This is a genomic window from Mycobacterium sp. H4Y, assembly GCF_000364405.1.
Classification (GTDB): Bacteria; Actinomycetota; Actinomycetes; order Mycobacteriales; family Mycobacteriaceae; genus Mycobacterium; species Mycobacterium intracellulare.
Genome location: NZ_AKIG01000003.1, coordinates 734636 through 790926 on the forward strand (window position 1 = coordinate 734636; position 56291 = coordinate 790926).

57 protein-coding genes (2 of these 57 running past the window's edge) are annotated in these 56291 nt (G+C 67.6%); 26 read left to right on the top strand and 31 right to left on the bottom strand.

Annotation, left to right across the window (positions count from 1 at the left end; translation table 11 throughout):
- Positions 1–84, bottom strand: the beginning of a protein-coding gene (locus W7U_RS24475) for a DUF429 domain-containing protein (RefSeq protein WP_008263835.1). The gene continues 666 nt to the left of window position 1, outside the view; 84 of the gene's 750 nt are visible here — the first part of the coding sequence; the start codon lies at positions 82–84; its stop codon lies off the left edge, out of view.
- 153 nt (positions 85–237) lie between these two features.
- Between W7U_RS24475 and purB the strand changes: the two genes are divergently transcribed.
- The 3 genes from purB to W7U_RS24490 are packed head-to-tail and all read left to right on the top strand — an operon-like array spanning position 238 to position 3919.
- On the top strand, positions 238–1656 hold the full coding sequence (gene purB / locus W7U_RS24480) for an adenylosuccinate lyase (protein WP_008263837.1): 1419 nt from the start codon (positions 238–240) through the stop codon (positions 1654–1656).
- A complete protein-coding gene (locus tag W7U_RS24485) occupies positions 1653–2900 on the top strand; it encodes a cytochrome P450 (protein WP_008263839.1) in 1248 nt (415 codons plus the stop codon). The genes purB and W7U_RS24485 overlap by 4 nt, the downstream gene beginning before the upstream one ends.
- Positions 2897–3919 carry a tellurite resistance/C4-dicarboxylate transporter family protein gene (locus tag W7U_RS24490; protein WP_008263842.1) on the top strand — a complete coding sequence of 341 codons (1023 nt, stop codon included), beginning with the start codon at positions 2897–2899 and terminating at the stop codon, positions 3917–3919. The genes W7U_RS24485 and W7U_RS24490 overlap by 4 nt, the downstream gene beginning before the upstream one ends.
- Here W7U_RS24490 and W7U_RS24495 read toward each other — a convergent pair.
- Positions 3884–4504, bottom strand: coding sequence for a hypothetical protein (locus W7U_RS24495; protein WP_008263843.1), 621 nt, complete (start codon positions 4502–4504; stop codon positions 3884–3886). The two genes, W7U_RS24490 and W7U_RS24495, sit on opposite strands and share 36 nt — an antisense overlap.
- Positions 4505–4555: 51 nt before the next feature.
- On the opposite strand from W7U_RS24495, the gene W7U_RS24500 reads away from it, so the two are divergent.
- Together W7U_RS24500 and W7U_RS24505 are read left to right on the top strand one after the other, a co-directional pair.
- A complete protein-coding gene (locus W7U_RS24500) occupies positions 4556–5446 on the top strand; it encodes a phosphoribosylaminoimidazolesuccinocarboxamide synthase (RefSeq protein ID WP_008263844.1) in 891 nt (296 codons plus the stop codon).
- Positions 5443–7581 carry a S9 family peptidase gene (locus W7U_RS24505; protein ID WP_008263845.1) on the top strand — a complete coding sequence of 713 codons (2139 nt, stop codon included), beginning with the start codon at positions 5443–5445 and terminating at the stop codon, positions 7579–7581. The genes W7U_RS24500 and W7U_RS24505 overlap by 4 nt, the downstream gene beginning before the upstream one ends.
- Before the next feature lie 24 nt (positions 7582–7605).
- Here the strand turns inward: W7U_RS24505 and W7U_RS24510 are convergent, their stop codons facing one another.
- Together W7U_RS24510 and W7U_RS24515 are read right to left on the bottom strand one after the other, a co-directional pair.
- Entirely contained in the window at positions 7606–9216 is a 1611-nt protein-coding gene (locus W7U_RS24510; protein ID WP_008263846.1) for a DHA2 family efflux MFS transporter permease subunit, read from the bottom strand.
- Positions 9217–9360: 144 nt separating this feature from the next.
- Entirely contained in the window at positions 9361–10980 is a 1620-nt protein-coding gene (locus W7U_RS24515) for a DHA2 family efflux MFS transporter permease subunit (protein ID WP_232518743.1), read from the bottom strand.
- A gap of 159 nt (positions 10981–11139) precedes the next feature.
- On the opposite strand from W7U_RS24515, the gene W7U_RS24520 reads away from it, so the two are divergent.
- Positions 11140–11844, top strand: coding sequence for a DUF2334 domain-containing protein (locus W7U_RS24520; RefSeq protein ID WP_008263856.1), 705 nt, complete (start codon positions 11140–11142; stop codon positions 11842–11844).
- Positions 11845–11891: 47 nt separating this feature from the next.
- Positions 11892–13559, top strand: a complete 1668-nt coding sequence (locus W7U_RS24525; protein ID WP_008263858.1) for an FAD-binding dehydrogenase — start codon at positions 11892–11894, stop codon at positions 13557–13559.
- Between the two features lie 9 nt (positions 13560–13568).
- On the opposite strand, the gene W7U_RS24530 is transcribed toward W7U_RS24525, so the two are convergent.
- Positions 13569–14207, bottom strand: coding sequence for an MBL fold metallo-hydrolase (locus tag W7U_RS24530; protein WP_008263860.1), 639 nt, complete (start codon positions 14205–14207; stop codon positions 13569–13571).
- Between W7U_RS24530 and W7U_RS24535 the strand changes: the two genes are divergently transcribed.
- The 3 genes from W7U_RS24535 to purQ all read left to right on the top strand — a co-directional run bounded on the left by W7U_RS24535 (position 14184) and on the right by purQ (position 15890).
- Complete coding sequence (locus tag W7U_RS24535) at positions 14184–14918, top strand: ATPase (protein ID WP_197538621.1); 735 nt, start codon at positions 14184–14186, stop codon at positions 14916–14918. The genes W7U_RS24530 and W7U_RS24535 overlap by 24 nt on opposite strands.
- Before the next feature lie 61 nt (positions 14919–14979).
- Positions 14980–15219: a phosphoribosylformylglycinamidine synthase subunit PurS gene (purS, locus tag W7U_RS24540; protein WP_008263864.1), complete on the top strand. Its 240-nt coding sequence runs from the start codon at positions 14980–14982 to the stop codon at positions 15217–15219.
- Positions 15216–15890: a phosphoribosylformylglycinamidine synthase subunit PurQ gene (gene purQ, locus W7U_RS24545; protein WP_008263873.1), complete on the top strand. Its 675-nt coding sequence runs from the start codon at positions 15216–15218 to the stop codon at positions 15888–15890. Before purS ends, purQ begins: the two co-directional genes overlap by 4 nt.
- Here the strand turns inward: purQ and W7U_RS24550 are convergent.
- On the bottom strand, positions 15857–17272 hold the full coding sequence (locus W7U_RS24550; protein WP_020821564.1) for a wax ester/triacylglycerol synthase family O-acyltransferase: 1416 nt from the start codon (positions 17270–17272) through the stop codon (positions 15857–15859). The two genes, purQ and W7U_RS24550, sit on opposite strands and share 34 nt — an antisense overlap.
- A gap of 81 nt (positions 17273–17353) precedes the next feature.
- Positions 17354–18169 (bottom strand): lysophospholipid acyltransferase family protein, encoded by an 816-nt coding sequence (locus W7U_RS24555; protein ID WP_008263878.1) that lies wholly within the window; start codon positions 18167–18169, stop codon positions 17354–17356.
- Between the two features lie 148 nt (positions 18170–18317).
- Between W7U_RS24555 and W7U_RS24560 the strand changes: the two genes are divergently transcribed.
- Positions 18318–19403, top strand: coding sequence for an NAD(P)-dependent oxidoreductase (locus W7U_RS24560; protein ID WP_008263879.1), 1086 nt, complete (start codon positions 18318–18320; stop codon positions 19401–19403).
- A gap of 12 nt (positions 19404–19415) precedes the next feature.
- Here the strand turns inward: W7U_RS24560 and W7U_RS24565 are convergent, their stop codons facing one another.
- The 9 genes from W7U_RS24565 to W7U_RS24605 form a co-directional block, all read right to left on the bottom strand.
- Positions 19416–19883: a YbjN domain-containing protein gene (locus W7U_RS24565; protein WP_008263881.1), complete on the bottom strand. Its 468-nt coding sequence runs from the start codon at positions 19881–19883 to the stop codon at positions 19416–19418.
- Between the two features lie 98 nt (positions 19884–19981).
- Positions 19982–20449: a cupin domain-containing protein gene (locus W7U_RS24570; RefSeq protein WP_008263883.1), complete on the bottom strand. Its 468-nt coding sequence runs from the start codon at positions 20447–20449 to the stop codon at positions 19982–19984.
- Between the two features lie 28 nt (positions 20450–20477).
- Complete coding sequence (locus tag W7U_RS24575; RefSeq protein WP_008263884.1) at positions 20478–21158, bottom strand: haloacid dehalogenase type II; 681 nt, start codon at positions 21156–21158, stop codon at positions 20478–20480.
- Between the two features lies 1 nt (position 21159).
- Positions 21160–21723 carry a TMEM175 family protein gene (locus tag W7U_RS24580; protein WP_008263885.1) on the bottom strand — a complete coding sequence of 188 codons (564 nt, stop codon included), beginning with the start codon at positions 21721–21723 and terminating at the stop codon, positions 21160–21162.
- 39 nt (positions 21724–21762) lie between these two features.
- Positions 21763–22188, bottom strand: a complete 426-nt coding sequence (locus W7U_RS24585; protein ID WP_009951927.1) for a VOC family protein — start codon at positions 22186–22188, stop codon at positions 21763–21765.
- 2 nt (positions 22189–22190) lie between these two features.
- Positions 22191–23072, bottom strand: coding sequence for a DUF427 domain-containing protein (locus tag W7U_RS24590; RefSeq protein WP_008263887.1), 882 nt, complete (start codon positions 23070–23072; stop codon positions 22191–22193).
- 53 nt (positions 23073–23125) lie between these two features.
- On the bottom strand, positions 23126–24172 hold the full coding sequence (locus W7U_RS24595; RefSeq protein WP_008263888.1) for a zinc-binding dehydrogenase: 1047 nt from the start codon (positions 24170–24172) through the stop codon (positions 23126–23128).
- 115 nt (positions 24173–24287) lie between these two features.
- Positions 24288–25673, bottom strand: a complete 1386-nt coding sequence (locus W7U_RS24600; RefSeq protein ID WP_008263889.1) for a TetR family transcriptional regulator — start codon at positions 25671–25673, stop codon at positions 24288–24290.
- 97 nt (positions 25674–25770) lie between these two features.
- Positions 25771–26640: an alpha/beta hydrolase gene (locus tag W7U_RS24605; protein ID WP_008263890.1), complete on the bottom strand. Its 870-nt coding sequence runs from the start codon at positions 26638–26640 to the stop codon at positions 25771–25773.
- Between the two features lie 234 nt (positions 26641–26874).
- On the opposite strand from W7U_RS24605, the gene W7U_RS24610 reads away from it, so the two are divergent.
- Positions 26875–28578 (top strand): MOSC and FAD-binding oxidoreductase domain-containing protein, encoded by a 1704-nt coding sequence (locus W7U_RS24610; RefSeq protein WP_036429827.1) that lies wholly within the window; start codon positions 26875–26877, stop codon positions 28576–28578.
- 22 nt (positions 28579–28600) lie between these two features.
- On the opposite strand, the gene W7U_RS24615 is transcribed toward W7U_RS24610, so the two are convergent.
- Both W7U_RS24615 and W7U_RS24620 read right to left on the bottom strand, forming a co-directional pair.
- Positions 28601–29398 (bottom strand): family 1 encapsulin nanocompartment shell protein, encoded by a 798-nt coding sequence (locus W7U_RS24615; protein ID WP_008263893.1) that lies wholly within the window; start codon positions 29396–29398, stop codon positions 28601–28603.
- Positions 29395–30411 carry a Dyp-type peroxidase gene (locus W7U_RS24620; protein WP_008263894.1) on the bottom strand — a complete coding sequence of 339 codons (1017 nt, stop codon included), beginning with the start codon at positions 30409–30411 and terminating at the stop codon, positions 29395–29397. The genes W7U_RS24615 and W7U_RS24620 overlap by 4 nt, the downstream gene beginning before the upstream one ends.
- 222 nt (positions 30412–30633) lie before the next feature.
- Between W7U_RS24620 and W7U_RS24625 the strand changes: the two genes are divergently transcribed.
- The gene (locus W7U_RS24625; RefSeq protein ID WP_136244667.1) at positions 30634–31944 is read left to right on the top strand and encodes a M18 family aminopeptidase; all 1311 of its coding nucleotides are present in this window, start codon (positions 30634–30636) and stop codon (positions 31942–31944) included.
- Positions 31945–31948: 4 nt separating this feature from the next.
- Here W7U_RS24625 and W7U_RS24630 read toward each other — a convergent pair whose 3' ends face one another.
- Positions 31949–32563, bottom strand: coding sequence for a TetR/AcrR family transcriptional regulator (locus W7U_RS24630; RefSeq protein ID WP_008263896.1), 615 nt, complete (start codon positions 32561–32563; stop codon positions 31949–31951).
- A 151-nt stretch (positions 32564–32714) separates the two neighbouring features.
- Between W7U_RS24630 and W7U_RS24635 the strand changes: the two genes are divergently transcribed.
- Entirely contained in the window at positions 32715–33788 is a 1074-nt protein-coding gene (locus tag W7U_RS24635) for a phosphotransferase (RefSeq protein ID WP_008263897.1), read from the top strand.
- Here W7U_RS24635 and W7U_RS24640 read toward each other — a convergent pair.
- Positions 33785–34006, bottom strand: coding sequence for a hypothetical protein (locus W7U_RS24640; protein ID WP_008263898.1), 222 nt, complete (start codon positions 34004–34006; stop codon positions 33785–33787). The two genes, W7U_RS24635 and W7U_RS24640, sit on opposite strands and share 4 nt — an antisense overlap.
- Positions 34007–34108: 102 nt before the next feature.
- On the opposite strand from W7U_RS24640, the gene purL reads away from it, so the two are divergent.
- Together purL and W7U_RS24650 are read left to right on the top strand one after the other, a co-directional pair.
- The gene (gene purL / locus W7U_RS24645; RefSeq protein ID WP_085976874.1) at positions 34109–36442 is read left to right on the top strand and encodes a phosphoribosylformylglycinamidine synthase subunit PurL; all 2334 of its coding nucleotides are present in this window, start codon (positions 34109–34111) and stop codon (positions 36440–36442) included.
- A gap of 19 nt (positions 36443–36461) precedes the next feature.
- The gene (locus tag W7U_RS24650) at positions 36462–37100 is read left to right on the top strand and encodes a CPBP family intramembrane glutamic endopeptidase (protein WP_192579435.1); all 639 of its coding nucleotides are present in this window, start codon (positions 36462–36464) and stop codon (positions 37098–37100) included.
- Here the strand turns inward: W7U_RS24650 and W7U_RS24655 are convergent.
- Positions 37090–38304 carry an MCE family protein gene (locus tag W7U_RS24655; protein ID WP_036429832.1) on the bottom strand — a complete coding sequence of 405 codons (1215 nt, stop codon included), beginning with the start codon at positions 38302–38304 and terminating at the stop codon, positions 37090–37092. The two genes, W7U_RS24650 and W7U_RS24655, sit on opposite strands and share 11 nt — an antisense overlap.
- Before the next feature lie 19 nt (positions 38305–38323).
- Here W7U_RS24655 and W7U_RS24660 point away from each other — a divergent pair, with 19 nt between their 5' ends.
- The 3 genes from W7U_RS24660 to purM all read left to right on the top strand — a co-directional run bounded on the left by W7U_RS24660 (position 38324) and on the right by purM (position 41538).
- On the top strand, positions 38324–38713 hold the full coding sequence (locus W7U_RS24660) for a sterol carrier family protein (RefSeq protein ID WP_008263902.1): 390 nt from the start codon (positions 38324–38326) through the stop codon (positions 38711–38713).
- Positions 38714–38850: 137 nt separating this feature from the next.
- Positions 38851–40377 carry an amidophosphoribosyltransferase gene (purF, locus tag W7U_RS24665; RefSeq protein WP_008263903.1) on the top strand — a complete coding sequence of 509 codons (1527 nt, stop codon included), beginning with the start codon at positions 38851–38853 and terminating at the stop codon, positions 40375–40377.
- A 66-nt stretch (positions 40378–40443) separates the two neighbouring features.
- The gene (gene purM, locus W7U_RS24670; RefSeq protein WP_008263904.1) at positions 40444–41538 is read left to right on the top strand and encodes a phosphoribosylformylglycinamidine cyclo-ligase; all 1095 of its coding nucleotides are present in this window, start codon (positions 40444–40446) and stop codon (positions 41536–41538) included.
- A 67-nt stretch (positions 41539–41605) separates the two neighbouring features.
- Here purM and W7U_RS24675 read toward each other — a convergent pair whose 3' ends face one another.
- Together W7U_RS24675 and W7U_RS24680 are read right to left on the bottom strand one after the other, a co-directional pair.
- A complete protein-coding gene (locus W7U_RS24675; protein WP_008263905.1) occupies positions 41606–41791 on the bottom strand; it encodes a DUF3073 domain-containing protein in 186 nt (61 codons plus the stop codon).
- 146 nt (positions 41792–41937) lie between these two features.
- Complete coding sequence (locus W7U_RS24680) at positions 41938–43032, bottom strand: folate-binding protein YgfZ (RefSeq protein WP_008263906.1); 1095 nt, start codon at positions 43030–43032, stop codon at positions 41938–41940.
- A gap of 142 nt (positions 43033–43174) precedes the next feature.
- On the opposite strand from W7U_RS24680, the gene W7U_RS24685 reads away from it, so the two are divergent.
- Complete coding sequence (locus W7U_RS24685; RefSeq protein WP_008263907.1) at positions 43175–44044, top strand: aminodeoxychorismate lyase; 870 nt, start codon at positions 43175–43177, stop codon at positions 44042–44044.
- Between the two features lie 253 nt (positions 44045–44297).
- On the opposite strand, the gene W7U_RS24690 is transcribed toward W7U_RS24685, so the two are convergent.
- The 6 genes from W7U_RS24690 to lmeA all read right to left on the bottom strand — a co-directional run bounded on the left by W7U_RS24690 (position 44298) and on the right by lmeA (position 48367).
- A complete protein-coding gene (locus W7U_RS24690; RefSeq protein ID WP_008263908.1) occupies positions 44298–44954 on the bottom strand; it encodes an FABP family protein in 657 nt (218 codons plus the stop codon).
- A gap of 249 nt (positions 44955–45203) precedes the next feature.
- Entirely contained in the window at positions 45204–45506 is a 303-nt protein-coding gene (locus W7U_RS24700) for a DUF1416 domain-containing protein (RefSeq protein WP_008263909.1), read from the bottom strand.
- A 1-nt stretch (position 45507) separates the two neighbouring features.
- On the bottom strand, positions 45508–46341 hold the full coding sequence (locus W7U_RS24705; protein WP_008263910.1) for a sulfurtransferase: 834 nt from the start codon (positions 46339–46341) through the stop codon (positions 45508–45510).
- A 37-nt stretch (positions 46342–46378) separates the two neighbouring features.
- Positions 46379–46849 (bottom strand): DUF4395 domain-containing protein, encoded by a 471-nt coding sequence (locus W7U_RS24710; protein WP_008263911.1) that lies wholly within the window; start codon positions 46847–46849, stop codon positions 46379–46381.
- Positions 46850–47070: 221 nt separating this feature from the next.
- Positions 47071–47505, bottom strand: a complete 435-nt coding sequence (locus W7U_RS24715; protein ID WP_008263912.1) for a thioredoxin family protein — start codon at positions 47503–47505, stop codon at positions 47071–47073.
- Between the two features lie 49 nt (positions 47506–47554).
- On the bottom strand, positions 47555–48367 hold the full coding sequence (gene lmeA / locus W7U_RS24720; RefSeq protein WP_008263913.1) for a mannan chain length control protein LmeA: 813 nt from the start codon (positions 48365–48367) through the stop codon (positions 47555–47557).
- Between the two features lie 169 nt (positions 48368–48536).
- Between lmeA and W7U_RS24725 the strand changes: the two genes are divergently transcribed.
- The 6 genes from W7U_RS24725 (at position 48537) to pstB (ending at position 54299) form a co-directional block, all read left to right on the top strand.
- Entirely contained in the window at positions 48537–49325 is a 789-nt protein-coding gene (locus W7U_RS24725; RefSeq protein ID WP_008263914.1) for a response regulator transcription factor, read from the top strand.
- Positions 49322–50251: a mycothiol synthase gene (gene mshD, locus W7U_RS24730; protein WP_008263915.1), complete on the top strand. Its 930-nt coding sequence runs from the start codon at positions 49322–49324 to the stop codon at positions 50249–50251. The genes W7U_RS24725 and mshD overlap by 4 nt, the downstream gene beginning before the upstream one ends.
- 137 nt (positions 50252–50388) lie before the next feature.
- Positions 50389–51540: a phosphate ABC transporter substrate-binding protein PstS gene (pstS, locus tag W7U_RS24735; protein ID WP_008263916.1), complete on the top strand. Its 1152-nt coding sequence runs from the start codon at positions 50389–50391 to the stop codon at positions 51538–51540.
- 15 nt (positions 51541–51555) lie between these two features.
- Complete coding sequence (gene pstC, locus W7U_RS24740; protein WP_036429840.1) at positions 51556–52599, top strand: phosphate ABC transporter permease subunit PstC; 1044 nt, start codon at positions 51556–51558, stop codon at positions 52597–52599.
- A complete protein-coding gene (gene pstA, locus W7U_RS24745) occupies positions 52596–53510 on the top strand; it encodes a phosphate ABC transporter permease PstA (protein WP_008263918.1) in 915 nt (304 codons plus the stop codon). Before pstC ends, pstA begins: the two co-directional genes overlap by 4 nt.
- Before the next feature lie 12 nt (positions 53511–53522).
- Complete coding sequence (pstB, locus tag W7U_RS24750; RefSeq protein WP_008263919.1) at positions 53523–54299, top strand: phosphate ABC transporter ATP-binding protein PstB; 777 nt, start codon at positions 53523–53525, stop codon at positions 54297–54299.
- On the opposite strand, the gene phoU is transcribed toward pstB, so the two are convergent.
- Positions 54296–54964: a phosphate signaling complex protein PhoU gene (gene phoU, locus W7U_RS24755; protein ID WP_008263921.1), complete on the bottom strand. Its 669-nt coding sequence runs from the start codon at positions 54962–54964 to the stop codon at positions 54296–54298. The genes pstB and phoU overlap by 4 nt on opposite strands.
- 58 nt (positions 54965–55022) lie before the next feature.
- A protein-coding gene (locus W7U_RS24760) for an LCP family protein (RefSeq protein ID WP_008263922.1) crosses the window boundary here: on the bottom strand, positions 55023–56291 show its 3' portion. The gene runs 852 nt beyond the window's last position; only the last 1269 of its 2121 coding nucleotides appear in the window; the start codon falls outside the window, past its right edge; its stop codon occupies positions 55023–55025.

Below are 56291 nucleotides of genomic sequence, written 5' to 3' on the forward strand. Positions count from 1 at the left end.
CACCAACTCGCCGTCGGAGTCGACGACGGCGACGCCGGTCGGGTTGCGACCCGCCCAGGCGAGGTCGACACCGGCGAAGTACATCCGCACAGGGTATGACCGCGACGCAACGAGGGTATGGCGGCATCGAATGTAACGCCACGGTGATTTTCGGCACGATTTTTCGCCGCCACGTTACGCCCGGTGATGAGAAGACCCGGGCGCGACGACCGTAAGCTGTGTGTTCGTGAGGACCAAGTGAGCATTCCGAATGTGCTGGCCACCCGGTACGCCAGCGCCGAGATGGTCGCGATCTGGTCGCCGGAGGCCAAGATCGTCGCGGAGCGTCGGCTGTGGCTCGCGGTGCTGCGCGCGCAGGCGGAGCTGGGCGTCGCCGTGCCCCCACAGGCGATCGCCGACTACGAGCGGGTGCTCGAGGACGTCGACCTGTCGTCGATCGCGGACCGTGAACGGGTCCTGCGCCACGACGTCAAGGCCCGCATCGAGGAATTCAACGCGCTGGCCGGTCACGAGCATGTGCACAAAGGCATGACCAGCCGCGACCTGACCGAGAACGTGGAGCAGCTGCAGATCCGGCGGTCGCTGGAGCTCGTCTTCGCGCACGGGGTGGCGGTCGCGGCGCGGCTCGCCGAGCGGGCCGTCGCCTATCGCGACCTGGTGATGGCCGGACGCAGCCACAATGTCGCCGCCCAGGCCACCACGCTCGGCAAGCGATTCGCCTCGGCGGCCCAGGAGACGCTGATCGCGTTGACCAGGCTGCGCGAGTTGATCGACCGGTATCCGCTGCGCGGCATCAAGGGACCGATGGGCACGTCGCAGGACATGCTCGACCTGCTGGACGGCGACGCGGCCAAGCTCGCCGAACTCGAGCGGCGCATCGCCCAATTCTTGGGTTTCGCAACGGTTTTGACCAGCGTCGGGCAGGTGTATCCGAGATCGCTGGACCACGACGTGATTTCGGCGCTGGTGCAGCTGGGCGCGGGGGCGTCGTCGATGGCGCACACCATTCGGCTGATGGCCGGCCACGAGCTGGTCACCGAGGGATTCGCGCCGGGCCAGGTCGGCTCGTCGGCGATGCCGCACAAGATGAACACCCGCAGCTGCGAACGGGTCAACGGCCTGCAGGTGGTGCTGCGCGGATACGCGTCGATGGCCGCCGAGCTGGCGGGTGCGCAGTGGAACGAGGGCGACGTCTTCTGCTCGGTGGTGCGCCGAGTGGCATTGCCGGACAGCTTTTTTGCCATCGACGGGCAGATCGAGACCTTCCTGACGGTGCTCGACGAGTTCGGCGCCTATCCGGCGGTGATCGCTCGCGAACTGGACCGCTACCTGCCGTTTTTGGCCACCACCAAGGTGTTGATCGCCGCGGTGCGCGCCGGCATGGGCCGCGAGGCCGCGCATCACGTGATCCGCGAACACGCGGTCGCGACGGCGCTGGCCATGCGGGAACGCGGGGCCGAGCCCGATCTGCTGGATCGGCTGGCCGCCGACGACCGGCTGCCGTTGGACCGGGCGGCCCTGGACGCCGTGCTGGCGGACAAGAAGGCGTTCACGGGCGCGGCCGGTGACCAGGTGGACGAGGTGGCGGCCCTGGTGGACGCGCTGGTGAGCCGCTACCCGGATGCCGCGAAGTACGCCCCGGGTGCGATCCTGTGACCCTGGCCGGCGCACTCGCGGAGATCGATTTCACCGATCTCGACAACTTCGCCAACGGATTTCCGCACGACCTGTTCGCCATCCATCGCCGCGAGGCGCCGGTGTACTGGCACCCACCGACCGACAACACCCCGGACAACGAGGGCTTCTGGTCGGTCGCCACCTACGCGGAAACGCTTGAGGTTCTCAAGGACCCGGTGACGTACTCGTCGGTCACCGGGGGCGGACGGCCCTACGGCGGCACGCTGTTACAGGACCTGGCGATCGCCGGGCAGGTGCTCAACATGATGGACGACCCGCGGCATTCGCAAATCCGGCGACTGGTCAGCTCCGGGCTGACGCCGCGGATGATCCGTTTGGTGGAAGACGATCTGCGGGCCAGGGCGCGCCGGCTGCTCGACGCCGTGGTGCCGGGCGAGCCGTTCGACTTCCTGGTCGACATCGCCGCCGAGCTACCGATGCAGATGATCTGCATCCTGCTGGGAGTCCCTGAATCCGAACGGCATTGGCTGTTCGAGGCGATCGAGCCGCAGTTCGATTTCGGGGGTTCGCGCAAAGCGTCGCTCTCGCAGCTGTCGGTGGAAGAGGCCGGATCGCGCATGTATGACTACGGCCGGCAATTGATCGCGTCCAAGCGTGAGAACCCGACCGATGACATGTTGTCGGTCGTGGCGAACGCGATGCTCGACGATTCGGAGGCGTCGGCCCTCTCCGACCTCGAGCTGTATCTGTTCTTCAGCCTGCTGTTCAGCGCCGGCGCGGAGACCACCCGCAACGCGGTCGCGGGCGGGCTGCTGGCGCTGGCCAACCATCCGTCGCAATTACGTTCCCTGCGTGAGGATCTCGGTGCGCTGCCCACCGCCGTGGAGGAGATGGTGCGGTGGACCTCACCCTCGCCGTCGAAGCGGCGCACCGCCACCCGCGACGTCACGCTGGGCGGCCGGCCGATCGAGGCCGGACAGAAAATACAGATCTGGGAGGGTTCGGCGAATCGCGACGCCAGCGTGTTCGACCACGCCGACACATTCGATATCGCCCGGAAACCCAACCCGCACCTGGGATTCGGTCAGGGTGTGCACTACTGCCTGGGCGCCAACCTGGCCCGGCTGGAACTGCGGGTGCTGTTCGAGGAGTTGCTCTCCAGGTTCGGTGCCGTGCAGGTGGTCCGGCCGGTCGAATGGGCCCGCAGCAACCGGCATACCGGCATCCGGCACCTCGTCGTGGAGCTACGCGAAGACCAGTGACGATCCGGTTCGCCGATATCGAGCCCTCACCCGATGTGTTCGCTGCGGTGATGGCAACCGGCATCTTGTCGATCGGTGCGAAAAATCACGGGTACCGGTTGATCAGCGACACGATGGGTGTCATCGCCACCCTGGGTCTGGTCCTCCTGGTTGCCCTCGTTGTCGCGAAGGGTTGCGCCACCGGACACAAGCTGCGCTGGGATCTGACCGATCCCGACGTCACGCTGCGGATGATCACCTTCGTCGCCGCCTGCGCGGTGATCGACACGCGCCTGTCGTCGAATGTGTGGGTGGCGCGGGTGCTCGGTGCCGTCGGGCTGGCGTCGTGGCTGGTGCTGATCCTGCTCAGCGCGCGAAACATGTTGGCGCACCGCTGGTCCGCGCTGCGCGACCGCGCCCACGGCGCCTGGCAGCTGGGCAGCGTCGGAACATCGGGTTTGGCGATCGTGATCGCCCGGGCGGCCCGTCACACCGGTCATCACTGGTGGCTCGCGGTGGCCGTGGCCGCGTGGGTGGCGGCGCTGTGCATCTACGGCCTGATGACCTGGCTGACCCTGTGGCGCGTGGTCAATGAACGACAGGACCGCGACGGCTTCGAACCGGATACCTGGATCCTGATGGGCGGCATGGCGATTGCGACGCTGGCCGGCGACAACATCCACGCCGTGGCCCCCGCCTGGCTGGCCGGCCCGGTGCGCGTGGTCACCATCGTGACCTGGGTGACGGCCACCCTATGGATACCGCCGCTCATCTACTTCGCGCTGCACCGCATCCGGCGGTATCCGAACATGCTGCGGTTTGCCGGCGTGTGGTGGGCGTTCGTGTTCCCACTGGGCATGTATTCGGCGGCCAGCTTCGCCATGGCCATCGAGATCGGTCAGCGATCGCTGCTCACCGTCTCGCTGGTGTTCTTCTGGGACGCGTTGGCGGCCTGGCTGATTGTGGTCGCCGCGGGGCTGCTCCTGTTGTCGCGGGCGCTGCTGCTAAGCCCCGCGGATCGCGATACCCGCCGAGCGTAATTCAAGCGCGGCCAGGGCCCCGATGGTGACCGGGTCCTCACGGCGCCACCCGCCGACCGGGTCCGCGCTGACGGCCATCAACTTGCGTGGTGGGCGGTTGGTCAACGCGCGCAGCGCGAGCAACTGCGCACCGGCCGGGGTTGCGGCCAACGCGGTCACCGTCAGCTTGCGCCGAAAGAAGCGAACCCGCAGAAACAACCACGGGATTACCGCGACGAGGATCGGGAGCGCGACGACCGCCATCGCCAGCAGCACCGCGAGCCAGCTCGCCGCGGTGTCCAGGTCGTGGCCCGCACCCGCGATGTCCAGCGCGGCCTGGCTGGCGGAGTTGAGCGGCTTGCTGACCGTGTCGCCCACCACCGGGATGTGCTGGGCGCCGTGGCCGGCGGACGCGAGGTTGCCGGCGATGCCGTCCGCGCCGCTCTCGACCTGGCGGCCCGCGTCGGCGATGGTCGCGATGGCGTCGTAAACCGCCAGGCCGACGAGGAGCCACAGCGCAGTCCACACGACGACGGCGAAGTCGCTGAACAGCTGGGCGGCCAGCCGGCCGGGCCTGGTGGAGTAGGGCAGAAACCGCGGTGTCATAGCCCGATCCCAGCACAAGCCGCGTCGTCAGGTGCCCGATAGGCTGACCGGATGCCCGCACTGTCCGACTACCAGCATCTGGCCAGCGGCAAGGTCCGTGAGCTGTATCGCGTCGACGACGAACACCTCCTACTGGTCGCCACCGACCGCATCTCGGCGTACGACTTCGTCCTGGACAGCACCATCCCGGACAAGGGCCGCATCCTGACGGCGATGAGCGTCTTCTTCTTCGGTCTCGTGGACGCCCCCAATCATTTGGCCGGGCCGCCGGATGACTCGCGCATCCCCGACGAGGTGCTGGGCCGGGCCCTAGTGGTGCGGCGGCTGGAGATGCTTCCGGTCGAATGCGTCGCGCGTGGTTACCTGACCGGCTCGGGGCTCCTGGACTACCAGGCGACCGGCAAGGTCTGCGGCATCACCTTGCCCCCGGGACTGGTCGAAGCCAGCCGGTTCGCCGAACCGCTGTTCACCCCGGCGACCAAGGCCGCGTTGGGGGACCACGACGAGAACGTCTCGTTCGCCCGCGTGATCGAGATGGTGGGCGGGGTGCTCGCCAACCAGCTGCGCGACCGCACGTTACAGATCTACGTTCAGGCCGCCGACCATGCGCTGAGGAAAGGAATCATCATCGCGGACACCAAGTTTGAGTTCGGCACCGATCGCGACGGCAACCTGCTGCTGGCCGACGAGATCTTCACCCCGGATTCGTCACGGTACTGGCCGGCCGACGAGTACCAGGTCGGCGTGGTCCAGAACAGTTTCGACAAACAGTTCGTCCGCAACTGGCTCACCAGCCCCGACTCCGGGTGGGACCGCCACGGCACGCTACCCCCGCCGCCGCTGCCGGACGGCATCATCGAGGCGACTCGCGGCCGCTATATCGAGGCCTACGAACGCATTTCCGGCCTGAGCTTCGGCGACTGGATCGGCCCCGCCGCATGAGCGAGTCGCACCTTGCCGGTCCCGTGCCGCCCGTCGCCAAGCGGGTGGACAGCCGGCGCGAGCACCACGGTGACGTCTTCATCGACCCCTATGAGTGGCTGCGCGAGAAGACGAACCCCGACGTGATCGCCTACCTCGAGGCGGAAAACAGCTACGTCGACCAGATGACCGCCCACCTCGAGCCGCTGCGGCAACAGATCTTCGACGAGATCAAGGCGCGTACCAAGGAAACCGACCTGTCGGTACCGACGCGGCAGGGCCAGTGGTGGTACTACGCCCGCACGTTCGAAGGCAAGCAGTATCGCGTCCAGTGCCGTTGCCCGGTAAGTGATCCCGACGACTGGAACCCGCCGACGCTGGACGAGAACACCGAAATTCCCGGCGAACAAATCTTGCTCGATTCGAACGTCGAAGCCGAGGGCCACGAATTCTTCTCCCTGGGCGCCGCAACCGTCAGTCTCGACGGAAACCTGCTGGCGTACTCCGTCGACACCCTCGGCGATGAACGCTATACGTTGCGGTTCAAGGATTTACGCACCGGCGAGCTGTATCCGGACGAGATCGCCGACATCGGCGCGGGTGCGACCTGGGCCGCCGACAACCGCACCGTGTACTACCTCACCCTGGACGCGGCCCATCGCCCCGACAAGGTGTGGCGGTATCGGGTGGGCTCCGGTGCGGAATCGGAGCTGGTGTACCACGAAGCCGACGAGAAGTTTTGGCTCGGCGTGGGACTCACCCGAAGTGAGGCCTACGTCTTCATCGCCTCCGGTTCCTCGATCACCTCCGAATTCCGCTACGCCGACGCCGCGGATCCGCAGGCGCAGTTCACCGTCGTGCTGCCGCGCCGCGAAGGCGTCGAATATTCGGTCGAACATGCGGTGGTAGGCGGGCAGGACCGGTTCTTGATCCTGCATAACGACGACGCGGTCAACTTCACGCTGACCGAGGCGCCGGTCAGCGATCCCACCCAGCAGCGCACGCTGATCCCGCACCGCGACGATGTCCGACTCGACGGGGTGGACGCCTTCGCCGGCCATCTCGTGGTCAGCTACCGGCGTGAGGCGCTGCCGCGGCTCGCGCTGTGGCGCGTCAACTCCGACGGCACATACGCGGAGCCCGAAGAGGTTTCGTTCGATTCCGAACTGATGTCGGCCGGCCTGGCCGGCAACCCGAATTGGGGCGCGCCCAAGCTGCGGATCCGGGCGGGGTCTCTGGTCATTCCGGCACGGGTCTACGACATCGACTTCGTCACCGGCGAACGCACCCTGCTGCGCGAGCAACCCGTACTCGGCGATTATCGCCCGGACGATTACGTCGAACGGCGCGACTGGGCGGTCGCCGAGGACGGCGCCCGGATCCCGGTCTCGGTCGTGCACCGCTCAGGAATCGAATTCCCAGCGCCCGCGCTGGTTTACGGCTACGGAGCCTACGAGATCTGCACCGATCCGAGTTTCTCCATCGCCCGGTTGTCGCTGTTGGATCGGGGAATGGTGTTCGCGATCGCCCACGTCCGCGGCGGCGGCGAGATGGGCCGGCTGTGGTATGAGCACGGCAAGCTCTTGGAGAAGAAGAACACCTTCACCGACTTCGTCGCGGTGGCAAGGCATTTGGTGGATTCCGGAGTAACCCGCCCGCGCCGGCTGGTGGCGTTGGGGGGCAGTGCCGGCGGACTGTTGATGGGAGCGGTGGCCAACCTGGCGCCGGAACTCTTTGCCGGCATCCTCGCGCAGGTACCGTTCGTCGACCCGCTGACCACGATTTTGGATCCCTCCTTGCCGCTGACCGTCACCGAGTGGGACGAATGGGGAAACCCGTTGGCGGACATGGACGTCTACTCCTACATGAAGTCCTATTCCCCGTATGAGAACGTCGAGGCAAAGCCCTATCCGGCGATCCTGGCGATGACGTCGCTCAACGACACGCGGGTCTACTACGTGGAACCCGCAAAATGGGTCGCGGCCCTGCGACACGTCAACGCGAACGGCAGCCCGGTCCTGCTGAAGACTCAGATGAATGCCGGGCATGGCGGCGTCAGCGGTCGCTACAAGGGTTGGGAGGAAGCCGCGTTCCAGTATGCGTGGCTGCTGGCCACCGCCGATGGCGACCGTTATGGCGGCGGCCGGGACGGCTAGCTCGAGGATCAGCCGGGCCCGGCGCTAGTCGTCGCCGACGGGCGGGGTCGCCAGCTTCCTGGGCAGGAAGGATGCCGGGACGACGGTGAACGCCACCAGCACGACCGCCAGCACGAACACCGTCGTATAGGCGTGCGCCAGGTGGTGCGACACGTGGCTGGCCAGATCGGGCGTCATCGTCTGCCCGGGAAGGGCCGACGGGTCAACGCTTCGCTTGCCGGCGGGCGGGCGCACCCCGGCCATCTCGTTCGCCGCCATCAGGGCTTCGTTGCGATTGAACTGATTGGTCAGGATCACCGCCATGAGCGCGGCCCCGATCGACCCGCCCACTTGCTGATTCACGCTGATCAACGTCGTCCCGCGGGCCACCTGACGCGGGGTAAGCGCCTGCATGAGCGCCGCGGAAAGCGGCGTGGTGGTCAAGCCGGCACCCAGGCCCATGATCGCGAGCCCGAACACCAAGACCGGCGAGTACTCGGCCTGCGTGGCGACGCCGTAGGTGAACACGCCCAGACCCGCTGCCATCAGGGGCAGTCCGATCAACACGATGTTGCCGGGACCGTGCTTGTCCATGAAGGCCCCGCCGATCGGCATGGTCAATACGGCCCCGATTCCGATCGGCAGCATGTGCAGCCCGGACTGCATCGGCGTCTCGTGGCTGACGATCTGGAAGTAGCTCGGGATCAGCAGGCCTACGCCGACTGAGGCGGCCCCGAACACCAGCATCGTCACGTTGACCTCGGTGACCACGGGGTTGCGGAACAGCCGCAGGTCGATCAGGGGGTGATCGGTGCGATGCCACGCATGCACGATGAACGCGCCGATCAATGCCAGGCCGAGCAGCGCCGGCCCCAGCACGTAAGGGTCGGTGATCGTGTGCCGACCGGGGATGGAGCACACCCCGCACAGGAAGATCGCCACCCCGGGGGAGAGCAACAGCGCGCCGGTGATGTCGAGGGCCTCCGAGGGGGCCGAGCGATCCTTCGCGAACATGATCGCGGCCAGCGCGAACGCGGTCAGCCCGATCGGCAGGTTGATCAGGAAGATCCACTTCCAGCCATACGCACCGATCAGCCAACCCCCCAGGATGGGCCCGCCGATGGGGCCGAGGAGGATCGGGATTCCCCCCACCGCCATGAGGCGGCCGACCCGTTTGGGCCCGGCCTCACGCGTCAAGATGACGAAGCTGAGCGGCAGCAGCATGCCGCCGCCCACCCCTTGCACCACCCGGAACAAAATCAGCAGCAAGATGTTTGGTGCCACCGCGCACAGCAGCGACCCCAGCGTGAAGATCAGGACCGAACCCATGAAAAGCCGCTTGGTGCCGAACCGATCCGCCGCCCATCCGGTGATCGGGATCACGGTCGCAAACGCGAGCATGTAGCCGGCGATGGTCCACGAGACGACCGCCTGAGTGGACCCGAACTGATCGATGAAGGTGCGTTGCGCGACGGCGACGACGGTGCTGTCCAGGACGGCCATGATGCAGGCCAGGCCGCAGACTCCGGCGATCCGGAACAGCGCTGCGTCGAGCTTGTCCGGGTACTCGTCTGGGTGCCGCGACGGACCCGGCTCGATGGGCAACGGAACGGTGAAAGATGCGGAACGGGTGTTCTCCATGGCGCCGCTGAGCATATCCACCCGGCTAGCCGTGCTGAGGCGTTTTTACTCGTATTCGCCGCTATTCCCACGCGTGTAATTCCTGCCGTGCAGAGGCGGCGCGGACGGCAGTTTAAAGCGAAAAAATCGGCTTTTCGCGGGCGAGAGGGCGCGAATGCGTTATTCGCCGGCAGTTTCGCTTGCCGGCTTTTTCGGCAAAAAGGACGCCGGAATGATCGTGCAAACCACCAGCACGACGGCAATCACGAATACTGCGGTATACGCGTGGGAAAGATCATGCACCACATTCCCCCAAAAACCCGGGACAAGGGCCTGCCGGGGGATTGCGGATTGGTCCACCGGCACCCCGTCGACGGTCGCACGCTGATGCAGGGCAGCAACCTTGTTTGCCGCGACGATATTTTGGCTCCGATTGAACTGATTGGTCAGGATCATCGACATCAGCGCGGTCCCCATCGAGCCGCCCACCTGGTGGTTGACGCTCATCAAGGTGGTTCCCCGGGCGATTTGATGCGGTGCCAGCGCCTGCACGGCGGCGACCGACAACGGCATCATCGTGCAGCCCATGCCCAGGCCCGTGACCGCCAGCGCCACCAGCAGCACAGGTAGATAGTGCGCCTGCTTGGCCACCCCGAACGCGAAGGCCCCCAGCCCGGCCGTGATCAGCACAATCCCGACCAGCACGATTTTGCCCGGCCCTTGCCTGTCCACCAGCGGCCCGGTCAGCCGCATGGTCAGCATGGCGCCGAGCCCCTGCGGGATCAGGTGCACGCCCGCCTGCATCGGCGTTTGGTGCAGCACCTGCTGGAAGTAGCTCGGAAGCAGCAGGCCGGCGCCGAAAAAGGCGGTCGCGAAGACCAGCATCGTCACATTGGCGTGGGTCAGCACCGGATTGCGGAAGAGCCGCAGATCGATCAACGGATGATCCGCCCGGTGCCAGGCGTGCGCGACGAACCCCGCGATCAATGCCAGCCCGATCGTCGCCGGGATCACCACATGGCGGTCGGCCACGGTGCCGCGGCCCGGGACGGACGACACTGCGAACAGGAACATGGCCAGGCCGGGGGAGAGCAGCAGCACGCCGACGGCGTCGAACGTTTCCGACCGGACCGGATGGTCGCGGGGGAACACGATCGCCGCGAGAACAATGGTGAGCAGTCCGATCGGCACGTTGATCAGGAAGATCCATCGCCAGCTCGAGGTGTCGATCAGCCAGCCGCCCAGGATCGGGCCGCCGATCGGGGCGAGCAGCATCGGGATGCTCAGGATCGACATCAGGCGCCCGAGCCGGGCGGGGCCGGCCTCACGGGTCAAGATCATGAACCCCAACGGCAGCAGCATGCCGCCGCCGACACCCTGAACCACCCGAAAGATGATGAGCTGCAAGATGTTTGCGGCAATCGCGCACAGCAGTGATCCGAGCATGAAGGCCAGCACGGAGCCTATGAAGAGCCGCTTGGTGCCGAACCGGTCGGCGGCCCATCCGGTTATCGGGATCACTGTCGCCAGGGCGAGCGTGTAGCCCGTCATCGTCCAGGCCACGACCGCCTGCGAGGACGCGAACTGGTCGATGAAGGTGCGTTGCGCGACGCTGACCACCGTGACATCCAGGATCGCCATGACCGTGGCCAAGATGCACACGCCGGAGATCCGCAACAGCTCGGCGTCCAACTTGTCGGGATACTCCCGTGTGTCGGCGCCCGGCTGCCCCGCGGGGGCATGGGGCAGCGGCGCTCCGGCCGCTGCGTAGGAGGCCTCGTCCATGGCGTTGCTTAGCATATCGAACAGATCGTGTCCGCCGGCGCCGGTGGCCGTTTGCTGGACCGCCCCTGAAACTCCGGTCGCCGAACCCAGTTATCGCTTTTGGGTGAGTGCATATACGCCTGCTGTCTGCGTGTCCTTCACCGTTCCGACACTTGCGGTCGGCAAACTGCTGGTGTGTCTGGAAAATTGATCGTTTCGGTCTCGGGGATCGGGGAACGCACCCTGCCCGACGTCGAGGCGTTCTGCGCGCAAATGGATGCCCGTGAGGTACCGGTGTCGCTGTTGGTGGCTCCCCGCCTGTCCGGCGGCTACCGACTCGACAGCGACCCGAAAACCGTTGACTGGCTGACCGCCCGCCGCGCCGGTGGCGACGCGATCGTGTTGCACGGCTACGACGATGCCCTCACCAGGAAGCGGCGCGGTGAGTTCGCGATTTTGCGGGCGCATGAGGCCAATCTGCGCTTGATGGCCGCCGACCGGGTCCTCGAGCACCTCGGGTTGCGCACGCGGCTGTTCGCGGCTCCCGGCTGCGTGGTCTCGCCCGGTGTCGTCAAAGCATTGCCGGGCAACGGTTTTCGGATGCTGGCCGATCTGCATGGGATCACCGACCTGGTGCGGCACACCACCGTGCGGGCGCGGGTTCTCGGCATCGGCGAGGGTGTTCTCGCCGAGCCGTGGTGGTGTCGCACGGTCGTGCTGTCCGCCGAGCGGATCGCGCGGCGCGGCGGCATCGTGCGGGTGGCGGTCGCCGCGCGGCATCTCCGCAAACCCGGACCGTTGCAGGCGATGCTGGACGCGGTCGACCTGGCGTTGATGCACGACTGCACACCGACGGTGTATCGCTGGCGTCGTGACAAGGCCTTGCTCGACGCCGCCTGACGAATCGACCGCCTGACCTGCTGTCCGGGGCACTACCCTGGACCGACATGAGCGTTTCTTCGGTTGGCGGGTTCGGCGCTGATGTCATCGTCGTCGGGGCGGGGCTGTCCGGCCTGGTCGCCGCCTGCGAACTGGTGGATCGCGGCCTGCGGGTGCTGATCATCGACCAGGAGAACAGCGCCAACCTGGGCGGGCAGGCGTTCTGGTCCTTCGGCGGTCTGTTCTTCGTCGACAGCCCCGAGCAGCGCCGGTTGGGCATTCGCGACAGCCACGAGCTCGCGCTGCAGGACTGGCTGGGTACGGCGGCGTTCGACCGGCCCGAGGACTACTGGCCGCGCCAATGGGCCCATGCCTACGTCGATTTCGCCGCGGGGGAGAAGCGCAGCTGGCTGCGCGCCCGCGGGCTCAAGCTTTTCCCGTTGGTGGGGTGGGCCGAGCGCGGCGGGTATGACGCGCAGGGGCACGGCAATTCGGTTCCGCGCTTCCACATCACCTGGGGCACCGGGCCCGCGCTGGTCGAGATCTTCGCCCGTCAATTGCGCGACCGCTCCACGGTGCGCTTCGCGCACCGCCATCAGGTCGACCAGTTGATCGTCGAGAATGACGCGGTGACGGGCGTCCGGGGGACGGTGCTGGAGTCCTCAACCGCGCCGCGCGGCGTCGCCTCGTCACGAAAGGCCGTCGGGGAGTTCGAGTTCCGCACCGCTGCGGTGATCGTGACGAGTGGTGGCATCGGGGGGAACCACGAGCTGGTGCGCAAGAATTGGCCGAAGCGGATGGGCCGCGTGCCCGAGCAATTGCTCAGCGGCGTGCCGGCACACGTCGACGGCCGGATGATCGGCATCACGCAGAAGGCCGGCGCGCGCGTGATCAACCCGGACCGGATGTGGCACTACACCGAGGGCATCACCAACTACGACCCGATCTGGCCGCTGCACGGAATTCGCATCATCCCGGGCCCGTCGTCGCTGTGGCTGGATGCGAACGGCAAGCGGTTGCCGGTTCCCCTGTATCCCGGTTTCGACACACTTGGCACGCTCGAGTACATCACCCGATCCGGGTTCGACTACACGTGGTTTGTGTTGAACGCCAAGATCATTGAGAAGGAATTCGCGCTTTCCGGGCAGGAACAGAATCCCGATCTGACCGGGCAGAGCGTGCGCGAGCTGCTGCGGAACCGGGCACGCTCCGGACCGCCGGGGCCCGTGCAGGCGTTCGTCGATCGGGGCGTGGACTTCGTCAGTGCGGATTCGTTGCGCGACCTGGTGTCCGCGATGAACAAGCTGCCCGACGTGCAACCGCTGGACTACGCCACGGTGGAGGCCGAGGTCACCGCGCGGGACCGGGAGGTCGCCAACAGGTTCAGCAAGGACGGCCAGATCACCGCGATCCGTGCGGCCCGCGGCTATCTGGGCGACCGGCTGGGCCGGGTCGTGGCGCCGCACCGGTTGACCGATCCGAAGGCCGGGCCGATGATCGCGGTCAAGCTGCACATCTTGACGCGAAAGACGCTGGGCGGCATCGAAACCGATCTTGCCGCACGGGTGTTGACCTCCGACGGCACTCCGCTGAGCGGGCTGTACGCCGCCGGCGAGGCGGCCGGCTTCGGCGGCGGGGGCGTGCACGGCTACCGCGCGCTGGAGGGCACATTCCTGGGTGGATGCATCTTCTCGGGCCGCGCCGCCGGCCGCGGCGCCGCCGACGACATCACCTAGCTGCTCGCGCTAGAAGGTGACGGCGTCCTCTTCGGGCAGCACCTGGAAGTCGGTGCTGGTCATCTCGGTGAGCCGGCCGTAGTAGATGCCACGCGCATCGGGGGCGATGATCCCCTGGTGGATGGGGACGGCGCGCGCTGGTGCCACCGCGCGAAGGTAATCGACCGCTTCCGAAACCTTCATCCACGGGGCCGCCGCCGGGGTGGCCAAAACGTCCACCGGCTCGTCGGGCACGAACAGCGCGTCGCCGGGATGCATCAACCGGGCGGGATGCTCGCCGTCGCCGATGAGAAACGAAATGTTCTCGATCACAGGGATTTCCGGGTGGATGACGGCGTGCTTGCCCCCCGAGGCCCGCACGGTCAGCTCACCGATCTGCAGCTCGTCGCCGACGTGTACCTCGCGGCAGGGCGCGCCGAGTTGCGCGGTGGTCTGTGGGTCGGCATACAACGCGACGTCCGGGTTACCCTCGAGCAGTGCCGGCAACCGTTTCCCGTCGACGTGGTCGGGGTGCTGATGAGTGATCAAGATGGCGGTTAAGCCGGTGATTCCCTCGAAACCGTGGGCGAAGGTACCGGGATCAAACAGCACGCGTGTCTGGTCGAACTCGGCGAGTAGGCACGAATGACCGAAATGCGTCAGTTGCATATCTACGATTGTGCCTTGATGGACAAGCTGCCGCTGCGCGTGATCCTGGCCACGATGCTGGTCGCCGGCGGCCTCGCGGTCGCGCTGGTCGTCGTCATCCCTGCGCACGGCGAGCCCGAGACCTGCCCCGCCATGTGCGACCGGATCCCCAACACCGCGTGGATCGATCAGCGTGCCGTGCCGCTGGACGCGGTGTACCACTGGCCCGCGCTCGCCGGTCGGGCGGTCCAGACGACGGGCTCGGCGCCCGGCCCCCGGTTTCGGTTCGAGGAGCTGTGCGCCACGCCGGCCACCGCTCGGGACCCCCGCGACTCGGCGGTCTCCGCCCGCTTGACGGTGCAGCATCCGGACGGTCAGTGGCAGTTGCAGGCCCAGATCCTGCATTGGCGCGGTGATACGGCCCGCGGTGGTGAGATCGCGGCCGAGGCGTTCCGTAGCGCCGTCGCCGCGTTGCGGAGTTGCCAGCAGCGTGCGCCGCAGCAATCGCCGTCGTTGACCAGCGACGACACCAACCGCATGGCCGCCGTGATCAGCGGCCCGGTGGTGATGCACACCTACCTTTTCGCCCACCCGGCCAGCAGCACGGTCAGCGAGGTCACGCTCTGGTCGACGTCCCCGCCGCAGACGCCCTGGCCGGCGATGGCCGACGACCCGGTGCTGGGCGCCATGGGCGCGCCGCTGTGCGAGGCCTACATTGCCTCGTGCCCGTGAGGGCGAGCTGCGGTTTCGCCGGTAGAGTTGGCGGCGAAACGCCAACTGAGGAGGAGCGCCGGTGGCCCGGGTGATCGTGAGCGTGATGCCCAAAGCGGAGATCCTGGACCCGCAGGGTCAGGCGATCGTCGGCGCGCTGGGCCGCCTCGGTCACCCGGGGATATCAGATGTCCGGCAGGGCAAGAGGTTTGAGCTCGAAGTGGACGACAGCGTGGACGACTCGGCGCTGGCCGAGATCGCCGAATCGCTGTTGGCGAACACCGTGATCGAGGACTGGACGATCAGCCGGGAGACGACGTGACCGCACGCATCGGGATCATCACGTTTCCCGGCACGCTCGACGACGTGGACGCCGCCCGGGCGGCGCGCCGCGTCGGCGCGGAGCCGGTCAACCTGTGGCACGCCGACGCCGATTTGAAAAGCGTCGACGCCGTGGTGGTTCCGGGCGGCTTCTCCTACGGTGACTACCTGCGGGCGGGGGCGATCGCCAGGTTCGCCCCGGTGATGACCGAAGTGGTGGACGCCGCGCGGCGCGGGATGCCGGTCTTGGGTATCTGCAACGGTTTTCAGGTGCTCTGCGAGGCCGGCCTGCTGCCCGGTGCCCTGACCCGCAACGTGGGTTTGCATTTCATCTGCCGCGACGTGTGGCTGCGGGTGGCGTCGACGTCGACGGCGTGGACGTCGCGTTTCGAACCGGACGCCGATCTGCTGGTGCCGCTGAAGTCCGGCGAGGGCCGCTACGTGGCGCCCGCCGAGGTGCTCGAGGAGCTCGAGGGCGAGGGGCGGGTGGTGTTCCGGTACCACGAGAACGCCAACGGTTCGCAACATGACATCGCCGGCGTCAGCTCCGCCGACGGCCGCGTGGTGGGCCTGATGCCGCATCCCGAGCATGCCATCGAGGCGCTGACCGGGCCCTCCGACGACGGCTTGGGCCTGTTCTACTCGGTGCTGGACGGGGTCCTCGCCGGCTGATCGGAAATGCCTGCGGCACAGCATAATTCGTCGAAGGCCGCGCTGATGGCGTCCGTCGCCTCATGCGGGTCGTCGAACGTCTGATCGTCGGTCAGCACGGCGACGCCGAGCCGGTCGACGTAGCTCCACACGGTGATGTTGACCGGGGCGCCCGGCGAGAGCACACCCGTGGAATAGATCTCGCTGACGGCCGCGCCGCCGAAGTGGCCGCGTTCGCGCGGTCCGACCACGCTGGATACGGCGACGTTCATCAGCTTGTTGGGCACCTCGCGCAGACCCAGCCAGCGAAATGCCGCCGGGGCGAAGGCGGTCGGCAGGTAGGCCATCATCTTCCCGTACAGCTGCGGGCCGAGGATCTCGTGGTCTTCCTTGGCGATCCGGGTGGCCACCGAGATCAGCCGGGCCCGTTCGATCGGGTCGTCGACATGCACCGGCAGCGAAATCATCAGCCCGCTGATCTCGTTGCCGGTGATCCGGTCCGACTTGTCGGTGGCGGTCGGCACCGACGCGATGATCGGGCGGTCGGCCGCGCCGTCGTAGGCCAGCAAGAGCGTTCGCAGCCCGCCGGCCGCCGTCGCCAGCACCAGATCGGTCATGGTGATGCCCAACGCTTTTGCCGTCGCCTTGGCCTGCGGCAGCGGCAACGACGTGCTCGCGAACCATCGCCGGGGTGAGACCACATGGTTGAGGAACGTCGGGGGCGCGTCAAAAGCATCGGCGAGGTCGGGGTGGTCGCCGCGCTCGCGGGAGCGACGCCGCACCCGCATCAGCCCCACGGCCGCGTCTTTGAGCAGCCGTGGCAGTTGCGCGAGTTGCCGGACGTGGTCGCGCGCGGCGGCGCGCAGCAGGTCGGCATCGGAAACCGTGACACCGGCTTCGTCGTTGTCGCGCTCGTCGGTGAGCCCGTCCCGCAGATCCATCGCGCGCGCCAGGAGGTTGACCGACGCGACACCGTCGGCCAACGCGTGGTGCACCTTGCCGATCAAGGCGAACCGGCCGTCGGCCAGTCCCTCGGCGAAGTGAAACTCCCACAGGGGCCGGGTGCGGTCCAGGGGGGTGGACGCCACCTCGCCGATGACCCGATCGAGCTCTCGCCGCCCGCCCGGCGCGGGCACCCGGACGCGACGGAGGTGATAGTCCAGGTCGACCTCACAGTTTTCCTGCCACATCGGGTGATGCAGGTGCCACGGGATGTCAACGAGCTTGTAGCGCAACGGTTCCAGCAGGTGAAGCCGCCGCCGCACGTGGCGGCGGAAACCGTCGAACCCGAACTCGCCGTCGCAGTCGGCCGGGTCGATGATCGCCACCTTCAGCGTGTGCGTGTGCAGGTTGGGCGTCTCGCTGTAGAGCAGCATGGCGTCCATGCCGTTGAGTCTTTTCACACGTCACCTCGCCCTGCCGACGCGACCAGGCCAACAACTATGCCGTAGGGCGCCGGCCGGCGGCGCGGATTGGCGGCATCCTCAGCCGAGAATCGGAAACCGGCGCTGCTCGGCCAACCGCTTCAGCGCGTCCTCCATGACGGCGCGGACATGGGCGTCGACCTCGTCGACATCGGGGTCCTCACCGAAGCGCGCGGTGACGTCGATCGGCTCGAGCACCTCGGTGACGACCTTTGCCGGCAGCGGCAGGTTGGGCGGGAAGATCACGCTGAGCCCGAACGGGAACCCGACGCTGACCGGCAGGATGTCCATGCGGGCCTTCGTTAGCCCCAGCTTGCGGGCCAGCCAGTTGCCCCGGGTCAAAAACAGCTGGGTCTCCTGGGCGCCGATCGACACGGTCGGCACGATCGGCACGCCGGCTTCGATCGCCGTTCGCACGTAGCCGGTGCGCCCGTTGAAGTCGATGGTGTTGGCGCTGAACGTCGGGCGGTACGAGTCGTAGTCGCCGCCGGGAAACACCAGCACCACCGCGCCCGAATGCAGGGCGGCGGAGGCGTTTTCGCGGCTGGCCTCGATCACCCCGAGGCGGCGCAGCCAGCCGTCCAAGGGCCCCATGAAGATCCCGTAATGGCCGAGCGTGTAGACCGGGCGGTCGTAGCCGAACCTTTCGTAGAAGGCCGGGGAAAAGATCAACACGTCCGGTGTCAGCATGCCGCCGGAGTGGTTGGAGACCACCAGCGCCCCACCGGACGACGGGACGTTGTCGATGTTTCGCACCTCGGCCCGGTAATACCGTTTGATGGCCGGCCCGAGCGCGTTGGCGACCCGTTCGGTGAAGACCGGATCCCATTTGGCGGTCTCGTGATTGTCCGCCGCGCCCGCACCGCTGCCCTTCATGGCTCCCCGCTGTCGTGATCGTGCCATTTGCTATTGGTTGCCGGTGTGACGCCGGTCTCAAACCTCAGGCCATGGATGACATATGGTACTTTCGAATTTGGAGAATGTCATATTCGTTTGCTGGGGGCAAACCCGGCGCTGGGGGATCATGTCCGAGAAGGTTCTTGTCACCGGGGGTTTCGGGCTCGTCGGCTCACAAACGGTGCGCCGGCTGGTCGCCGACGGCCACCGCGTGGTCGCGACGGATCTGGGCACCCCCACCCAGCGCAAGGCGGCGAGGACGCTGCCCGACGGCGTCGAGGCGCACTGGGCCGATCTGACCGACCCGGGCCATGTCGACCGCCTGCTCGCCGCGACCTCACCCACCGCCATCGTCCACCTGGCCGCGGTGATCCCGCCGGCGATCTACCGCAGCCCCGCCCTCGGGCGCCGCGTCAACGTCGACGCGACCCTCACGCTGCTGCGCGCCGCGCAGGCCCGGCCGCACCCGGTGCGGTTCATCCAGGCGTCGAGCAACGCCGTGTACGGGGCGCGTAACCCGCACCGCAACGCCGAGCTGTTGCGCGCCGATTCCCCGATGAACCCGGCTGATCTCTACGGCGCGCACAAAGCCGAAGCGGAACAGCACATCCGGTCCTCGAACCTCGAATGGGTGATCTTGCGCCTGGGCGGGGTGATAAGCGTCGACCCGGAGGCCATGCCGTTCAGCGTTGACGCACTGTTCTTCGAGAGCGCCCTGCCGACGGACGGGCGCATCCACACCGTCGATGTGCGCGACGTCGCCCGTGCGTTCGCCGCGGCGACCACGGCCGACGTCGTCGGTGAGACCCTGCTGATCGCCGGCGACGAGTCGCACCGGATTCGGCAGGGCGAGGTCGGCAAGGCGCTGGCCGCCGCCCGGGGTCTCGTCGACGACGTCCTGCCCGGGGGACGTCCGGGTGATCCCGACAGCGACGACGACTGGTTCGTCACCGACTGGATGGATACCGCTCGCTCCCAACAAGTCCTGCAATTCCAGCACCATTCGTGGCCGGACATGCTCGACGAGATGCGCGCGACGGCGGGGTGGCGGCGCTACCCGATGCGGTTGATCTCGCCGCTGGCGCGGCGGTTTCTCAAAAGCCGTGCGGCCTACCGGGATACGCCCGGACGCTACGCCGATCCGTGGGGCGCCATCCGGGCGAAGCTGGGTGAGCCGCGCCCCGATGCCCCGGGTGCCGCGAGCGGCCCCTAGACCGGGCGGGCGTCAGCCGGCGTGACGCAGCAAGGACCGCTCGGCGGACGGCAGGCCGGCGGCGGGGTCCAGCTCCTCGAAGAGCTCGGTGGCGTCCGCGATCGTCAGGTCGACGAGGGACGCGAATTCGGCGAAGGAGACTTTGCTTCGGATCCATTGCGACTTGCGGGCCACCACGCCGATGCGCTGCGGATCGCACGAGCCGTGCACGATCGCGGTGACGTGGCGGTCCTGACGGTTCCACGTGTCGGCGAAGTGCGTCAGCCAGGGGCGGTCGGCGGCCGGAAAGTAGCACCCGGGAGTGACCCGGATGATCAACACGTCGTCGTGCGCGGGCGAGATCTCGAAATGAACGTGCAGCCGTCGCGGAGCGCCGGTGACGAAGAAGTATTCGCCATCGCGGTGCCCGCGAAAGTATTGCCGTCCGCGGGTGCGCAAATAGCGTTCGACAAGGTTCGCGCACATCTGCTCGTTCGTCATAGACGTATGGTGTCGCCGGCGACTTTGCGGACGCTGGCAGCCAAGCGATGTGGCAGCGAAGAATCTGTTGAGAATTCGCTGAGTGGCCCGCTGCCCGTTTATCGGGGCCCGTCGAGCGGATACAGGGCGGGGAGATTGATCACGATCGCTTCCTGGGTGCTGCGGGCGATCACGACCTCGGCCGCGGTGTCGGGGTCCGGGTTTTCCTCCCGGTGCGGAAGATACGGCGGAATGAAGACGTAGTCGCCGGGTTCGGTGGCAATACGGACCTCTTGGGTGCCGTCGTGAAACACGAACTCCGGGTGGCCGCTTCGCACATAGATCGCGGTCTCCGAGTCACCGTGGTGATGGTTGTCCGAGGCGGATTTCGGCGACGCGTGCGTCTCACCCATCCAGAGCTTCTCCGCTCCGACCGACGCGCCGGAAAGCGCGGCGAAGCGCCGCAGGCCCTCCGACTGCGCGGTGTCCGAGCTGATGTCGGACGCCTTGATGTGGCGCACTTGGTTGCGGGCGATCGGCGCTGCCGTGTCTTCGAAGTCGGGATGGAATCCGTCGGAGGTGGCCATGGGTCAATTATCGCCGTGCTCTCGGCGCTCAGCGAGACCCGAGGCGCTCGGCCAGCTCGCGAAGGTTGCCGGCGACGATGTTCGGCTGCGGTAGGCCGCGGACCGGTAACGGCGCGTTGCCGCGCCGGGTGATCAGAGCCCCACTGAACCCGACGCTCTGTGCGCCGAGGGTGTCCCACACGTGTGCGGCCACCATCATGCAATCACCGGGTGTCACACGGAGCTCGTCGCACACGTACCGATAGACGGCGGGAGACGGTTTGAAGGCGCGGCGGGCATCGACGCTCAGTTGGCGCTCGAAAAAGCCGGCCAGCCCCGAATTCTGTAGCGCCGTCTGGCCGTCCGGGTTGGGTGGGGAGTTCGTCAGGGTTACCAACCGAAAACCGTTGTCGCGCAAGGTGGCGAGACCCTCGGCGGCATCGGGGTATGCCGGCATGGTGAGCAACCCGGTCGTCAGGCGATCGAGGTGGTCATCGGTGACGTCCACCCGGTGGACGTCACCCAGCATGCGCAGCACCGCCTGAGCGAGAACGGGGAACGGCACGTACTTGCCGGCCAGTGTGATGGTCATCGAGTACTGAATGAGCTGACCGAACCACTCGCGCAGCACGCGTTCGTCGCCGAACAAGTCCGCGAAAAGCGGTGCGAGGGACTCGATGTCGATCAGCGTCTCGTTGACATCGAAAACGAGGACGGAGGGTGTCGTCATGCTAGGGCTCGACCTTTTTAACGTTGGGCACATCCGGCCGCAGATACCCCGCCAGACACACGCAAATCAATACCATTCCGACGGCCGGCCACCACAATGCGACGACTGCCGCCGCCGCGAACACGCCGATCGTGATGAACGACCGCATGCGTAGCAGTCGGCGCACTCGCTGGGTGAGGTCCTCGTGGGCGGGACGATCGACCACTTCCTGGCACAGCGCCAAGTAGGTGATGTTGACGAGCACGAACACCGAGGCATACAGAACCACCGGTGCGGCGGCCAGCCTGCTGTCGGCGATCCACTCGGTGGTGATCGGAATCAGCGACACCGAGAACAAGTGCGCAAAGTTCGACCACACCAATCGTGGCGTCGCCACTTGCGCGTAGCCGAACAGGTGGTGGTGGTTCACCCAGACGATGGCGATGAACACGTAGCTGACCACATAGCTCAGTCCGGTGGGCCATTCCGGTAATAACGCGTTGAAGGTGTAGGACTTCGGCGGCTTGAGCTCGAGGACGAGGATCGTGATGAGGACCGCGAAGACTCCGTCTGAGAATGCGCCCACCCGGTCTGGACTCGTTTTCCGCGCGGCCACGACGCCTCCTCAACCCCGCTGGTGGTTTCGTTCCTGCAAGACCCAGGCGTTCCCGTCGGGATCGCGGAAGTCGGCGAAGCTCGCGTAGTCACCGCGATCGGGGTCGGTACCCGGGAGGAACCCCCCTCTCCAGCCGCCGTCGGTGTCCTTGTGGCGGATCTCGCCGACGGTTACGCCGCGACCGATCAACTCGGCGCGGCAGGCCTCGATGTCCGGGACCACGAGGTATAGGCCCCGCACCGAGCCGGCCGGCGCGTCGGTCAATCCCACGCCGAATTGGATTGAGGCGTGCGATCCCTCGGGCGTCAATTGGATGACCCGGAACCCGGGCGCGGGCGCGTAATCGACATCGAGGGCGAAGCCGACCTGGTCGCGGTAGAACCGTAGTGACCGGTCGGGATCGGCGACGGGCAGGATGACGACTTCGATGGACATCCTCATGACGTGCCCCCTACCGGATTCTTTCCTAAGACCTCGTCGGTGTCCAACCCGCGGTCGACACCGTGCGGGATGACGGTTTGGCCTGGTTCCAGCCGAAGTTGCTTGCCGTCGAGGTACACATCGATTTTGTCCGGTTCGAAGGACACCAGGTTGCGGACGCGCGACACTTCGGTCCACGCATCGACGTAAGACCACGCCGCGTGCTGGTGGCCGCCGATGTCATAGTACGAGCAGATTCCTTTGTAGGGGCAAAAGGTTTGGATAGCAACGGGTTTGAGGGCCGACTCGTCGATATCGTCGCGCTCGACGTACCATCTGGGCGCGAAGCCGGATTCATACAGGGCCACGGGTCGGCGAGTCTCGGCGATCACGCGCTCTCCATCGCGGACGACGAGATGCCGTGCCGTGGAACGGATGTCGATGCGGTGGTAAGCGTCCGCGGCGTGCCCGACGATCCGTTCCTCTTCTTCATAGAAGGCATCCATGGCGCGCCACGCAAAAGCCACCCGGCCCTGCAGGACAGTCGCATGCGCGGGCAGACCGGTATGTTCCCAGGCGCTGTGGGCGGCCTCGCGCCCCGGTGCCTTGACGGTGAACCACTGCGTGTCGCCGAGGTCGCGGTGCTGCGTCACCCGATCCTCGGCGGTCAACGTTCCCGCTTCGATATCCCCTGACGGAAAGTAGGCCACCGGGTAGCGGCCGGGCTCGTGTAACAGAAGCACGTCCTCGCTGTCGGCGATCCACCGTTCCGCGAAGCGCACCCGCATCCGGCGGCGCAACGGTTCGGCAAAGAGCAGCCGCGACGGCATCGGCTGCTCGGTGAGGAAGTGCCCGATCGACCCGGTTGCCAGCGGGCCTTGCTGCCATGCCAGTCCCATGTGGACACCTTCCTTTCCCGAATCCCCTGCGTGCCATGGTGTTTGACAACAGGTCACTCCAGCACGACGACCATCTTGCCGCCGGCCTCCCCGGCCTCCATCAGCCGGTGCGCCTCATGAATCTGGTCGAAGGAGAAGACCCGAGACGGTTTCGCCTCGATCGCGCCGTCGGCGACCTGTCCGGCGATGTCCCCCAGCGGTACGTCGGACAGCGGGAAGCCCGGCGTGCCGAACACGAAGCTGCCGAAGAAGTTCCAGTTCACACCGGATGCCATCCGCAACAGCGGGTTGAAATCCCCGATGGGCTCCAGCCCGCCCAGCCAACCGGCCAGGCAGGCCGTCCCGCCGCGGCGCAGCATGTCCAGGGAGTCGAGGATGGTGCTGTTGCCGACGAGATCGAGGACGGCGTCAATCCGGCCGCTCTCGGGAAGGTGGCCTGCCAAGTCGCGCCGCTCCAGCTCGATTCGCGACGCTCCCAATTGCTCGAGCATCGCGAAGCGAGCCCTGCTGCGCGCGGTCGCGATGACTCGTGCGCCGGCGGCTACCGCCATCTTGAGTGCGGCCTGCCCCAGGGACGACGTGGCCCCGCGTAACACCAGTGTCTGCCCGGCCTTGAGATCCAGATTGCGGAAGAGGCATGTCCAGGCCACCGCGAACGTTTCGGGCAATGCCGCCAACGCCGCCCACGACAGCTCGGAATCGATGAGGGCGACGTTGGCCGCGCGCACGCGCGTGTATTGCGCATAGCTGCCGTTGATGGTTCGGCCGAGGCCACCCATCAGCGCGGCCACCTTGGCGCCGACCGGGAACTCACCGCCCGGGCACGAGTCCACGATGCCGACGCATTCGATGCCGCTCACCTCCGCGGCCTCGGCCCACTCGCCCCGACGCATGTGCATCTCGGCGTGGTTGATCCCGAAGCCCTTCACCGCGATGACGACTTCGCCGTCTTTCGGCAGCGGCTTGGGGAGGTCGTCGTAAACCAGGTTGTCCAGCCCGCCGAATCCCTTCAGGATGATCGCCCGCATGGTTTCCCCGCCGGGGCGCTCGCGCACGACGGCCGGTGCGGTGGGCAGCTCTGGTGAATCCGTGACGGACATGGACTGCCTCTTTCGACATCGTTGGCAGCGCGAGACGCCGGTGCCTGCCGCACAATAATGGGCCAACTGACCCAGTATTATGTTCGAACCTTTCCGCCATGTCCAGGGCGGGCGGTCAGGAGTTGCGCTGACCGCGAGGCGCGCGGGATCCGCCCTTGCGCGGCGGAACCGCGAACGAACGCACGTAGTCGACGGCGGCGGTGACGGCGGCCCGCAGCGGCTGCGGATCGCCGGTGGCGTGCGTGAGCAGGGCGCCACCCTGGTGCGCGGCAACCAGTGGCACCGCCAGGTGGCGCGGATCGGCGTCGGGGCGCAGGTCGCCACGGTCACACATCGCCTGCAGGCCCGTGCGGAACAGTTCGATCCATTGGTCGTATCCGGCGGCCAGGTCGTCGTGGATTTCGTCGTCGGCCTCGATCAGCTCGCCCGCCAAGGACCCATAGACGCAGCCTCCGACCCGGTACACCGGATCGATGTCGGAGACGCAGGCATCGGCCCACGCCTGCAGCGCATCGAGGCTGTCGAGCGCGGCGAACTTCGCTTGAGTGTGGAAGTCCCGCACATTGTTTCGGCGTACGTCGACGACGTGCCGGGTCAGGTCGCGCTTGTCGTGGAAGTAGTGGGAGATCTGGGATCCGCCGACTTCGGCGGCGCGCCGCACCTGGTCGATGCTGGTGTTGGCGATGCCGCGCTCGAACATCAGCCGGGCCGCGGCCTCGATGATGCGCGCACGGGTCGCCAGACCCTTGTGGGTGTACCGCGGCGAGGGATGTTCAGTCACCTGGTGGCCTTGGGCGCGGACGGATCCGCCGGCTTTGCGCGGGCGGCGGCTCCGCGACCGGCGCGGGGGCCGCCGCGGAATCCGTTCGGCACTGTCGGTGGCGAACATTCGCAAGTAGTTCACCGCGAAACGAATCGCATCGGCGTGCGGCCATTCCTCTTGGTAGGTGAAGGCCAAGATTCCGCCTCCTTGATGCGCGGTGATGATCACCAACGCCAGCTGCCGCGGGTCGGCATCCGCAACCAGCAGCCCGTCGTCTTTCATCCGCTGGATTGCCTTCTCCACCAAATCGATCCACCGGCGGTAGCCGGCCGCCAACGCGTCGCGCGTGGCATCGTCCGACTTCGCGAGCTGGCCGGCCAGCGCGTGATAGGTGGGGGTGCCGACGTATCCGATGCGCCGCAGGTAGCGCATGTTCATCTCGATCCATTTTTCGAAGTCGTCGAACGTACTCAGGCCTCGAAGCGTGGGTTGGCGGTGAAAGTCCAAGACGACGCCGATTTGGCGGCGGATCACCGCGCGAATCAGCGCGCTCTTGTCGGCGAAGTAGTGGGCGAGCTGCGAGCCGCTGACCGAGGCGGCGCGCCGCACGTTCTCCATGTTGGCCGCGGACAGGCCGTCGGTGACGATCAACTGCGCCGCCGCTTGCACGATTCGGTCGCGGGTGGCACGCCCCTTGGCGGTCAACCGTTGTTCGTCACGAACATCGGGATGGGCCATCGCGTCAGGCTAACCCGTGGGTGCCCCCGTTTATGGGATCTCCAACCCAGACGGCGGGATCGTCGCGGTCGGTTGCCGCGCGCCCGGCGGCCGGGCATCACGCCCCGAGCTGCTCGGCAAGGAAGTTCCGGATCAGGGGAATGACGTCATCGAGCGCGGACTCCAACAGAAAATGCCCGCCGTCGAGCAGGTGGATCTCGGCGTCGGGCAGGTCGTCGGCGAAGGCCTCGGCCCCGGCCGGTCCGAAAATTTCGTCGCCGCGACCCCAGACCGCCAGCAACGGCACCCGGCTGGCCCGGAAGTATTCGTGTAAGCGCGGATACAGGGGCGCGTTGGTGGCATAGTCGCGAAACAGCTTGAGCTGCACCAAGTCATTGCCGGGCCGGGAGAGCAGCGCGTAGTCGTGATGCCACGACTCGGGATCAACCAGGGTCTCGTCGGCCACGCCGGTCACGTACTGCCACCGGGTGGCGTCCAGCGTGAGGAACTGGCGCACCGGGGCCTCGGTGTCCGCGGTGGGCTCACGCTGGTAGGCCTGTACGACCTTCCAGAAGCTCTCGACGAATCCCGCGTCATACCCGTTGCCGTTCTGGGTGATGATCGCGGTGATCGCCGACGGGTCGCGCAGCGCCAGCCGCCAGCCGATCGGCGCGCCGTAGTCCTGGACGTACATGGCGTACCTGTCGACGCCGAGGGTTCGCAGCAGGCCCGCCGTGAGGTCGGTCAGCGCGTCGAAGGTGTAGTCGAACTCCTCGACGGGCGGCGCGTCGGACAGCCCGAATCCGAGATGGTCCGGCGCGATGACGTGGTAGCGGTCCGCCAGGGCCGGTATCAGACCGCGAAACATGTAGGAGCTGGTGGGAAACCCGTGCAGCAACAGCGCCGCGGGAGCCCTCGGGTCGCCGGCTTCCCGGTAGAAGAGTCGGTAGCCGTCGACCGTGGCGTATCGATGATGAACAGCCGGCATGACATTCCTCCTCAGCCAACGCTTTTCGCAGCGAGCGCCGCGACCGCGTTCGGTAGACATCGACAGACCAGCTCGACGTATTTTTGGGTTGTATGACCCAGTATGCACCAAACCGGACACGGGCAACAGCCCCGTGCGGCCGATGTGTTGCCGTGCGGATCGCGCTGCCATATTCTGGGCCAACCATCCCAGTTGGGTGACTGGTGCCATGGCGAGCTGGTTCGAGGTGACACGGTGGGCAAGCTTGTTTCGGTGAACGTGGGTATGCCCAAGAACGTCCGATGGCGAGACAAAACGGTCTACACCGGCATCTGGAAGACCCCGGTGCAGGGGCCGGTCATGGTGCGTCGACTCAACGTCGACGGCGACGGGCAGGGTGACCTCGCCGGCCATGGCGGGGAACAACGGGCCGTGATGGTGTACCAGAGCGAGTCCTACGACTTCTGGAAGACGTACCTGGGCCGCACCGACCTGCGGCCCGGGCATTTCGGCGAAAACTTCACCGTCACCGGGCTCGCCGACAACGAGGTGTGCATCGGTGACCGTTATCGCATCGGCGACGCCGAATTCGAGGTCACGCAACCGCGAGTCACGTGCTTTCGGGTCGGTCTTCGCCTCGACGAGCCCGACATGCCCAATCTGCTTGTCTCCCAGCACCGTCCGGGTTTCTACTTCCGGGTCATCACCGAAGGCCGGGTGCGGGCCGGGGACGACATCGTGCGGACCCGCCGCGGCCGCCACCGGCTCAGCGTCGCCGAGGTCGACGCGTTGCTCTACCTGCCGGACCGCGACGTCGAGCGGCTGCGCGAGGCCGTCGATGTTCCGGGGCTGAGCCCGGGATGGCAGCAGTCTTTTCGCGACATGCTGGCCGCACCCGATGGTGCGGCGGCCTCGCCCACCCCGGTCACGCCCGGATGGAAGGGATTCCGAAACCTACGGGTCATCGAGACGCGTCGGGAAAGCCCGCAAGTGCTCTCGATTCGGCTGCAGGCCGACGACTCCGACCCGCTGCCGCCCGCGCTACCGGGTCAGTACCTCACGGTGAAGATTCCCGGGGCCGGTGAGCCGGCGCCGTTGCGCAGCTATTCCCTGTCGGGCGATCCGTCAGCCGGGTACTACCGCATCAGCGTCAAGCGGGAGGATCACGGATTGGTCAGCGGCTGGCTGCACACCCACATCCGGCCGGGGATGGTGATAACGGCGGCCGCCCCGCGCGGCGACTTCTGCCTCACCGAGGACCGGCGCCCCGTCGTGCTCTTTTCCGCCGGAATCGGGGCGACGCCGGTGCTGGCGATGTTGCATGCACTCGCGGGGGCGGGCAGCGAGCGAGACATCTGGTGGGTGCACGCCGCTCGCAATCGCCAAACCCAGCCCTTTGCCGCGGAAGTCGCAACGCTGATCGAGTCGTTGCATCACGCCCGTCAGCAGGTTTTTTACTCCGAAACGCAGGGACGCCTGAACCGCGATGCCATCGCGGGATTGGGATTGCCGACCGATGGCGTCGTTTACCTCTGCGGGCCAACGCAATTCATGGCGGACGTCCGCGAATACCTGGTCGGCATCGGATTCGACCCCGCGTTGATCCACAGCGAACTATTTGGTGCGCTGCCCGCGATCAACCCCGGCGTCGTCGAAACGGGACCGCACAGGCCGCCCCATCAGCCCGCCGGGCCGCCGGGCACGGGGCCGTCGATCACGTTCGCGCGCAGCGGGTTGACGGCCCACTGGTCGCCGGACTACGGCAGCATCCTCGGGCTCGCCGAAGCCTGCGATGTGCCCACCCGCTTCTCCTGCCGGAGCGGCGTCTGTCATGTGTGCGTCACCGGGGTCGTCGCCGGGACGACCACCTACGTCCAGCGGCCGCTGGAGCCACCGGCCGACGGGTCGGTGTTGATCTGCTCGGCTGCTCCCGAAACCGATGTGGTGCTGGACCTTTAGCGACAGAGCGAGGCGTGTGTTGCTACGCGGTCAGCGGGACGGACGCCTCCGCCGTGTAGCACAGGAAGGTGAGCGTCTCCTGCAGATACAGCTGCACGGTGTCCGCGTCGTGGCTGGTGTAGCCGATCGTGACGTCGGTCCCGAGCTGCAGGTCGAAATCGCCGCCGCGGGTGGTCAGCACGAAGGCACCGTCGATGGCCGGGCCCCAGATGATGTCTCCGGGAACCAGCCGGTCGATGTGTTCGAGGATCGGGTATCCATGTTGGGTCGTCTCGCTGACCTTCGTGTAGACGTCGGCGGACAGCAGCACCGAGTACGGGCCGTCGACGCCGGCCAGGCGGAGCTCGGAGATCGCCTGGGTGATGACGTCGGGAATCTCGCTGGGGTCCGCCGGCAGCGTCAGCGTCTTGTTGGAGCTGGCGGAACGGATGCCTTCGATCGACGCCGCGGCGTAGCCCTCGAAGATCGCCCGGTCTTCCACGAACGCGAGCTTCTTCGCCGCCGCCTTGACCGGGTCCCAGTCGGAGTCGTTGGCGCCGCGCTCGACGTTGTCGATCTCGTAGCGCGACAGGGTGAACGGAACGCGAAGCCGTACAAGCGGTTTACTCTCACGCAGGTGCGCCTCCACGCCCTCGGTGGGTGAGGCCACGTTGGCCAGCCGTCCGGTGCTGACCGCGGCGGCGACGGGACCGCCGGGCTCGCTGACGTCGACGACCCGGCGCCCGGCGATGTGGCGCTTGAATGTCCGGGTCGCCTCCAATTCGATTTCTTTCCAGGCGGCTTCGGTGACCGGTGCCAGGTCGCGGTAGAGGTTGTTCATGAAGTGGTTCCTTTCAGGCTGCCGATCGAAAGTGAGCCGTCCTGTGCAACAGACGTTTCCGCCGCCGCCGCCGGCGTTGCGGGCAGGGGCGGGGGATCATCGAGAAAGTCGACGGTGGGGGAGAAGAACAACCCGCCGGTGATGGCGGTGGAGAAGTCGAGGATGCGGTCGGTGTTGCCGGGCGGGTCGCCGAGGAACATGTTGCGCAGCATCCGTTCGGTGACTCGAGGTGTGCGCGAATAGCCGATGAAGTACGTGCCGTACTCGCCCTTGCCGAGCTCGCCGAATGGCATGTTGTGCCGGACGATTTTCAGTTCGGTGCCGTCGTCGTCGGTGATGACGTTGAGGGCGATGTGGGAGTCATCCGGCTTGACGTCGTCGTCGAGTTCGATGTCCTCGAGCTTGGTGCGGCCGATCACTCGCTCCTGCTCGGTGACCGAGATCGCGTTCCACGCGGACATGTCGTGCACGTATTTCTGGACGTGCACGTAGCAGGAGCCGGCGAAGTCGGGGTCCTCGTCGCCGATCGCGGTGGCGCTGACGGCAAGTGGGCCGTCCGGGTTTTCGGTGCCGTCGACGAACCCGAGCAGGTCGCGGTTGTCGAAATACCGGAAGCCGTGCACCTCGTCGACGACGCTGACCGCGCCGGCCATCGATTTCAAGATCCGGTCGGCCAGTTCGAAACAGACGTCCAGACTCTCGGCCCGGATGTGGAACAACAGGTCCCCGGGCGTGGCGGGAGCGTTGTGACGCGGGCCGTTCAGTTCGATGAACCGATGCAGTTCGGCGGGACGCGGCCCGGAAAACAAGCGGTCCCAGGCGTCCGAGCCGATCGAGGCGATCGCCGACAACCGCTTCTGCGGCTCGCGGAAACCGATCGCGCGCACCAGTCCGGATACGTCCTGCAGCGCGTCGTGGACGGTTGCCTCTCCACCGTCGTCGATGGTCACCACGAGGAAGATCGCCGCGGGCGTCAGCGGCGCGAGGATGGGTTGCGGCTGGACGGGGGGCACTCTGGTGACCCTAGCGTGGCGACGGTGAGCGCCGGAAGCGGCGCGAGCAAGGAGCGCGCAATGGACCCTAGCGTGGCGACGGTGAGCGCCGGAAGCGGCGCGAGCAAGGAGCCGCGCAATCGACCTAGCGTGGCGACGGTGAGCGCCGGAAGCGGCGCGAGCAAGGAGCGCGCAATGGACCCTAGCGGGAACGCCGCGGGCTCGGACAGCCATGATGTCAACATGTCCGGCGGGCCTCGAAACCAGACGAAGTCCTCGGCGAGCGCACAAGGACTCTGCGAGTTCATCGACGCGTCGCCGTCGCCGTTTCACGTCTGCGCCACGGTGGCCGCCCGGCTGATCGCCGCCGGGTACACCGAACTGAGCGAGGCCGAACGCTGGCCGTCGGTGCCCGGGCGCTACTTCACGGTGCGGGCGGGCTCGCTGGTCGCCTGGAATTCGGCGGGAGCCGATGGGCCGTTCCGGGTCGTCGGAGCGCACACCGACAGCCCCAACCTCAGGGTCAAGCAGCATCCCGATCGGGTGGTCGCCGGCTGGCGGGTGGTGGCGCTCGAGCCGTACGGGGGCGCGTGGCTCAACTCCTGGCTGGACCGCGATCTGGGAATCAGCGGGCGCCTGTCGGTGCGGGCGAAGGGTCAAAGCACCGGGATCGCGCACCGCCTGATCCGGATCGACGAGCCGATCCTTCGCGTGCCGCAGCTGGCCATCCACCTGGCCGAGGATCGCAAGTCGCTGACGCTGGACCCGCAGCGACACCTCAACGCGGTTTGGGGCGTCGGCGAGACGGCGCGGTCCTTCGTCGATTACGTCGCCGAGCGCGCCGAACTGGCGCCCACCGACGTGCTGGCCGCCGACCTGATGACGCACGACCTGACTCCCTCGACGGTGATCGGTGCCTCGGACGACGGAACCGCGGACCTGCTGAGCGCGCCCCGGCTGGACAACCAGGCCAGCTGCTACGCGGGACTGGAAGCGCTGCTGGCATGGGAGCAGGGCGCGGGCTACCTGCCGGTGTTGGTGCTCTTCGATCACGAGGAGGTCGGCTCGTCCTCGGACCACGGCGCGCAATCGGACTTGTTGGGCACCGTCCTGGAACGAATTGTGCTGGCGGCGGGCGGCACCCGGGAGGACTACCTGCGCCGGCTGCCCGCGTCGCTGTTGGCCTCCGCGGACATGGCGCATGCCACCCACCCCAATTACCCGGAGCGGCACGAGCCCGGCCACCCGATCGCGGTCAACGCGGGGCCGGTGCTCAAGGTGCACCCGAACCTGCGCTACGCCACCGACGGCCGCACCGCCGCGGCCTTCGCGCTGGCCTGTCAGCAGGCCGGGGTGCCGTTGCAGCGCTACGAGCACCGGGCCGACCTGCCGTGCGGATCGACGATCGGGCCGTTGACGTCCGCGCGCACCGGCATCCCCACCGTCGACGTCGGCGCCGCGCAGTTGGCGATGCACTCCGCGCGCGAGCTGATGGGCGCGCACGATGTGGCCGCCTGCTCGGCGGCGATGCACGCGTTCTTGTCGCCGGCCTGACGGCCTACTCGGGCTTGGTCGTGGCCGCGCCGTGCAGGATCGCGTCGAGCAGCCCATCGAAAGTTCGCGGTCCCTTCGCGGCGAAATCGGTTGCGCCCCCGTGGGTTAACGCGCGAAACAGCATGGTGCCGATCAGCGCCTCGGCGATCGCGTCGAGGTCGGCGGCGGCGCTCAGTTCCTCGTCCCGGACGGCCCGGCGCAGTCGCGTCGTCAACCCGTCCAGCTGGGGCGCGCTGAGCTGCTGGTAGAGATCGTCGCCGTCGGCCGGGCGGGCGGCCGCCGCGGCGATGAGCGCCCGCACCAACGCGGCGTTCGACGGCTGCGCCAGGAAGTCGGCGTGCTCGCGCAGCCACGCCTGTAGGTCGGCGCGCAGGTCCCCGGTCTCGGCGACGGGAAATGATCCGGTTCCGCCGTACGCCTCCAGGACGGCCTCGGCGACGAGCGGGGCTTTCGATGGCCAGCGCCGGTAGAGGGTCTTCTTCCCCACGCCGGCGCGCGCCGCGATGCTTTCCATCGACAACTCGGCGTAGCCGCCGGTGGTCAGGAGTTCGCGGGTGGCATCGAGGATCGCGTGATGCAGCCGGGTGTCACGGGGCCGGCCGGCCCGCTCGTCTGACATGTGGGCCGAGCCTAAGTGCGCCCGGTTGCGGCGGCGAACCGATTCGGGACTGGCGGGCGGGCGTGCGCTCGGGTTACCTTCACCGGGACAAGTGTAGGAAACGATACGTGTCGTTTCTATGCTCGGCGGTCCGTGACGAAGGAGTCCACCCATGAATGCCCCCGCGTTGTCGGTGCCCACGACCTGGGATGACATCTCGCCGCAGTGGATGTCTGCGGCGCTGGCCGCCGCGCATCCCGGCGTCGAGGTGGACACGGTCACCGTGGAGGTTCGCGACGACGGCACCAACCGGCGCGCCCGCCTGGGGGTGACCTACCGCAACGGCAGCGGACCGGCGTCGGTGTTCGTCAAGGCCGCCGACCCCGACCACAAGGAACTGATCCGCATGACCAGCGGCATGTTTCACGAGCCGCGGCTGTTCACCTGCGGGGTCGATCTGCCCCTCGAGCACCCCCGCGTCTACACCGCGTTGATCGACGAGGACGCCTACGACTTCGTGATGGTCATGGAAGACCTCACCGCGCGGGGCGCCGATCCCCGCGACGCCACCAGGCCGATGACCGTTGAGCAGGTCGCCACCGGCGTGCGCGGCCTGGCCCGCATGCACGGACGGTACTGGGGCCAACGGGTTCTGACCGAGCCGGCGCTGGAGTGGCTTGAGCCGTTCCTGCCCTGGGACGGCATGGAAATGGCGCCGTTGCCGGCCGCGCTGGAGCGCCTCGGCCCGGACGCCCCCGAGCAGGTGACCTCGCTGACCATCGACGCGCTGATCGAATCGATCTGGAAGCCCTACATCAGAACGCTGACCGCGTCGCCGCAGACCCTGCTGCACGGCGATCCGCACATCGGCAACACCTACCTGCTGCCCAGCGATGAGGTGGGGTTCCTCGACTGGCAGGTGGCCCGGCGCGGCAACTGGTCACTCGACCTGGGCTACTTCCTGCAGGGCGCCCTGACCGTCGAGGATCGCCGCCGCAGCGAGCGCGATCTCCTCGAGGAGTACCGCGGCGCGCTCGGCCTGCCGAAAGCGGAGATGCCGAGCCCCGACGAGGTCTGGGTGCGGTACCGGGCCTCGGTGGCGCACGGGCTGACCCTGTGGCTGTGCACCGCCAGCGCCGGGGAGCTGTGGCAGCGCCCCGACATCGCGCTCGCGCTGGCCCAACGGTATTCGTTCGCCTACGCCGACCTGGATACGGCCGCGGCGCTGGCCGAGATCGCCGGCTAGAGGCGCTTGGCCAGCAGCTGTTCCGCCATCTCGGCGCCCTTGCGGCTGTCTGATTGCGCCTTGCGGAACAACTCGGCCACGTCCTTGTCCCCGGCGCGTTCGGCGTCCTGGATGTAGGTCTCTAACCGCAATGCGTTGTCGAGGCACTTCTCGGTGTACCAAATCAGGTTGTAGTTCTTGTCTTTGGTGCCGGTGATGTGTCCGGTTTCGACTGTCATTTCGTACTCCGGTTGATTGCTCTTCGGACACTGTGCGGCTACCCGCCGACTACAGGTGCAAACGTTCGTCGCGCCCGGTAGGGCGGCGAGAGCGCCTTGCCGATGTCCAGCCCTAGACTGTGTCCCGTGATTGTCTCCGGGACGAGTGCGCGCACCCACGCGATCGACACCGTCGAGCACGCCGCCTCCACCCCCGACGAGCCGCAGCCGTTCGGCGAGCTGGGCCTCAAAGACGACGAATACCAGCGCATTCGCGAGATCCTGGGGCGTCGCCCCACCGACACCGAACTGGCGATGTACTCGGTGATGTGGAGCGAGCACTGCTCGTACAAGTCATCCAAGGTGCACCTGCGCTACTTCGGCGAGACCACCACCGACGAGATGCGCGCCGGCATGCTGGCCGGGATCGGCGAGAACGCGGGCGTCGTCGACATCGGCGACGGCTGGGCGGTCACCTTCAAGGTGGAATCGCACAACCATCCCTCCTACGTCGAGCCGTACCAGGGCGCGGCCACCGGTGTCGGCGGCATCGTCCGCGACATCATGGCGATGGGCGCGCGGCCCGTCGCGGTGATGGACCAGCTTCGGTTCGGCGCGGCCGACGCGCCGGACACCCGCCGCGTGGTCGACGGCGTGGTCCGCGGCATCGGGGGCTACGGCAACTCGTTGGGTCTGCCCAACATCGGCGGTGAGACCGTCTTCGACGCGTGCTACGCCGGCAACCCGTTGGTGAACGCCATGTGCGTCGGTGTGTTGCGGCAGGAGGACCTGCATCTGGCGTTCGCCTCGGGCGCCGGCAACAAGATCATCCTGTTCGGTGCGCGCACCGGGCTGGACGGCATCGGCGGGGTATCGGTGCTGGCGTCGGACACCTTCAGCGCTGATGGGGGGGCCGAGAACTCGCGCAAGAAACTGCCGTCGGTCCAGGTGGGCGACCCGTTCATGGAGAAGGTGCTCATCGAGTGCTGTCTCGAGCTGTACGCCGGGCAACTGGTGGTCGGCATACAGGACCTGGGTGGTGCCGGATTATCCTGTGCCACTTCGGAATTAGCGTCGGCTGGCGACGGTGGCATGGCGATCCAGCTCGAGAACGTGCCGCTGCGCACCACCGGCATGACGCCCGCGGAGATCCTGTGCAGCGAGTCCCAGGAGCGGATGTGTGCGGTGGTCACCCCGGAGAACGTCGACGCCTTCCTGGCGGTATGCCGCAAGTGGGACGTGCTGGCCACCGTGATCGGCGAGGTGACCGACGGCGACCGGCTGCGGATCACCTGGCACGGTCGGACCGTCGTCGACGTGCCGCCGCGCACGGTCGCCCACGAGGGCCCCGTCTACCAGCGTCCGGTCGCTCGCCCCGACACCCAGGACGCCCTGAACGCCGACGCCTCGACGCGGCTGCCGCGGCCCGCCACCGGCGACGAGCTGCGCGCGACTTTGCTTGCCCTGCTGGGCAGTCCGCATCTGTGCAGCCGCGCGTTCATCACCGAGCAGTACGACCGGTACGTGCGGGGCAACACCGTGCTGGCCGAGCACGCCGATGGTGGCATGCTCCGCGTCGACGAGGTCACCGGCCGCGGTATCGCGCTGTCGACCGACGCGTCCGGCCGCTACACCAAGCTGGATCCCTACGCCGGCGCCCAACTCGCCCTGGCCGAGGCCTACCGCAACGTCTCCGTCACCGGCGCCACCCCGGTCGCGGTGACCAACTGCCTCAACTTCGGGTCGCCCGAAGACCCCGGCGTGATGTGGCAGTTCTCCCAGGCGGTGCGGGGCCTGGCCGAAGGCTGTGCGGCCCTGGGGATTCCGGTCACCGGTGGCAACGTCAGCTTCTACAACCAGACCGGGTCGACGGCGATCCTGCCCACCCCGGTGGTCGGGGTCCTCGGCGTCATCGACGACGTCGGTCGCCGCATCCCCACCGGCCTGGGCACCGAGCCGGGCGAAACGCTGATGCTGCTGGGCGATACGCGCGACGAGTTCGACGGATCGGTGTGGGCGCAGGTGACCGCCGATCACCTGGGTGGGTTACCGCCCAAGGTCGACCTGGACCGCGAAAGGCTGCTGGCCGAGGTGTTGCGCTCGGCGTCGCGCGACGGCCTGGTGTCCGCGGCGCACGACCTGTCCGAAGGCGGCCTCGCCCAAGCCGTCGTCGAGGCCGCCCTGGCCGGTGAAACCGGTTGTCGCATCGTGCTTCCCGAGGGTGCCGATCCGTTCGTGCAGTTGTTCTCCGAGTCGGCGGGCCGCGTGCTGGTGGCGGTGCCGCGCACCGAGGAGAGCCGGTTCCGTTCGATGTGCGAGGCGCGTGGCCTGCCGGCGGTGCGCATCGGCGTCGTCGACCAGGCCTCCGACGAGGTGGAGGTCCAGGGACTGTTCACGGTTTCCCTCGCCGAACTGCGCGAGACCTCCGAGTCGGTGCTGCCGCGGCTCTTCGGATGAGCGCCGGCATCGAATCCTGATGCCTGCCAGGCATTCTCGTCAAGCCTACGCCCTGTCTTTGGCCGCCGCCCTGGTCGGTTGGAGCTTCGCCGGCCCGCGGCTGCCGGCCCGGTGGCGGATGGCGCTGCAGGCCGGCCTGGGCGGCGCGCTGGTGCTGGTGACGCGGGCCCCGCTGGGCCTGGGGCCGCCACGGTTGTGGGCCGGGCTGCGGCTGGGGTCGGCGGTCGCCTTCTCGGCGGCGAGCACGGTGGCCGCGACCACCCGCCTGCCACCGGTGCGCCAATCGATGGCCGTCCGGGAACCGCCCGCCTCCGCGCCGGACTGGCTGCTGGTGCGGATACCCGTGGGCACGGTCTGGTCCGAGGAATCCGCCTTCCGCGGGGCGCTGGCCACCGCCGGCTCCGCGGCGTTCGGCAGACGCGGCGGAAGGGTGCTGCAAGCCACCGCTTTCGGCCTCTCGCACATCCCCGATGCCCGCGCGACCGGTGAACCCGTGGCGGCCACCGTGCTGGTCACCGGCCTCGGCGGCTGGCTGTTCGGTTGGCTGGCCGATCGCACGGGCAGCCTCGCCGCACCGATGCTGGCCCACCTTGCCATCAACGAGGCCGGCGCCATCGCGGTGTTGGCCGCGAGGTCTCGGGGCGCCGTCAGGGGTTGATGGTGTAGTCACCCAGTTGGCGGCCCCACACGAAGTCGACCGCGAGGGGTGAACCGACCTCGAAGTGGTTGTAGGGAGCCATGCTCGCGCCGGTGTCCATGACCAGGAACGGGGCGGGCCACAGTTCTCGCGTGATCTTCTGCCAGCACCCCGGTTTCCCACCGGGTCCGCCGCGGGCGTTGGTTCGGGGCAGGTTCTCCGGCCAGATGTACGGATTGGGTGCACCGGCGATGGCGCCCGAGGCGTGGGCGCCCAGCGAGTACCCGTTGTCGCCCAGCGCGTTGTGGACCCTGGGCGCGACCTCGTCGAAATTGTGGATGGTGCAATAGATTTCGGGGCTGTACTCGTCGAGCAGCTGGCTGCTTCCCACCAAATCCGCGGCACCGCGCGCGAAGTACGGCCCCGCGCGACCGAGAACATCCGCGCCGGCGTTGCCCAATCCCGCGGCCGCCAGCAGCGCCTGATCCAGATCGCGTTGCTGGCGGTTGAGCGTGCGCGCGGCGGTCACCGCGTGGTCCAGCGCGTCCCATAGGTCGGGGGAGGCGTGCGCATACGTGTCGCCGAGGGCCGCCAGCTGCGCTATGTCGGTGCGCAGCGCCGGCATCCGGGGGTTCACGTCGTCGAGGATGGCGTTGCCGTCGATCAGCGACCTGCCGAGGTTCTCACCCAGTCCGGTCAACGCCTGCGCGGCCGCGCTGAGCGTCAGGTTCACTTTGACCGGATCGACTTTCTCGGCGATCGAGGTGACCGTTTCGAACAGGGTGTTGAACTCGGTTGTCACCGAAGTCGCGTCGATCACGATGGATGGCGTGATCGAATGCGCCGCAGGGTGATTCGGCGCGCTGAGCGCAACGTACTTGTTGCCGAACACCGTGGTCGCTTTGATGTCGGCGGCGACGTTGGCCGGAATCCGCTTGACGTACTTCGGGGTGATGTCCAGCACCACTTTCGCGGCCGGCTTGCCGCGATGGGTGACCTCCGAAAGGCTCGACACGCGGCCGATCTGGACCCCGTTGTAGGTGACCTTGGACCCGGGGTCCATCACCAGCCCCGCCCGCGGGGCCACCATCGTCAATTGCGTATTGGGCGTGAGGTCGCCCCGGAACTGCCCATACAGCAGCAACACGATCAGCGCCATGACCACGATCGTCACCAGGCCGACGGTCTTGTACGGTGGCCGCTCCCGCAAGCGACGGGGCTCCATGGTTTTGAGACCCTAGGGTATGGCGCCGCGCGACAAGGCCGATCCGGCCAAGACCCGGCAGGCCGTGTTGGCCGTGGCGCAATGGTTGGCTGACGAAACCACCCCGGCACCGAGCCGTGACGAATTGGCGGCGGCCGTGCGGCTCACCGCCCGCACCCTGGCCGCGGTGGCACCGGGACGAAGCGTGGAGCTGCGGATCCCGCCGTTCGCGGCGGTGCAATGCGTCGCCGGCCCCACGCACACCCGCGGCACCCCGCCGAATGTGGTGGAGACCGATCCGCGGACCTGGCTGTTGCTGGTCACCGGCAAGTTGTCGTTCGCCGAGGCGAAGGGCGCGGGTACGCTGCGCCTTTCCGGCTCCCGTGCCGGTGAGATTGACCACTGCCTGCCGTTGTTCGATGTGGGCTGAATGCAACCCTGAACTGCACCTTTAGGGTCTGGTGCGGGTATTTCGTCGCTCAACACGCCTGGTGGATTCGGCGGCTCGGCGCCGGTGCCCGTAGACTCCCTAGCGTCACCAACCGTTCCCCGGGGAGCCGCCCAATCGTGACCGCCCAAGAGCCCGACGAGGACTTCAACGCACCCCGTGAGGAATGCGGCGTATTCGGGGTCTGGGCCCCGGGCGAGGATGTCGCCAAACTCACCTATTACGGCTTGTACGCGCTGCAGCATCGCGGGCAGGAAGCCGCCGGTATCGCCGTCGCCGACGGGTCGCAGGTGCTGGTCTTCAAGGACCTGGGTTTGGTCAGCCAGGTGTTCGACGAGCAGACGCTGGGCGCCATGCCGGGCCACGTCGCCATCGGGCACTGCCGGTACTCCACCACCGGCGACACCACCTGGGAAAACGCCCAGCCGGTGTTCCGCAACACCGCGGCCGGCACCGGGGTTGCGTTGGGGCACAACGGGAACCTGGTCAACACCGCCGAGCTCGCCGCCCGCGCCCGCGACGAGGGCCTGATCGCCAAACGCGCCCCGGCCCCGGCGACGACGGACTCCGACATCCTGGGCGCGCTGCTGGCCCACGGCGCCGCCGACTCCACGTTGGAGCAGGCCGCGCTGGACCTGCTGCCGACCGTGCGCGGCGCGTTCTGTTTGACCTTCATGGACGAGAACACCCTGTACGCGTGCCGCGATCCGCATGGGGTGCGGCCCCTTTCGCTCGGACGGCTGGACCGCGGCTGGGTGGTGGCCTCCGAAACGGCCGCGCTCGACATCGTCGGCGCCTCGTTCGTCCGCGACATCGAGCCGGGCGAATTGCTGGCCATCGACGCCGACGGCGTCCGCTCCACACGTTTCGCCAACCCCACCCCCAAGGGCTGCGTCTTCGAATACGTCTACCTAGCGCGACCCGACAGCACGATCGCCGGCCGGTCCGTGCACGCGACCCGGGTGGAGATCGGCCGCCGGCTGGCCCGTGAACGCCCCGTGGAGGCCGACCTGGTGATCGGCGTGCCCGAGTCGGGCACCCCGGCGGCCGTCGGCTACGCGCAGGAGTCGGGCATCCCCTACGGCCAGGGCCTGATGAAGAACGCCTACGTCGGGCGCACCTTCATCCAGCCGTCCCAGACCATCCGCCAGCTCGGCATCCGGCTGAAGCTCAACCCGCTTCGCGAGGTGATCCGCGGCAAGCGGCTCATCGTCGTCGACGACTCCATCGTGCGCGGCAACACCCAGCGCGCCCTGTTGCGGATGCTGCGCGAGGCCGGTGCCGTCGAGGTGCACGTGCGCATCGCGTCGCCCCCGGTCAAGTGGCCCTGCTTCTACGGCATCGACTTCCCGTCGCCGGCCGAATTGATCGCCAACGCGGTCGAAGACAAAAAGGAGATGCTCGAGGCGGTGCGACACGCCATCGGTGCCGACTCGTTGGGCTATATCTCGCTGCGCGGCCTGGTCGCGGCCTCCGAACAGCCGGCCTCGCGGTTGTGCACCGCCTGCTTCGACGGCCAATATCCGATCGAGCTGCCCGAGGAGACCGCGCTGGGCAAGAACGTCATCGAGCACATGCTCGCCAATGCCGCGCGCGGTGCCGGGCTCGACGATCTCGCGGCCGGCGAAGTGCCGGTGGTGCACTGACTCGGTTGCGCTCCTTCGCCGACGTTTGATACCGGCGGTCAGCGCCGCCCGGTAGCCTTTATCGCGATGACGGATCCCGGAAAGAGCCCCGCGCGCCACTCAGGCAGTCAGGGCATCACCTACGCGTCGGCCGGGGTGGATATCGAAGCCGGCGATCGCGCCGTCGAACTATTCAAGCCGCTGGCGACGAAGGCCACGCGACCCGAGGTGCGGGGCGGCTTGGGCGGATTCGCCGGCTTATTCGCGTTACGCGGCGACTACCGCGAGCCGTTGCTCGCGGCCTCCACCGATGGCGTCGGAACCAAGCTGGCGGTCGCCCAGGCGATGGACAAGCACGACACCGTCGGACTGGACCTGGTGGCGATGGTGGTCGACGACCTCGTGGTGTGCGGCGCAGAGCCGCTGTTCCTGCAGGACTACATCGCCGTCGGCCGCACGGTGCCGGAACGGTTGAGCGCCATCGTCAGTGGCATCGCCGAAGGGTGCGTGCGGGCAGGCTGCGCCTTGCTCGGTGGCGAGACGGCCGAACACCCCGGCCTGATGGAACCGGACCACTACGACATCTCGGCCACCGGCATCGGTGTCGTCGAGGCCGACGACGTGCTGGGGCCCGATCGGGTCAAACCCGGCGACGTCATCATCGCGATGGGATCGTCGGGCCTGCACTCCAACGGGTATTCGCTGGCCCGCACGGTCCTCCTCGAGATCGACCGGATGAACCTGGAAGGCTACGTCGAAGAGTTCGGCCGCACCCTGGGCGAAGAGCTGCTGGAGCCCACGCGCATCTACGCCAAGGACTGTCTCGCGCTGTGCGCCGAAACCCACGTCCGCACCTTCTGCCACGTCACCGGCGGTGGACTCGCCGGAAACCTGGCGCGCGTCATCCCACACGGGCTGGTCGCCGAAATGGACCGCGGCACCTGGACGCCCGCGCCGGTGTTCGCCATGATCGCCCAGCGCGGCCGGGTGACACGCGAAGAGATGGAGAAGACGTTCAACATGGGCGTCGGCATGATCGCCGTCGTGGCTCCGGAAGACACCGACCGCGCGTTGGCCATCCTGACCGCCCGGCACCTGGATTGCTGGGTGTTGGGCACGGTCGGCAAAGGTGGAAAGGCGGGCCCGCGGGCCAAGCTCGTCGGTCAGCACCCGAGATTCTGAGGGCCCCGGACCTCAGCTGAACTGATGCGGCGCCGGTGCTCGAGGCATCGGCGCCGAGGCGTTGGTTCTAGCGCCGCCAGCTGTCCTGGTCGTCCCAGGATCCGTCGGCGCCGTCGGTGTCCAGTTCGGTGGGCTCGTCGGAGCCAGTCCCGGACAGCTCTTGCTGAAGCCGCTGGAAGTCGGTCTGCGGAGAACTGTATTTGAGTTCTCGAGCAACCTTGGTCTGCTTTGCCTTAGCCCGGCCGCGGCCCATGGGGGAACCCCCTCGCGCAATAACGGAGCGGCCTAACGAGTAGGCGGCTCCGATCTCCTGGTGTCGTATTGTCCTGCCAACAGTTTACCGTGCCCCGCCAGTGGGCGTCGGTGCCCCCTGCTCGCTGTGGCGGACGTTACCGTTCATTATCCCGCACCGCCCCGCAACCGTTCAACGGCCAGTCGCCCGGCGCCGATCTGTTCGGTGGGAGGCAGGGAATCGACGTCGATCACGGCGGCGACCGCGGCCTCCGGACCGGTCGCCAATTCCGTCTCGGCGGGCAGCCCGCGCTTGAGCAACGCCAGCGCGATCGGTCCGAGGTCGACGTGATCGACCACGGTGCCGAGGCGGCCGACGGTACGTCCGCCGGCCAGCACCGGCTCGCCCGTCGACGGCCGTTCCACCGAGCCGTCCAGGTGCAGCAACACCAGCATTCGGGGTGGCCTGCCCAGGTTGTGCACCCGCGCGACGGTCTCTTGCCCGCGGTAACAGCCTTTGTCCAGATGGACGGCGCCCTCGCGGGGGCCGCCGATCCAACCCACCTCGTGCGGGATCGTGCGTTCATCGGTGTCGACGCCGAGCCGTGGCCGCATTGCCGCGACCCGGTGGGCTTCGTAGGCCCACACGCCGCCGGGCCGCACTCCGGCCTGCGACAACCGGTTTCGCCAGTCACCGGCGTCGGCGCGCGGAACCACCAGGTCCAGTTCGACCGGGCCGGCAGGCGTGCCGGGCATCCGTCGCACGAACCCGCCGTCGAGGGGAACCGCGGACAGCTCGGCGGGCAGCGCGTCCACTCCGAGCGCGTCGAGGATCGTTTGGTCGGCCAACCGCGGGCCCAGCAACGAGAGCACGGCCAGATTGGCGTCGGTCGGGGTGACCTCGGACCAGAACACCATCTTGCGCAGGTATTCCAGCAGCGGCTCGGCGCGCCACGGTTCGGTGTCGAGGTAGGTGGTGCCCCCGAGCTCGGTCTGGATCCAGTGGTCCTCGACGCGGCCCTGACCGTCCAGGCTCAGGTTCTGCGTGCTGGCGCCCTCGGGCAGGTTGCTGACGTGCTGCGTCGAAATGCTGTGCAACCACGTCTGGCGGTCGTTGCCGGTCAAGGTGAGCACACCGCGGTGGGAGCGGTCGATCACGATCGCGTCGGTTTCGGCCGCGCGTTGCTCGCCCAGCGGGTCACCGTAATGCCAGACGGCGCCGGCGTCGGGTCCGGAATCGGGTGCGGGGACGGGGTGGCTCACACGTCAACTCTACGGACGTCGAGTGTGCGCCCAACGAGTGTGCAGCTCGCCGCACGTTCGTCGACGACTGTGCGGCCGGCTTCACATTCGGCCCGGGAGCGGTGAGCCGATAGGCTTCTCCACCATGGCTGGCCCGAACGGTGTGATCGTCACGCTGGACGGCGAAGTCCATTCGCCGGACGCGCCGCTGTTGCACGCCGACGACCTGGCGGCGGTGCGCGGCGACGGCGTCTTCGAGACGCTGTTGGTGCGCGACGGCCGGGCCTGTCTGATCGAATCGCATCTGCAGCGGCTGACCCAGTCGGCCGTGCTGACCGATCTGCCCGCCCCGGATCTGCCGCGCTGGCGTAGTGCGATCGAGGCGGCCACCCGGCTGTGGTGCGCGGGCACCGCGGACGAAGGCGCGATGCGGCTGATCTACAGCCGTGGCCGGGAGGGCGGTTCGACGCCGACGGCCTACGTCATGGTCAACGGCGTTCCCGAACGCGTCACGGCGGTCCGACGCGACGGACTGGCGGCCATCACTCTCGATCGCGGCCTGCCCGCCACGGGCGTCGACGCGATGCCGTGGCTGCTGGCCGGCGCCAAGACGCTGTCCTACGCGGTGAACATGGCCGCCCTGCGTCACGCAGCCCGCCAGGATGCCGGTGACGTCATCTTCGTCAGCACGGACGGCTACATCCTGGAGGGCCCACGCTCTACCGTGGTGATCGCCACCGACTCAGATGCACCCGAGGGCACGCCGTGCCTGCTGACGCCCCCGCCGTGGTATCCGATTTTGCGCGGCACCACCCAGCAGGCCCTGTTCGAGGTCGCCCGGGCCAAGGGGTACGACTGCGATTACCGGGCGCTGCGTGTCGCGGATCTGGTTGCTGCGCAAGGTGTTTGGCTGATCTCCAGCATGACCTTGGCCGCCCGGGTACATACCCTCAACGGATTGCCGCTGCCGCGGTCGCCGATGGCGGCGGACTTCGCCGAGTTGGTCGACGCCGCCATCGTCAGCGATCGCTGAGCGCTGAATCCTGTTGTCGCCTCTGGGATTCGCGGGTACGGTCGGCCGTACACAAGGAAGGAGGTGGTCCGAGAAATTGATAGCTTCATGGACATGTGAGGTGGCTGCGCGCTAGCTGCATCGGCTCGGAAGAGCCGGCGATACAGATGCGCTGGCGAATTCCCCGCAGTCACCCGGCCCCCGAGCTTCCGGTTTTGTCCGACCTGGAATACGGCTCGGGGGCCGCTCCATGTCGGCGGCCGCTACCGAGCTGCTAGCCGGCGAACCGGGACAACCGCGCCGAAAGATGCGGCACCAGGCCGCCGTCGGCGTCGACCCGCTCCTCGACATAGGCCAGATCGCCGCCCTCGACGATGCCGTAGAGCCGCTTGGCGCCGCCGACCAGCACACCGGACCTGCTGCGGGCCAGCGCATCGGTCACCAGCTCCCACGACGACTGGGTGCGCGGGCGCCCGTAGAACAATTCGACATAGCCCGCCGAATGGGCCAACAGCAGCTCGATCGCCTGGGATTCGCTTGGGTCGTCGGGATCGTTGACGAAGCGCCAGAAACCGGTCTCACGCAGGTCGCGCTCCTGGTAATCGCCCGTCGCGCTCAGCCGCCAGGAGCGGGATTCCCAGTTGAGATAGTCGCCGCCGTCGTGAGAGACCACGATCTGCTGGCCGAACCGGTAGTCGCCGTCGTGGCCGCGGCCCTCGCCTTCGCCGCGCCACACGCCGACCAGCGGCAGCAACGCCAGCAGCGCGTCGTTGAGATTGGCGCCCTCGCGCAGGTTGGCGGTGTCGGCGGGCAGGGGCAGGTCATCGAAGGACGGGATGTTGCGGCCGGCGGTCACCTTGGCGCGCTCAGCGGCGGCGGCCACCGCCCGGTCGCCGGAACTAGCCGCACTCAACGGTTCGTCGGAGGTCATGGTCGCTCCTCCCGATCGCTGCGCTCTGGATCGTCGCCGGCGGGGGTCATGTGCGCCGCTCCTCCCCATCGCTGCGCTCTGGATCGTCGCCGGCGGGGGTCACGACTCGTCAGTGATGAGCCGGTAGAGGGTGTAGAGGGCGAACCATGAAATCACCACGACCGCCACAACCAGCATGATCTCGAAGAACAGCACCACGGGGACAAGTCTATTCGTCCCGTCGCGGCACAGTCGCGGGCAGCTGGCCGATCAGGCGATCTTGACGTCGACCTCGTGGATGCCGGCGCCCGACGGCGTCACGACGGCGTTCCCGTTGCCGGCCGCCGACAGCGCTCGCAGCGTCCAGGATCCGGGAGCGGCGAAGAACCGGAAGTCACCGGTGGCCGACGCCACCACCTCGGCGGTGAACTCGTCCGACGAGTCCAGCAAGCGGACGAACGCGCCACCCACTGCCTGGCCATCGCCGTCCACGACGCGGCCGGTGATCACCGTTTCCTTTTCCAGGTCGACGCTGGCGGGCAACGTCAGTCCTTGCTTCGGTGCAGAGCACATATCAGCTTCCCAACTCGATCGGGGCCCCCACCAGGGAGCCGTATTCCGTCCAACTGCCGTCGTAGTTCTTGACATTCCTGTGCCCGAGCAATTCGTAGAGAACGAACCAGGTGTGCGACGACCGCTCGCCGATGCGGCAGTAGGCGATCGTTTCTTTGTCGCCGTCCAGGCCGGCCGCGGCGTACAGCTCGGCCAGCTCCTCGTCGGACTTGAAGGTGCCGTCCTCGTTGGCGGCCTTGCTCCAGGGCACGTTGATGGCGCCCGGGATGTGGCCGGGCCGCTGGCTTTGTTCCTGCGGCAAATGCGCGGGCGCCAGGATCTTGCCGGAAAACTCGTCGGGGGAGCGCACGTCGACCAGGTTCTTGACGTTGATGGCCGCGATGACGTCGTCGCGGAACGCCCGGATGCTGTTGTCCGGTGCGGCCGCCGTGTACGACGTCGCGGGCCTGCTGACGGTATCGCTGGACAGTGCGCGGCCGTCGAGCTCCCACTTCTTGCGGCCGCCGTCGAGCAGCTTGACCTTCTCGTGGCCGTACAGCTTGAAGTACCAGTACGCGTACGCGGCGAACCAGTTGTTGTTGCCGCCGTAGAGGATCACGGTGTCGTCATTGGAGATGCCCCGCTCGCTGAGCAGTTTCGAGAACTGCTGGGCGTCGACGAAGTCGCGCTTGACCGGGTCCTGCAAATCGGAGCGCCAGTCCAGCTTGATCGCGCCGGGGATGTGACCGGCGTCGTAAGCGCTGGTGTCTTCGTCGACTTCGACAAAGACGACGCCGGAGGCGTCGAGATTGCTCTCAGCCCAGTCGGTCGAGACCAGGACGTCGGAGCGTGCCATGGAGTGGGTCCTTTCGATCACTTTTGGTTACAGCAGGTCAGGTGGGGCGCGCGCCGCCTCGCAAGCGGGCCACCAGTGGGTAGAGCTGGCAGCCCAGGCAGATTCCGAAGGCCGCGTTGAGGAACGCGGCCGCCAGGGCGGCCGCGGTGGCGATGACGCCGACCAGGACGGCACCGGCGGCGAAACCGGCCGTACCCAGCACGGCGAAGATCAGGCCGACGAGTTGGGCGAACTTCAGCGGCGCGGCGGGTTCGCGGTCCTGCACCGGGCCCAGCCGGGGCGCGACGACGGAGGCGAATATCCGGCCGTAGGGGTGCTGGCGAGGCCCGGCGACGGCGCCGATGGCGAAGATGACGGCCTGGATGGCAAGGATCGCCGCCGCGGCGGCTGGGCTGACCGCCGACACGACCAGCGTCAGGATCAAGACCCCGGTGGTCACCCACGCGGCAAATCGTGGTCCACGCACGTCGACGAGGTCGGGCTGCGTGGCGGTGTTGCTGCTCGGCAAGGTGTTACTCCTCGAATACCCCTGTTGCTGACGGAAACGACGATGGGAGAGGTGCCACGGTCGGGATCCGGGCCCGCTCCGAGTGCTACGCGAAGGCGCGGCTACTCAGCAGCAACAGCAACAACAGCCCGCGGTGCGGCACAGCGCAACTGCGCGGCGCTTGGTGAGCATGGGCTCGAGGCGGGCTAACACGTCGGTCAGCTTACCCAATGACACCGTGGTCAAGCCAACAGCGGTTTCAGGGCGGACCGCAGGTCGGCGGCGCTGGGCACTCCCGAGGTCCGGTAGCGCTGCCGCCCGTCGACGTCGAAGATCAACGTGGTGGGCAGGGACAGCACCGAATAACGGCGCGCGGTCTCGGGATTGGCGTCCAGGTCGACCTCGACGTGGGCTATCGGAGATCCCGGGTCGCCCAGGTCGTCGCAGACTTGGGCGACGACCCGGCGCACCCGGTCGCACGGCCCGCACCACGGGGCGCTGAAATGCACGACGGTCGGGCCGCCGCCGGAAAGTCCCAGGGCTGCGACGTCGGCGGCGGGGTCGCGATCCGGCCCGGGATCGATTTCCCGGATGCTGCCGGAGCGGCGGGTGAACAGCCAGCCGAGCAGCGTCGCGACGGCGAGGGCGGCGACGGTCACCACGATCACCGTCATCATGCGCGCCACCCTTGGCCATCGCCGCGTTCGGCGGCATCGTCAGCGTGCGTCATGACCGTTTAAACCCATCGAGGGACACCGTTACTCCATAGGTGATGCCCTCGATGATGACGTCGGAGCCGCGCGCGCCCTCGGTGGTGGGCGCGACGCCGAAGGGAAGCCGCTGATCGGGAAGCCTGCCCGCGAAGGCGTGCAGCACCGCGTCGTGCTTGTCGGCCGGGACGATCTGGTCGGCGGTGTCCGGCCCGGTCAGCACTCCGGTGGGGGTGAAGACCAACGTCGCCGGGTCATCGGCGGCAATGGACAGGTCGACCGAGACGCTGACGCGGTGATCGAAGCCGGAGGATTTGGGCGTGCCGGTGAACACCAGCCCATGGCTGTCAGAGATGCCCGACGCGGTGACGCCGCCGGTCGAGGTGTTGGTTTCCTTGGGCGGGGCCTCGACCATCAGGTCGCTGATGCCCAGGTAGCGGCCCAGGTGCGTCGAGTCGATGATGATGCGGCTTTCCAGCTTGTGCACGGCGAGCTTCGCGTCGGGCGTGATCAGCCACGACGCATGCGCGAGATCCACCGAGTACATCGTGGCCTCGAGGGTGGCTTTGCCGGTCATTGCGTGTTCGACGGCGTTGGCCTTGATCTCCACCTGGTCGTAGTTGCCGCGCATGGCCTGCGGAATGAAGGGAAACGCCACGATGGCCACGAACGGGTCGCTGCCCAGGTTGGCCGCCTTGCGCACGCTGGCCGACAGCCGGTATTCGGCATAGATGCTGGTGCCGTAGTCGACTCCGATCGCGCCGAGGGCGACCACGGCCAGCAGGATCGCGGTCGCGGTCACGGCAATCAGCACCTTGCGCACCCGCATATTGTGGCGTAACCCCCGGCGGGGCCGGATCGCCCGTGGCGGGGCTCACAGTGGCTCGTCCGCCACGCGAAAAAACCAGGTAACACGTTATCGTTAGATGACCTGGTAACTAACGCGTGATGGCGTTGTGAATTTGGGAGATGCCGTTCCCCCGAGCTGGAGGGACTAGTTGGAGCTTTTACTGCTGACCTCGGAGCTGCATCCCGATCCGGTCCTGCCCTCGTTGTCGCTACTTCCGCATCCCGTGCGGACGGCGCCGCCGGAACCAGCTTCGCTGCTCGAGGCCGGGACGGCGGACGCCGTGATCGTGGATGCGCGCACCGATTTGTCGTCCGCGCGTGGGCTGTGCCGCCTGCTGAGCACCGCCGGCCGGTCGGTTCCCGTGTTGGCGGTGGTGAGCGAAGGCGGGCTGGTGGCCATCAGCGCGGACTGGGGTCTCGACGAGATCCTGCTGCCCACCACCGGGCCGGCCGAGATCGATGCGAGGCTGCGGCTGGTGGTCGGCCGCCGCGGCGGGCTCGCGGAACAGGAAAGCGCCGGCAAGGTGAGCCTGGGCGAGTTGGTGATCGACGAAGGCACCTACACCGCCCGGCTGCGTGGCCGCCCGCTCGATCTCACCTACAAGGAATTCGAGTTGCTCAAGTACCTGGCTCAGCACGCCGGGCGGGTATTCACGCGGGCGCAACTGCTGCATGAGGTGTGGGGGTACGACTTCTTCGGCGGCACCCGCACCGTCGATGTGCACGTGCGTCGGCTGCGGGCCAAACTCGGTTCCGAGCACGAGGCGTTGATCGGCACGGTCCGCAACGTGGGTTACAAGGCCGTCCGCCCGGCCCGCGGCCGCACTCCGGCGGCCGACTCGTCCGACCCCGACGGCACGGATGGCGGCGAATCCGGTGCGGAATCCGACTCCGAGGACGTCAAAGATCCGTTGGTCGATCCCTTGCACACTCAGTGATCCCGCCCGACTGGCGCCGGACGCTGACCGACGACGAACAGCGGGGCGTGCGCGAACTTGTCAGTGCTGCAACTGAATTCGATGGGGTGGCGCCCGTCGGCGAGCAGGTACTGCGCGAACTCGGACACGACCGCACCGAGCACCTGCGGATCACCTCGGACGACGCCGGCGCAATCATCGGTTATCTCAATCTCAGCCCGGCCCGCGAGGGCGAGACGGCCATGGCCGAACTCGTCGTGCACCCACGGGCGCGTCGGCGCGGTATCGGGGCCGCCCTGATTCGCGCGGCGTTGGCCAAAACGGGTGCGAGCAACCGGTTTTGGGCGCACGGCACGCTCGAGCCCGCCCGCGCGACCGCGTCCGCGCTGGGCCTGGCGCCCGTGCGGGAACTGATGCAGATGCGACGCTCGCTGCGCGATCTCCCCGACACCGCGCCGTCGGTGCCCGGGGTGCAGATCCGCACCTATTCGGGCACGGCCGACGACGCCGAGCTGCTGCGCGTCAACAACGCCGCGTTTGCCTACCACCCCGAGCAGGGCGGCTGGACCGACGTCGAACTGGCGGAGCGGCGCGACGAACCGTGGTTCGACCCGGCCGGCTTATTTCTGGCGTTCGATGACTCCGCCGGCGATCAGGCCGGCAGGCTGCTGGGTTTTCACTGGACGAAGGTGCACCTCGATCGGCCCGGTTTGGGGGAGGTGTACGTCGTGGGCGTCGATCCGTCGGCCCAGGGCCGCGGACTGGGCCAGGCGTTGACCGCCGTCGGCATCGAATGGTTGGCCCGCCGCCTGGCCGACGCCGCCGATCCCACCGTGATGCTCTACGTCGAATCGGACAACGTCGCCGCCGTGCGCACCTACCAGCGCTTGGGGTTCACCACCTACAGCGTCGACACCGCATACGCGGTCACACCCGCGGCCAACTGACCGCGGGTACGCGGGGCATTGAGCCGGATCGTTAACCTGGTCCTTGCTACCGAGGCGTTGCTGTGCGCCGGGGCGGCGCATACTTTCGCCGCGACGGGCAACCTGGCAGGGGATGACCAGCGGCGCCCACATGCGTCTTGAACGGTGTCATGAAAGCGAGATCGGTGAAGCTCGACAGGCAGGGCAGGGCGGCGGCCGCGGTGGTGCTGGCGACGGCACTCGGCGTCGCGGCGCTGACCGGCTGCGGCAGCGACGAGAACCGTCCCGGAGCCGCGGCGCCCAGCGTCACCGCCCCCGCGGGCACCGCGGGATGTGGCGGCAAGAACAACCTGACGGCGGAAGGCTCGACCGCGCAAGCGAACGCCATCACCGTCTTCAACCAGGTGTGGGGCCAGTACTGCCCGGGCAAGGGTCTGGCCTACAACCCGACCGGGTCGGGCGCCGGTCGCGAGCAGTTCATCGCCGGGCACGTGGACTTCGCGGGGGCCGACTCTCCGTTGGTCGCCGAACAGATCGGACCGGCCGCCAGCCGGTGCGGCGGGAACCCGGCGTGGGACCTGCCCCTCGTGTTCGGCCCGATCGCGCTGGCCTACAACCTGCCGGGGAATCCGGCCCTGGTGGTCAGCAGTGACGCGGTGGCCAAAATTTTCACCGGCAAGATCACCACCTGGAACGACCCCATCCTCGTCGGGCTCAACCCGGGTGTGGCCCTGCCCGACACCAGGATCACGCCGATCTACCGGTCCGACTCGTCGGGAACCACCGACAACGTGCAGAAGTATCTGACCGCCGCCGCCCCGCAGAGCTGGGCCAAAGGGGTCGGTACGGAATTCCAGGGCGGCGTCGGCGAGGGCGCGGCGAAGTCGTCCGGGGTCATCCAGGCCGTCCAGACCATTCCGGGCGCCATCGGATACGTCCAGAAGGGCTTCGCCGACCAGGCGCGCATGTCCTACGCCAAAATCGCCACCCGCGGCGGGGTGGTCCCGCTCACCAACGACACGGCCGGAAACGCCATCAAGGCGGCCAAATTCCTCGGCGAGGGAAACGACCTGTTGCTCGACCTCAACGCCATGTACGGTTCGCAGGAGCCGGGCGTCTATCCGCTGGTGCTCGTCACCTACGAGATCGTCTGCTCCAAGGGCTACGACGCCGAGACCGCCGGGGCAATCAAATCGTTCCTCTCCATCGCCGCCACCAGCGGGCAGGCCGAACTTTCCTCGGCCGGTTACATTCCGCTGCCCGATAAGGTCAAGGAACGACTGGTCGCCGCGATCGATGCGCTGCAGTGACCAGGTGAGATCGCAGTGACGGAGTTTTCGGGGCCAAACCCAATCGACTCGGGCGCGGGCGCGGTCCTCGCCACGTCCATTCCCGAGTCGCCGACGACACCCACCAGCCCATGGGGCGAGGCCCGACCACATGTGGGAGACCGGATATTCCGGCGGCTCGCGCAGACCTCGGGCGTGCTGATCATCGTCGTGATCGCCGCGATCGCCGTCTTCCTGCTCGGGCGCGCGGCACCGGCGTTGCAGCGCAACCGCGAGAACTTCTTCAGCTACGGCGGTAACTGGGTCACCACCGACCCGTCGGCGATGCACTTCGGGATCGCCAGCCTGCTACCGGTGACCGTGTTCGTGTCGCTGTTCGCGTTGACCTTGGCCATGCCCGTCGCGCTGGGCGTCGCCCTCTTCATCACCCAGTACGCGCCACGGCGCGTGGCGACGCCGCTGGCCTACGCGGTCGATCTGCTGGCCGCGGTTCCCTCGATCATCTACGGCGCCTGGGGTCTATACGTGTTGGCGCCGCAACTGCGGCCCATCGCCACCTGGCTCAACCGCTCCATGGGCTGGTGCTTTCTGTTCGCCGACGGCAACGCGTCGGCTGCCGGTGGCGGCACCATCTTCACCGGCGGCATCGTCTTGGCGGTGATGATCCTGCCCATCGTCACCGCCGTCACCCGCGAGGTCTTCGTCCAGACACCGCAGGACCAGATCGAAGCCGCGCTGGCGCTGGGCGCCACCCGATGGGAAGTGGTCAAGACCGTCACCCTGCCGTTCGGGCGGTCCGGTTACATCAGCGGCGGGATGCTGGGGCTGGGGCGCGCGCTGGGTGAAACGGTCGCGCTGCTGATCATCTTGCGGGGCACCCAGTCGGCGTTCGGCTGGTCGCTGTTCGACGGCGGCTCCACCTTCGCCACCAAGATCGCGGGCGCCGCGGCCGAGTTCGACGACCGGTTCAAGTCGGGCGCCTACATCGCCGCGGGCCTGACACTCTTCGCGCTCACCTTCCTCGTCGACGCCCTGGCCCGGGGCGCCGTCGCCGGGGCCGGCCGAAAGGCCGCGCGATGACGTCGATGCTCGACCGCCCGCTCAAGTCGCGGACGTTCTCACCGCTGTCCCGGCGCCGCCGTACCGCGAATCGTGTTGCGACCGTATTGGTTTCACTGGCATTGCTGGTGGCCGTGGCGCCGCTGGTGATGGTGCTGTGGTCGGTGACCGTCAAGGGAGCCAAGGCGATCACGTCGACCGTTTGGTGGTCGCACTCGCAAGCCGGGATGACGGCCTTCGTGACCGGCGGCGGCGCCTACCACGCGCTGGTCGGCACCGTGCTGCAGGGATTGGTGTGCGCCGCCATCTCCATTCCGATCGGTCTGATGGTCGCGATCTATCTGGTCGAATACGGCGGCGGCACCGCGCTGGGCCGGTTGGCCTCGTTCATGGTGGACATCCTGAGCGGGGTGCCCTCGATCGTGGCGGCGTTGTTCGTCTACGCGTTGTGTGTGGCCACGCTGGGCCTGCCCCGCTCGGAGTTCGCGGTATCGCTGGCGCTGGTGTTGCTGATGCTGCCGGTGATCGTGCGGGCGACCGAGGAAATGCTGCGGGTGGTTCCGGTGGATCTGCGCGAGGCCAGCTACGCCCTGGGCATCACCAAGTGGAAGACCATCGTCCGGGTGGTCATTCCCACCGGGCTGTCCGGCATCGTCACCGGGATCTTGCTGGCGATGGCACGGGTGATGGGGGAGACGGCGCCGCTGTTGATCCTCGTCGGCTATGCGCAATCGATGAACTTCAACATCTTCAGCGACTTCATGGGGACGCTGCCAGGCATGATGTACAACCAGACGTCGGTCGGCGCGGGCCTCAACCCCATCCCCACGGATCGGTTGTGGGGTGCCGCGTTAACCCTCATCCTGGTGATCGCCGCGATCAATATCGTGGCTCGAGTGATAGCGAAATTCCTTGGCGCCAGAAAGTCATAGGCAGGAGCAGTAGTGGCCAAACGGTTGGACCTCAAGGGCGTCAACATCTACTACGGGTCGTTTCACGCCGTCGCGGAGGTGACGCTGACGGTGTTGCCGCGCAGCGTCACCGCGTTCATCGGCCCGTCGGGGTGCGGCAAGACGACGGTGCTGCGCACCCTCAACCGCATGCATGAGGTGGTGCCCGGCGGGCGCGTCGAGGGCAGCGTGCTGCTCGACGACGAGGACATCTACGGCGCCGGTGTCGACCCGGTCGGTGTGCGCCGGGCCATCGGGATGGTGTTCCAGCGTCCGAACCCGTTCCCCGCCATGTCAATTCGTGACAACGTGGTGGCCGGCCTGAAGCTGCAAGGGGTGCGCAATCGCAAGGTGCTCGATGAGACGGCCGAATACTCGCTGCGCGGCGCGAACCTGTGGGACGAGGTCAAGGACCGGTTGGACCGGCCCGGCGGCGGTCTGTCCGGCGGGCAGCAGCAGCGGCTGTGCATCGCCAGGGCCATCGCCGTGCAGCCCGACGTGCTGCTCATGGACGAGCCGTGCTCGGCGCTGGACCCGATCTCGACCATGGCCATCGAGGAGCTGATCAGCGAGCTGAAACAGGACTACACGATCGTCATCGTCACCCACAACATGCAGCAGGCGGCCCGGGTCAGCGACTACACCGCGTTTTTCAACCTGGAAGCCGTCGGGAAACCGGGGCGGCTGATCGAGGTCGACGACACCGAGAAGATCTTTTCCAACCCGAATCAAAAGGCGACCGAGGACTACATCTCGGGCCGTTTCGGCTAGCTGGACGGCGGTTTCGCCTCTTCCTCGGGCAGTCTGCCGGTCGCCTGGAAAATGACGCGCCTGGCCACCTCGACGGCGTGGTCGGCGAAACGCTCGTAGAAGCGGCCCAGCAACGTCACGTCGACGGCCGCCGCCACGCCGTGCTTCCATTCCCGGTCCATCAGCACCGAGAACAGGTGCCGGTGCAGATCGTCCATCGCGTCGTCTTCTTCGCGGATCCGGGCCGCCTTCTCCGGGTCGCGCGACAACACCACCTCTTGGGCGCTGTTTCCCAATTCGACTGCGATGCTGCCCATTTCGGCAAAGTAGCCGTTGACCTCTTCGGGCAGGGCGTGCTGGGGATGCCGCCGTCGGGCGATCTTGGCGACGTGCAACGCCAGCGCACCCATGCGGTCGATGTCCGCCACCATCTGAATGGCGCTCACGATCGAGCGCAGATCACCGGCCACCGGCGCCTGCAATGCCAGCAGCACAAAGGCGCTTTCCTCGGCGCGTGCGCTCATCGCGGCGATCGCTTCGTGGTCGGAGATCACTTGTTCGGCCAGCACCAAGTCGGCCTGCAGCAGGGCTTGGGTGGCCCGCTCCATGGCGATTCCTGCCAAGCCGCACATCTCGCCGAGCCGCTCGGATAACTCCGAGAGTTGCTCGTGGTAGGCGGTTCGCATGTCGTCAAGGATACGTTCCCCGCGTCCCAGACAGGCCGCGGAGCGCCGTCAAAACGGCTTATTCGCAGGTGGTGTCGGCCGCGTTGGTGACGGTCAGGTCCTCGGGGAGCTTGGCCGGCGCGTTGCTCGAGCCGCGTTCGATCTGCAAACTCATCGGCGAGCCGCTCGGCGAGGGGGCGGTGACCGACTTGAAGTCCGGGCCCAGAACCACCTGCACGACCTGCCCGTAGCCGGACACCCGCTGGACCTTGGCGTTGGCGAACGAGGACGCCACGGTGGCCGCGGCCTCTTCGTTGCCGGGCGAGAACAGCACCGTCGTCGCGGTCACCGAACTCGGATAGTCGTCGGGGGCCATCACGTTGAAGCCGTCCCGCTTGAGCTGGGTGGTCGCGGTCGCCGCCAGCCCGGTCTGCGTGGTGGCGTTGGAAACCCGCACGGTCACACCGCTCGGCGAGGTCGTGGTGACCTGTTCGTGTTGGGCCTCCGGCGTCGGGGACGGTTTCCTGGTGGTCGGGGCCTTCGACGCGCCCGTCGTGCCCGAGCCGGACGATGCGCCCAAATTCTTTGCGTTCTGGTCGTTTTCCTCCGGCAGCGGATCGTCGTTGATGATGGCGTCGAACAGCGCCCGCATGTCGGACATGCGCGGCGGCTCGTCGCCGTTCTGGTCGGTGACGCCGGTGGGCACCGTCACGAACGTGACGTGGCCGGCCGCCATCCCCTGCAACGACTGACCGAGCTGCACCAGGTCCTTGGACTTCACGTTGTCGACGACGGTGTCACTGATGAACATGTTGACGACGTTGTTGAGCTTGTTGAGGTCAAGCAGCGTGTCCGCCGAGATCAACGACCTCAGCAGCGACGACAAGAACAGCTGCTGGCGCTTGATGCGGCCGTAGTCCCCGTTGATCTCCGTGGTGACCTGGCGGGCCCGTACGTAATTCAGCGCGGTGGAACCGTCGAGAACCTGGCGCCCGCCGTGTTCGAGCACGGTGCCCAGCTCGTAGTCGTGCAGCGGGGTGCTCGAGCACACCTCGACGCCGCCGAGGGCATCCACCATTTTCGCGAAGCCTGAGAAGTCGACGGCGATGAAGCGGTTGATGCTCAATCCGGACAGCTTCTGGATTTCCTTCACCAGACACTTCGGGCCGCCGAAGGCGAACGCGGAGTTCAGTTTGGTCTCGGTGTAGACCATCTTCGGTCCCCACGTCTGCGTCTTCGCGTCGTAGAGCGGTCCGTACTTGCCGGTGGTGGGGTCCCAGGCCTCGCACTGCATCGGGGTGATCGCCAGGTCGCGCGGGAACGACACCGCCACCACGCGTTTGCGATT

What these genes read in the sequence shown, in the direction of transcription:
- W7U_RS24495 (WP_008263843.1), bottom strand. Translation starts at nt 4,504, where the DNA reads ATGACACCGCGGTTTCTGCCCTACTCCACCAGGCCCGGCCGGCTGGCC.
- W7U_RS24500 (WP_008263844.1), top strand. Translation starts at nt 4,556, where the DNA reads ATGCCCGCACTGTCCGACTACCAGCATCTGGCCAGCGGCAAGGTCCGT.
- W7U_RS24505 (WP_008263845.1), top strand. Translation starts at nt 5,443, where the DNA reads ATGAGCGAGTCGCACCTTGCCGGTCCCGTGCCGCCCGTCGCCAAGCGG.
- W7U_RS24510 (WP_008263846.1), bottom strand. Translation starts at nt 9,216, where the DNA reads ATGCTCAGCGGCGCCATGGAGAACACCCGTTCCGCATCTTTCACCGTT.
- W7U_RS24515 (WP_232518743.1), bottom strand. Translation starts at nt 10,980, where the DNA reads ATGCTAAGCAACGCCATGGACGAGGCCTCCTACGCAGCGGCCGGAGCG.
- W7U_RS24525 (WP_008263858.1), top strand. Translation starts at nt 11,892, where the DNA reads ATGAGCGTTTCTTCGGTTGGCGGGTTCGGCGCTGATGTCATCGTCGTC.
- W7U_RS24535 (WP_197538621.1), top strand. Translation starts at nt 14,184, where the DNA reads ATGACCGAAATGCGTCAGTTGCATATCTACGATTGTGCCTTGATGGAC.
- W7U_RS24530 (WP_008263860.1), bottom strand. Translation starts at nt 14,207, where the DNA reads ATGCAACTGACGCATTTCGGTCATTCGTGCCTACTCGCCGAGTTCGAC.
- W7U_RS24555 (WP_008263878.1), bottom strand. Translation starts at nt 18,169, where the DNA reads ATGAAGGGCAGCGGTGCGGGCGCGGCGGACAATCACGAGACCGCCAAA.
- W7U_RS24560 (WP_008263879.1), top strand. Translation starts at nt 18,318, where the DNA reads ATGTCCGAGAAGGTTCTTGTCACCGGGGGTTTCGGGCTCGTCGGCTCA.
- W7U_RS24565 (WP_008263881.1), bottom strand. Translation starts at nt 19,883, where the DNA reads ATGACGAACGAGCAGATGTGCGCGAACCTTGTCGAACGCTATTTGCGC.
- W7U_RS24570 (WP_008263883.1), bottom strand. Translation starts at nt 20,449, where the DNA reads ATGGCCACCTCCGACGGATTCCATCCCGACTTCGAAGACACGGCAGCG.
- W7U_RS24575 (WP_008263884.1), bottom strand. Translation starts at nt 21,158, where the DNA reads ATGACGACACCCTCCGTCCTCGTTTTCGATGTCAACGAGACGCTGATC.
- W7U_RS24585 (WP_009951927.1), bottom strand. Translation starts at nt 22,188, where the DNA reads ATGTCCATCGAAGTCGTCATCCTGCCCGTCGCCGATCCCGACCGGTCA.
- W7U_RS24590 (WP_008263887.1), bottom strand. Translation starts at nt 23,072, where the DNA reads ATGGGACTGGCATGGCAGCAAGGCCCGCTGGCAACCGGGTCGATCGGG.
- W7U_RS24595 (WP_008263888.1), bottom strand. Translation starts at nt 24,172, where the DNA reads ATGTCCGTCACGGATTCACCAGAGCTGCCCACCGCACCGGCCGTCGTG.
- W7U_RS24600 (WP_008263889.1), bottom strand. Translation starts at nt 25,673, where the DNA reads ATGGCCCATCCCGATGTTCGTGACGAACAACGGTTGACCGCCAAGGGG.
- W7U_RS24605 (WP_008263890.1), bottom strand. Translation starts at nt 26,640, where the DNA reads ATGCCGGCTGTTCATCATCGATACGCCACGGTCGACGGCTACCGACTC.
- W7U_RS24615 (WP_008263893.1), bottom strand. Translation starts at nt 29,398, where the DNA reads ATGAACAACCTCTACCGCGACCTGGCACCGGTCACCGAAGCCGCCTGG.
- W7U_RS24625 (WP_136244667.1), top strand. Translation starts at nt 30,634, where the DNA reads ATGTCCGGCGGGCCTCGAAACCAGACGAAGTCCTCGGCGAGCGCACAA.
- W7U_RS24630 (WP_008263896.1), bottom strand. Translation starts at nt 32,563, where the DNA reads ATGTCAGACGAGCGGGCCGGCCGGCCCCGTGACACCCGGCTGCATCAC.
- W7U_RS24635 (WP_008263897.1), top strand. Translation starts at nt 32,715, where the DNA reads ATGAATGCCCCCGCGTTGTCGGTGCCCACGACCTGGGATGACATCTCG.
- W7U_RS24640 (WP_008263898.1), bottom strand. Translation starts at nt 34,006, where the DNA reads ATGACAGTCGAAACCGGACACATCACCGGCACCAAAGACAAGAACTAC.
- purL (WP_085976874.1), top strand. Translation starts at nt 34,109, where the DNA reads ATGTCCAGCCCTAGACTGTGTCCCGTGATTGTCTCCGGGACGAGTGCG.
- W7U_RS24650 (WP_192579435.1), top strand. Translation starts at nt 36,462, where the DNA reads ATGCCTGCCAGGCATTCTCGTCAAGCCTACGCCCTGTCTTTGGCCGCC.
- W7U_RS24655 (WP_036429832.1), bottom strand. Translation starts at nt 38,304, where the DNA reads ATGGAGCCCCGTCGCTTGCGGGAGCGGCCACCGTACAAGACCGTCGGC.
- W7U_RS24660 (WP_008263902.1), top strand. Translation starts at nt 38,324, where the DNA reads ATGGCGCCGCGCGACAAGGCCGATCCGGCCAAGACCCGGCAGGCCGTG.
- purM (WP_008263904.1), top strand. Translation starts at nt 40,444, where the DNA reads ATGACGGATCCCGGAAAGAGCCCCGCGCGCCACTCAGGCAGTCAGGGC.
- W7U_RS24675 (WP_008263905.1), bottom strand. Translation starts at nt 41,791, where the DNA reads ATGGGCCGCGGCCGGGCTAAGGCAAAGCAGACCAAGGTTGCTCGAGAA.
- W7U_RS24690 (WP_008263908.1), bottom strand. Translation starts at nt 44,954, where the DNA reads ATGACCTCCGACGAACCGTTGAGTGCGGCTAGTTCCGGCGACCGGGCG.
- W7U_RS24700 (WP_008263909.1), bottom strand. Translation starts at nt 45,506, where the DNA reads ATGTGCTCTGCACCGAAGCAAGGACTGACGTTGCCCGCCAGCGTCGAC.
- W7U_RS24705 (WP_008263910.1), bottom strand. Translation starts at nt 46,341, where the DNA reads ATGGCACGCTCCGACGTCCTGGTCTCGACCGACTGGGCTGAGAGCAAT.
- W7U_RS24715 (WP_008263912.1), bottom strand. Translation starts at nt 47,505, where the DNA reads ATGATGACGGTGATCGTGGTGACCGTCGCCGCCCTCGCCGTCGCGACG.
- lmeA (WP_008263913.1), bottom strand. Translation starts at nt 48,367, where the DNA reads ATGCGGGTGCGCAAGGTGCTGATTGCCGTGACCGCGACCGCGATCCTG.
- pstA (WP_008263918.1), top strand. Translation starts at nt 52,596, where the DNA reads ATGACGTCGATGCTCGACCGCCCGCTCAAGTCGCGGACGTTCTCACCG.
- phoU (WP_008263921.1), bottom strand. Translation starts at nt 54,964, where the DNA reads ATGCGAACCGCCTACCACGAGCAACTCTCGGAGTTATCCGAGCGGCTC.